This window comes from Paenibacillus sp. J31R34, assembly GCF_059383715.1.
This window is the reverse complement of sequence record NZ_JBXENU010000006.1, coordinates 461,369-516,232: the sequence shown is the minus strand read 5'-3', so window position 1 is coordinate 516,232 and position 54,864 is coordinate 461,369. Positions and strand designations below refer to the sequence as shown.

At 40.3% G+C, this 54,864-nt stretch carries 47 protein-coding genes and 1 pseudogene (1 of these 48 running past the window's edge); 37 read left to right on the top strand and 11 right to left on the bottom strand.

Annotation, left to right across the window (positions count from 1 at the left end; all coding sequences use genetic code 11):
- Positions 1-388 precede the first annotated feature (388 nt).
- Positions 389-1,174 carry a DUF5677 domain-containing protein gene (locus AC50YG_RS19350; protein WP_494828779.1) on the top strand — a complete coding sequence of 262 codons (786 nt, stop codon included), beginning with the start codon at positions 389-391 and terminating at the stop codon, positions 1,172-1,174.
- A 245-nt stretch (positions 1,175-1,419) separates the two neighbouring features.
- Entirely contained in the window at positions 1,420-1,923 is a 504-nt protein-coding gene (locus AC50YG_RS19345) for a hypothetical protein (protein WP_494828777.1), read from the top strand.
- Positions 1,924-2,058: 135 nt separating this feature from the next.
- Here the strand turns inward: AC50YG_RS19345 and AC50YG_RS19340 are convergent, their stop codons facing one another.
- Positions 2,059-2,349, bottom strand: a complete 291-nt coding sequence (locus AC50YG_RS19340) for a hypothetical protein (protein ID WP_494828775.1) — start codon at positions 2,347-2,349, stop codon at positions 2,059-2,061.
- Between the two features lie 233 nt (positions 2,350-2,582).
- On the opposite strand from AC50YG_RS19340, the gene AC50YG_RS19335 reads away from it, so the two are divergent.
- The 5 genes from AC50YG_RS19335 (at position 2,583) to AC50YG_RS19315 (ending at position 7,923) form a co-directional block, all read left to right on the top strand.
- On the top strand, positions 2,583-3,260 hold the full coding sequence (locus AC50YG_RS19335) for a hypothetical protein (protein WP_494828773.1): 678 nt from the start codon (positions 2,583-2,585) through the stop codon (positions 3,258-3,260).
- 435 nt (positions 3,261-3,695) lie between these two features.
- Positions 3,696-4,844 (top strand): ImmA/IrrE family metallo-endopeptidase, encoded by a 1,149-nt coding sequence (locus tag AC50YG_RS19330; protein ID WP_494828771.1) that lies wholly within the window; start codon positions 3,696-3,698, stop codon positions 4,842-4,844.
- Positions 4,845-4,846: 2 nt separating this feature from the next.
- Positions 4,847-5,341 carry a DUF4411 family protein gene (locus tag AC50YG_RS19325; RefSeq protein ID WP_494828769.1) on the top strand — a complete coding sequence of 165 codons (495 nt, stop codon included), beginning with the start codon at positions 4,847-4,849 and terminating at the stop codon, positions 5,339-5,341.
- A 977-nt stretch (positions 5,342-6,318) separates the two neighbouring features.
- Complete coding sequence (locus AC50YG_RS19320) at positions 6,319-7,206, top strand: hypothetical protein (RefSeq protein WP_494828767.1); 888 nt, start codon at positions 6,319-6,321, stop codon at positions 7,204-7,206.
- Between the two features lie 66 nt (positions 7,207-7,272).
- Positions 7,273-7,923: a hypothetical protein gene (locus AC50YG_RS19315; protein WP_494828765.1), complete on the top strand. Its 651-nt coding sequence runs from the start codon at positions 7,273-7,275 to the stop codon at positions 7,921-7,923.
- 194 nt (positions 7,924-8,117) lie between these two features.
- Here AC50YG_RS19315 and AC50YG_RS19310 read toward each other — a convergent pair whose 3' ends face one another.
- On the bottom strand, positions 8,118-9,719 hold the full coding sequence (locus AC50YG_RS19310; protein WP_494828763.1) for a recombinase family protein: 1,602 nt from the start codon (positions 9,717-9,719) through the stop codon (positions 8,118-8,120).
- Between the two features lie 424 nt (positions 9,720-10,143).
- On the opposite strand from AC50YG_RS19310, the gene AC50YG_RS19305 reads away from it, so the two are divergent.
- The 4 genes from AC50YG_RS19305 to AC50YG_RS19290 all read left to right on the top strand — a co-directional run bounded on the left by AC50YG_RS19305 (position 10,144) and on the right by AC50YG_RS19290 (position 13,514).
- Positions 10,144-10,575, top strand: a complete 432-nt coding sequence (locus tag AC50YG_RS19305) for a hypothetical protein (RefSeq protein WP_494828761.1) — start codon at positions 10,144-10,146, stop codon at positions 10,573-10,575.
- 251 nt (positions 10,576-10,826) lie between these two features.
- On the top strand, positions 10,827-11,084 hold the full coding sequence (locus AC50YG_RS19300) for a hypothetical protein (RefSeq protein WP_494828759.1): 258 nt from the start codon (positions 10,827-10,829) through the stop codon (positions 11,082-11,084).
- Between the two features lie 223 nt (positions 11,085-11,307).
- Positions 11,308-11,844, top strand: a complete 537-nt coding sequence (locus AC50YG_RS19295) for a DUF669 domain-containing protein (RefSeq protein WP_494828757.1) — start codon at positions 11,308-11,310, stop codon at positions 11,842-11,844.
- A 290-nt stretch (positions 11,845-12,134) separates the two neighbouring features.
- Positions 12,135-13,514, top strand: a complete 1,380-nt coding sequence (locus AC50YG_RS19290) for a hypothetical protein (protein WP_494828755.1) — start codon at positions 12,135-12,137, stop codon at positions 13,512-13,514.
- Between the two features lie 345 nt (positions 13,515-13,859).
- On the opposite strand, the gene AC50YG_RS19285 is transcribed toward AC50YG_RS19290, so the two are convergent.
- From AC50YG_RS19285 to AC50YG_RS19270, 4 genes are read right to left on the bottom strand one after another with little or no spacing between them, the layout of a single operon-like run.
- Positions 13,860-14,711, bottom strand: a complete 852-nt coding sequence (locus tag AC50YG_RS19285) for an alpha/beta fold hydrolase (RefSeq protein ID WP_494828753.1) — start codon at positions 14,709-14,711, stop codon at positions 13,860-13,862.
- Between the two features lie 11 nt (positions 14,712-14,722).
- Positions 14,723-15,163, bottom strand: a complete 441-nt coding sequence (locus AC50YG_RS19280) for a group I intron-associated PD-(D/E)XK endonuclease (RefSeq protein WP_494828751.1) — start codon at positions 15,161-15,163, stop codon at positions 14,723-14,725.
- 36 nt (positions 15,164-15,199) lie between these two features.
- Complete coding sequence (locus tag AC50YG_RS19275; RefSeq protein ID WP_494828749.1) at positions 15,200-15,601, bottom strand: hypothetical protein; 402 nt, start codon at positions 15,599-15,601, stop codon at positions 15,200-15,202.
- 53 nt (positions 15,602-15,654) lie between these two features.
- Positions 15,655-16,818 carry an ankyrin repeat domain-containing protein gene (locus AC50YG_RS19270; protein WP_494828747.1) on the bottom strand — a complete coding sequence of 388 codons (1,164 nt, stop codon included), beginning with the start codon at positions 16,816-16,818 and terminating at the stop codon, positions 15,655-15,657.
- 166 nt (positions 16,819-16,984) lie between these two features.
- Between AC50YG_RS19270 and AC50YG_RS19265 the strand changes: the two genes are divergently transcribed.
- Complete coding sequence (locus AC50YG_RS19265) at positions 16,985-17,326, top strand: helix-turn-helix domain-containing protein (protein ID WP_494828745.1); 342 nt, start codon at positions 16,985-16,987, stop codon at positions 17,324-17,326.
- Positions 17,327-17,331: 5 nt separating this feature from the next.
- Here AC50YG_RS19265 and AC50YG_RS19260 read toward each other — a convergent pair whose 3' ends face one another.
- Positions 17,332-17,625 carry a hypothetical protein gene (locus tag AC50YG_RS19260; protein WP_494828743.1) on the bottom strand — a complete coding sequence of 98 codons (294 nt, stop codon included), beginning with the start codon at positions 17,623-17,625 and terminating at the stop codon, positions 17,332-17,334.
- 123 nt (positions 17,626-17,748) lie between these two features.
- Here AC50YG_RS19260 and AC50YG_RS19255 point away from each other — a divergent pair, with 123 nt between their 5' ends.
- From AC50YG_RS19255 to AC50YG_RS19240, 4 genes are all read left to right on the top strand, one after another.
- Positions 17,749-18,675 (top strand): restriction endonuclease, encoded by a 927-nt coding sequence (locus tag AC50YG_RS19255; protein WP_494828741.1) that lies wholly within the window; start codon positions 17,749-17,751, stop codon positions 18,673-18,675.
- A 458-nt stretch (positions 18,676-19,133) separates the two neighbouring features.
- Positions 19,134-19,400, top strand: coding sequence for a CD3324 family protein (locus AC50YG_RS19250; protein WP_494828740.1), 267 nt, complete (start codon positions 19,134-19,136; stop codon positions 19,398-19,400).
- 207 nt (positions 19,401-19,607) lie between these two features.
- The gene (locus AC50YG_RS19245; RefSeq protein WP_494828738.1) at positions 19,608-20,723 is read left to right on the top strand and encodes a kanamycin nucleotidyltransferase C-terminal domain-containing protein; all 1,116 of its coding nucleotides are present in this window, start codon (positions 19,608-19,610) and stop codon (positions 20,721-20,723) included.
- Positions 20,724-20,744: 21 nt separating this feature from the next.
- Positions 20,745-21,653 (top strand): NAD-dependent epimerase/dehydratase family protein, encoded by a 909-nt coding sequence (locus AC50YG_RS19240; RefSeq protein WP_494828736.1) that lies wholly within the window; start codon positions 20,745-20,747, stop codon positions 21,651-21,653.
- A 148-nt stretch (positions 21,654-21,801) separates the two neighbouring features.
- Here the strand turns inward: AC50YG_RS19240 and AC50YG_RS19235 are convergent, their stop codons facing one another.
- Positions 21,802-23,055, bottom strand: coding sequence for a hypothetical protein (locus tag AC50YG_RS19235; protein WP_494828734.1), 1,254 nt, complete (start codon positions 23,053-23,055; stop codon positions 21,802-21,804).
- A 297-nt stretch (positions 23,056-23,352) separates the two neighbouring features.
- Here AC50YG_RS19235 and AC50YG_RS19230 point away from each other — a divergent pair, with 297 nt between their 5' ends.
- The 4 genes and pseudogenes from AC50YG_RS19230 (at position 23,353) to AC50YG_RS19215 (ending at position 33,340) form a co-directional block, all read left to right on the top strand.
- Positions 23,353-25,404: a methyl-accepting chemotaxis protein gene (locus AC50YG_RS19230; protein ID WP_494828732.1), complete on the top strand. Its 2,052-nt coding sequence runs from the start codon at positions 23,353-23,355 to the stop codon at positions 25,402-25,404.
- 357 nt (positions 25,405-25,761) lie between these two features.
- The gene (locus AC50YG_RS19225) at positions 25,762-31,776 is read left to right on the top strand and encodes a DUF7601 domain-containing protein (protein WP_494828730.1); all 6,015 of its coding nucleotides are present in this window, start codon (positions 25,762-25,764) and stop codon (positions 31,774-31,776) included.
- Positions 31,777-31,795: 19 nt separating this feature from the next.
- Entirely contained in the window at positions 31,796-32,575 is a 780-nt protein-coding gene (locus AC50YG_RS19220) for a class B sortase (RefSeq protein WP_494828728.1), read from the top strand.
- Between the two features lie 217 nt (positions 32,576-32,792).
- Positions 32,793-33,340, top strand: a pseudogene (locus AC50YG_RS19215) (GNAT family N-acetyltransferase).
- A 60-nt stretch (positions 33,341-33,400) separates the two neighbouring features.
- On the opposite strand, the gene AC50YG_RS19210 reads toward AC50YG_RS19215, so the two are convergent.
- Entirely contained in the window at positions 33,401-34,294 is an 894-nt protein-coding gene (locus AC50YG_RS19210; RefSeq protein ID WP_473756028.1) for an alpha/beta hydrolase, read from the bottom strand.
- A 432-nt stretch (positions 34,295-34,726) separates the two neighbouring features.
- A complete protein-coding gene (locus tag AC50YG_RS19205; protein ID WP_494828812.1) occupies positions 34,727-35,524 on the bottom strand; it encodes an undecaprenyl-diphosphate phosphatase in 798 nt (265 codons plus the stop codon).
- 337 nt (positions 35,525-35,861) lie between these two features.
- On the opposite strand from AC50YG_RS19205, the gene AC50YG_RS19200 reads away from it, so the two are divergent.
- From AC50YG_RS19200 to AC50YG_RS19175, 6 genes are all read left to right on the top strand, one after another.
- Complete coding sequence (locus tag AC50YG_RS19200) at positions 35,862-36,467, top strand: DUF4304 domain-containing protein (protein WP_494828726.1); 606 nt, start codon at positions 35,862-35,864, stop codon at positions 36,465-36,467.
- Between the two features lie 12 nt (positions 36,468-36,479).
- Positions 36,480-37,073, top strand: coding sequence for an NAD-dependent epimerase/dehydratase family protein (locus tag AC50YG_RS19195; RefSeq protein ID WP_494828724.1), 594 nt, complete (start codon positions 36,480-36,482; stop codon positions 37,071-37,073).
- Between the two features lie 17 nt (positions 37,074-37,090).
- Positions 37,091-37,789: a response regulator transcription factor gene (locus AC50YG_RS19190; protein ID WP_494828722.1), complete on the top strand. Its 699-nt coding sequence runs from the start codon at positions 37,091-37,093 to the stop codon at positions 37,787-37,789.
- Positions 37,790-37,911: 122 nt separating this feature from the next.
- Complete coding sequence (locus tag AC50YG_RS19185; protein WP_494828720.1) at positions 37,912-39,186, top strand: sensor histidine kinase; 1,275 nt, start codon at positions 37,912-37,914, stop codon at positions 39,184-39,186.
- A 97-nt stretch (positions 39,187-39,283) separates the two neighbouring features.
- Positions 39,284-39,958, top strand: a complete 675-nt coding sequence (locus tag AC50YG_RS19180; RefSeq protein WP_494828718.1) for a hypothetical protein — start codon at positions 39,284-39,286, stop codon at positions 39,956-39,958.
- A gap of 262 nt (positions 39,959-40,220) precedes the next feature.
- On the top strand, positions 40,221-41,192 hold the full coding sequence (locus tag AC50YG_RS19175; protein WP_494828716.1) for an MBL fold metallo-hydrolase: 972 nt from the start codon (positions 40,221-40,223) through the stop codon (positions 41,190-41,192).
- 83 nt (positions 41,193-41,275) lie between these two features.
- Here AC50YG_RS19175 and AC50YG_RS19170 read toward each other — a convergent pair whose 3' ends face one another.
- Positions 41,276-41,629, bottom strand: coding sequence for a DoxX family protein (locus AC50YG_RS19170; RefSeq protein ID WP_494828714.1), 354 nt, complete (start codon positions 41,627-41,629; stop codon positions 41,276-41,278).
- Between the two features lie 153 nt (positions 41,630-41,782).
- Between AC50YG_RS19170 and AC50YG_RS19165 the strand changes: the two genes are divergently transcribed.
- From AC50YG_RS19165 to AC50YG_RS19115, 11 genes are all read left to right on the top strand, one after another.
- A complete protein-coding gene (locus AC50YG_RS19165) occupies positions 41,783-42,127 on the top strand; it encodes a winged helix-turn-helix transcriptional regulator (protein ID WP_494828712.1) in 345 nt (114 codons plus the stop codon).
- A 272-nt stretch (positions 42,128-42,399) separates the two neighbouring features.
- Entirely contained in the window at positions 42,400-43,284 is an 885-nt protein-coding gene (locus AC50YG_RS19160; protein WP_494828710.1) for an ABC transporter ATP-binding protein, read from the top strand.
- Positions 43,281-44,873 (top strand): ABC transporter permease, encoded by a 1,593-nt coding sequence (locus tag AC50YG_RS19155; protein WP_494828708.1) that lies wholly within the window; start codon positions 43,281-43,283, stop codon positions 44,871-44,873. The genes AC50YG_RS19160 and AC50YG_RS19155 overlap by 4 nt, the downstream gene beginning before the upstream one ends.
- 5 nt (positions 44,874-44,878) lie before the next feature.
- On the top strand, positions 44,879-45,028 hold the full coding sequence (locus tag AC50YG_RS19150; protein WP_494828706.1) for an S-layer homology domain-containing protein: 150 nt from the start codon (positions 44,879-44,881) through the stop codon (positions 45,026-45,028).
- A gap of 650 nt (positions 45,029-45,678) precedes the next feature.
- On the top strand, positions 45,679-46,404 hold the full coding sequence (locus tag AC50YG_RS19145; RefSeq protein ID WP_494828704.1) for an IspD/TarI family cytidylyltransferase: 726 nt from the start codon (positions 45,679-45,681) through the stop codon (positions 46,402-46,404).
- Between the two features lie 23 nt (positions 46,405-46,427).
- Positions 46,428-47,459, top strand: a complete 1,032-nt coding sequence (locus tag AC50YG_RS19140; RefSeq protein ID WP_494828702.1) for an NAD-dependent epimerase/dehydratase family protein — start codon at positions 46,428-46,430, stop codon at positions 47,457-47,459.
- Between the two features lie 61 nt (positions 47,460-47,520).
- Positions 47,521-48,345, top strand: a complete 825-nt coding sequence (locus AC50YG_RS19135; protein ID WP_494828700.1) for a LicD family protein — start codon at positions 47,521-47,523, stop codon at positions 48,343-48,345.
- Between the two features lie 11 nt (positions 48,346-48,356).
- Positions 48,357-49,163 (top strand): acyltransferase, encoded by an 807-nt coding sequence (locus tag AC50YG_RS19130; protein WP_494828698.1) that lies wholly within the window; start codon positions 48,357-48,359, stop codon positions 49,161-49,163.
- 61 nt (positions 49,164-49,224) lie between these two features.
- Positions 49,225-51,405: a hypothetical protein gene (locus AC50YG_RS19125; RefSeq protein WP_494828696.1), complete on the top strand. Its 2,181-nt coding sequence runs from the start codon at positions 49,225-49,227 to the stop codon at positions 51,403-51,405.
- A gap of 11 nt (positions 51,406-51,416) precedes the next feature.
- Positions 51,417-53,939, top strand: a complete 2,523-nt coding sequence (locus AC50YG_RS19120) for a hypothetical protein (protein WP_494828694.1) — start codon at positions 51,417-51,419, stop codon at positions 53,937-53,939.
- Positions 53,940-53,994: 55 nt separating this feature from the next.
- Positions 53,995-54,864, top strand: partial view of a LicD family protein gene (locus AC50YG_RS19115; protein WP_494828692.1) — the 5' portion only. 330 nt of this gene lie beyond the right edge of the window; 870 of the gene's 1,200 nt are visible here — the first part of the coding sequence; its start codon is at positions 53,995-53,997; the stop codon falls past the right edge of the window.

The following is a 54,864-nucleotide window of genomic DNA, read 5'->3' as shown; positions in this document are numbered from 1 at the left end:
TCTGGCATTTGGCCCTCTGTCCTGCAGAGGGTTTTCATCCACACCGACTAAGCACGTCGGGGGCTTCCTACCCCCACCGACAAGAAGCTCTTGTTCGGCCATATGACCTATCCGAACCAACCGATGAATGTAATCTAATCTGCCGGAGCAGGTGAACCGGGCGATTAGATTAAATGGGGGGACAGTGCCATATGTGACGACGAAAAATTAAGTAAAAAAGTTCGTCTAGCCATATATTCGCCCTGTTCCTAGTCATCTTAATAAAAGATAATCGGAATAACGAATATGATTGAGAAGAGGGGAATGCCGTTTACATACTAGCTCAAGCTTGGGACGTCATATGCACATGAGCGCTGATTCGAATTAAATAAATCTATAGGTGAAAATAATGAATGGTTCAATTGTAAGGAAAATGAAAAGGTCTCACCAGAAATCAATTGCTGCGTATGATCACTTTGTGGAGTTAATTGAAGATATGTTGCTTGTTAGCATTGTTCCAGATAAAATGACAGGTGAATTTATTACTTTGTTCTTGGCCCGATACGTAAAATCGATGGGGGCTTTGAAGGTTCTTGTGATAAACGGGTACGAAGAAGATTCGCAAGCACATTTAAGAATCCTGCTAGAGCAGGCAATAACACTACTTTATATCCTCTTGAATCCTGAAGAAAGAATACAGCAATACAATGATTATTGTTATGTAGATCAATATAACACAATGATGAAGGCCGAAAAGTATCGACCATTTTACGAAATCGACTATGATAAAGAGGAAATAATTCAGAACTATGAACAAGTGAAAGATAAATTCAATTCCAAAAATCGGTGGAGCAATAAAAATCTTCGAGAGATGGCTAAAGAAGTAGGAAAGGAAGCAGAAGATTGGTACGAGTTTATTTATTCTTGGAATTCTAGCTATGTGCATAGCGATATATATTCATTAAAAGGTGTATTTGAACATGAGGAGTTTGGAACCATCACCCTGAATCTTGGAGCAATGGATTTTAATGCTTCTCTTATTTTTGCGCGTGTTATCCAATTTACATATTCAGTTCTAGATAAAATATGTCGAGTAAATAACGTGGCAAGTACTGAAATAGATGAGGTTTGGAAAATTGCCATGGGGTTGTTCATAGAAGAATGTCATATTGAGGGGGAGATTAACTTCTCCTAATACTATAATTACACATTGGGTCATTCGGCCCTTAGCCTGCAAAAATTAATTGATGTGGAATATCTGATAGCCCTGTGCCGACTAATGGTTACATAACCATCCGCACCAACCAATGCATGTGCTCTGCTGAAGCAGGTGTATCAGAGATTAGATTATTCTGGGGAACAGTGCCATAAGTTAGGGCGAAATTTTTCATATGACGCAGAGAGTACAGATGGAAAATTTAGTTATTGGGAGCGAGATTAATGAAAGAGGAAGATGTTAAAAACCTATCAGAGTTTCTGGGGTATTTTCAAAATGAATCCGATCGTGGGGCAGCATTAATTGGAGCTGCGATGGTTGAATCTAGGCTGGAAAGATTACTGAACCAAACTCTGCTAGATAATTTCTCAAAAGAAGAATTACTTAGTGGATTTAATTCACCGATAGGAACATTTAGCTCCAGAATTAAATTATGTCATGTTTTGGGGTTTATTACGGATAAAGAAGCTAGAGAAGCGAATTTAATTAGAAAGGTTAGAAATGAATTTGCTCATCAACTTGATAATATTAGCTTTTCCAATTCCCCTGTATGTGATTATTGTCTGCAATTGCAAGCGAGCACTCCAGGAGATCCAAAACAAGAAAAGCGTTTTCGTTTCCTTTTCGTCAATTCAGTAGTGTTATTATCTCTTGCTATTTGGCATCGTCCTGAACTTGTTAATAACTACAAAAAAATCAAACAAACTGCGTGGGAGTATGAATTATAAGTGAGAGTCTTAAGTAACTCCAAGAGCTAAGATTCATACTATTCCTAAATTGAATGGCCAAGCCTCGGTTTGAAAAAAAAACGTTCATTTGTCTGGTCTGCGGTACTTGTTTTATCACAGGCGTTCTCCTTTTCGTCACGCATGCCCCTCAGCTGCCTCACGCTGCTCCTCCGGGACGAACTCCATGAGACACGCAATGATTGCCTGTTCCCGCGCAGCTTCATGCACCTTGATCTCCTCTAGGCGGTAAAGCGTGTGGTCACCTGTGCTCCCGTTGAACAGCTTGTGCTTCATCTCGATAGCTCGGATAGCTGTCACAGGGCTGATCACTTCCATCATGTTCAGCGTCTTGAAGCCCTTTTGGATCACCTCATCCAACAGCTCCAGGTCGTGCTTGATGCGCTTCGTGCTGTCTTGGTCTGCCATTTCCTTCTCCAACAGGGCCTTAACCTTTGGATCAACTAAATTTTGGTGTAGTCGATGTGGATTGTATCATAATTTATCTCCAAGTAAGGTGAAGCTTCTCCCGTCAGTTGTTTACATTAAGCATGACTAAATCATCAGTTACATATAAGCGGAAGCCCTATCAGTGGGCGCTTTACTTTGTAGATTCTTATTATCTCAAACATAGGGTAATCAAGACTAGGAGGACGAGTAATGTGAAGATTCATAAACTAACAATTATTTACATGATAATAGTCTGCGTCGCTGCACTTTCATTAGCTTTATTTTTGGATTATAAGGGAGTAAACTTTTGGTCCAATATAGCCGTTGGAATACTATCGAGTGGAGTGCTTGCATTAATAATCTCGGTAGTTGGATACAACGTAGAACGGCGAAGAACATTAGAGGAATTTTATACTCAGGCTTGCAAAGCAATACGGAATCTTGGGTTATATGAACATGATGAAAACGAAGAGCAAATTATGAGAACAATTATAAAGATGGCAGATTATGATTATAGTGCCTTAAATACTTCCTACGCAAATATAGACTTCATTTGGAATTCGAAGAAGCTGAGGAATCGTATTTATAACAATGTTTATTTGGAAATAGTCACAATTAAAAATGAAATAGCGGACAAGGTAGTGCATTTCCAATGGTATTTAACCGGGAAAACAACAAATCTTCCTGTAATGCAATATTATATTAAGGAACTCGACAAAATCCTCGTAATGAGAAATGCTAGCAAATTCCATAATGAAGATGGCAGCGTAACCCAAATGAGTTATGTTTGTAGTAGTACAAGCCGTATTATTGAGGAAGAGCTAAACACATGGTATTTTCAATTGATGTATGGGAAAAAGGCTAGCACAAAAGTACCAACCAAAGAATAATTCTTATAATTTTGTTCCTATACAGTCGCAGCGCATTTTTCGCCGATAGTTCCGTTAAGCTGAACCGTATCGCAAATAGTGGTAAAGCATAAGATAGAGTTGAAAGTAGAGGTGGCGATGATGAATCTTCAGATTGGAGCTTAGCGATTTAATTCATAAAATCGGGCATTAGAGCAATAACAAAATTGTAGTTTACAGAATTACTGAACATCTTAGCGTTACTTTGAGACCAAGTATTTGCATGAAATGATTCTAAAGGACTATATAGATTTTGATTACTGGGTCAATTGGTTGGATACATCACCTAATTTGTGGTATGATTAAAATGACTTTCCAAAATAAGAAATACGACATTATCTTTCAAAAGACAACCTATAATTGAGAGTAAGTACATAGAGCAAATTACATAACAAACAAGCATACAGGAGGTGGAACATGGCTGCAAAAGTTCCTGTAAAAAAAGAATTATTGAACTGGGCTTATAATAGGAGTCTTCATCAGGATAAGTTACAGAAAAAATTCAAGTTATTGGATAAATGGCTAGCAGGAGATAAGCAACCAACATTTAAACAGCTTGAAGCTTATGCAGCAGCCACCGCCACTCCACTAGGATATTTTTTCTTAAAGCAGCCTCCGATTGAAACGTTGCCGATACCGCATTATAGAACAGTTGAGGATGGAGAAAGTGGAAAAGTTAGTCCTGATTTAATAGAAACTCTACATATTATGCAAAGAAGACAGGATTTCATGAGGGACTATTATGAGCAACATGTTGGGACAAAATTAGATTTCGTTGGATCTTATAAAGGTTCAACAGTTTCTCAAATAGCACAGAAAGTTTTTAATTTATTGGGGTTACAGCAAGACTGGGCGAGACAACATAGGAACTTTCATGAAGCACTAAAGTATTTAATTGAAAAGTGTGAAAAAGTTAGAATTACAGTGATGCAAAATGGCATAGTGGGAGGTAATACCCATCGTGCATTGAATGTTTCGGAGTTTAGAGGATTTGTGTTAGTTGATGAGGTAGCTCCACTGATTTTTATCAATGCAGTTGATGCAAAATCTGCCCAAATTTTCACTTTAGTTCATGAGATTGCACATATTCTAATAGGCTCTAGTGCAATCGTTGAAGCTTCTCCATTAAACTCCCAAAATGCAGATGTGGAGAAACTTTGTAATGAAGCTGCAGCAGAAATGTTATGTCCTAAAGATTTGTTCATAAGGCAATGGCACACTCACTATTCTGATGGTGCAGTTTATGAAACACTTAGTAATATATTTAAGGTAAGTCCAATTGTTATTGGCAGAAGGGCAATGGATCTAAATGTAGTACCGAGAGAGGATTTTTTTAGTTTCTATTATGACTACCTAGAAAAGTTGAAAAATCAGAAGACCAGTTCTGCTTCTAGTGGAAACTTTTATAATACTCTCATGAGCAGACTTGGGAATTCGTTTACGAGTGCTGTGGTCTATCAGGCTAGCACAGGAAATATCCAATATTCTGAGGCGTTCAGATTAACTGGGCTTAAAACTAAAACGTTTGAAAAATTAGTTAAAATAGTACAAGAAAGGGGTGTATAGACTTGTATGTACTAGACGCCAATGTGTTTATCGGTGCACATAGAGGATATTACGACTTTGATGTGGCGCCAAGTTTCTGGAAGTCTTTAATATCCCAAGCTAGCAAGAATAATATTCGTAGTATAGATAAGATTCAAGATGAAATTATTTCTCCTGATCCTAAAAATGCAGATAGGTTGCATTTATGGACTACAGATAACTTCAAAAGTTACTTCGAGAGAACGGATTCTCAGGACGTAATTGAAAAATATGCTGAGATACAACAATGGGCACATAGTAACCCACAGTTTACCTCTAGTGCAAAAGAAGAGTTTGCTAATGTAGCCGATGCATGGCTAGTTGCATATGCAAAATCTAAAGACTATACTCTTGTAACCCATGAGGCATATAACCCAGATATAAAGAAGAGAATATTGATTCCAGTAGTGTGCAGACAATTTAACGTAGAATATGTAAACACTTTTGAGATGTTAAGGAATCTTAAGGTAAGTTTCTAGCAGAAAGTATACAGTTATAGTTGGTTTCAACCTGCCGCTCCTTATGTTTGGAGCGGTTTCTTTATAGGTTAGTAAATGAAACTAAATGTAGCATTTATGGAAAATGGAAGGTGTCTTACAAAAACTCGAAATCAGCTATATTAGGAAATTAGTGGCGATCCTACTGAGAACGTAGTAGGGCAATCTGCTAACTTCGTAATAAAGCTCTTGGGAAATGTCTTAAATGTTAAGCTCTCAGAGTATTGTGAGGTTTTTGAAGAGAAGACTTTTATTAAGAAGTACAATAAATTTAGTTGCAAGAACACTTGTTCTTGTGATGGTCATTTGCTATTATAGATGTATGATTTATCCAATAATAGATTCTGGGGGTGAGAAAATGGCGGTAAAGCATACTCCGACAGACATTGTGCACAGTGGTGTCAAAGGTGGTAGCACTGGTTGTGGTTTTAACACTAATGAGCATCCTACTCATTGGGTTGATAGTCACTCCAAGATCACTTGTGACAAAAACGGTTGCAAAAACTAGTCATTATTCAGCAAAGCCCGCTCTCTTTATAGGTGAGCGGGCTTTGCTATTCGATTCGGAGAACTCGTTACCGAAGCCTCAAACGCGGTGAACCATATCATAAGTGACGGCAACGATCTTTTCAAAACTATTATTTTGGAATATGATCACTTTAAAGCTTAATAAGATGTACGAGGAAAATACTGAGGAAGAGTTATACAAAAATTGAATACCTTAAGAAAAATCAGAGTGATAAGTTAAGACGGACAAACTGTACCCTTGCTATCCTATTACACCGTTCATATAATATCATTAACGGAACATATTCAAGCCGTCACCATGACCCCTGATGATGTTCTCTTAACTTCAGACGACGTCGAGATTATTATGTAACCATTCTCATAACACGCGAAAAGCCCGCACAGACTATATATTGTATAAAGCTACTTTTAATTATGAAAGGAACTGAAACATGGATAGAACTAAAATAAACAACTTAGCGTTAATTCCCATCAACGACAGCTTTGTAGATGTTTTTGAAACATTTATGGATGATAACCAGAAAACTAAAATTCGCGCTAACAGCGTGCGACAGTATGCTGAGGGTATTATTGATTTATTATTGAAAGACAAAATTGTAGCAGTTCTTAAACCCAATGAAAATTATACGGGTATTAACTGGGGCAGAAAAATAAAAATCATAACAGAAGGCTATGATAGAAACATTGGGGAAAATATTCAAGAAATTTTTAGAATTGGAGGGGACGGCTCACATTTTAATGGACAAGTTAACGATCATGATTTACATATAATTATAAATAAAGCTATCCATATTGTAGAGGATATATTTGTTAATTATTTCCTGGTACCTGAGCATAGATTCGGTTTTGAAAATATTTACACAATATTCAGCATGCTTCCTTTGCACCATAGAATATATATTTTGGAAAATGTATCTATACATTACAGTAACCCGAATATTGTTGATCGACTTTCACTTGCTTACACCAAGTCGGGGGATAAGAATAAAGCAATCACACTTCTTGAAAAGTCTCTGCAAGAAAATGTGATTGACGAGTCTTTTTATCAGCATCAATTAATTAAAATAAATACAATATATTCAAACTTGGAAGAATTATACGAGAGAAATGCGCAATATGAGAATGATCCAGAACGTTCAGTAGCTCTCATTGATGGTAATCAATTAGTAGTAGGATTACCAACCTCAAAAGATGTTTTTGATACTGCAAGTGCTGTACAAATATTTAGTAAATGGTTCGAAACAGATAAAGATAAATATCCTGAATTTATAAATCTTTTTCTATATCTGATGAAAACAGATAATCGACAATATAACTAACCATTATACAATTTGGTGCATTTTATTATGGGCGTGATGAGAAATCGGAAAATTTAAATTTGTGGGGTGATTAAAATAGAAGAATTAAAACCTAATGAAAAAGAAAGGGAAGTATTATCGTTATTTTATAATAGATTCTATGATTTATATGAAGAAGTTGTAAATGATGATTTTATAAATAATAATGCTAAAATAAGATTTTATAAACTAAGGGAATCATTTTCAGTATATAAAGAATTGTTGAGTTATGAGCCGATTAAAGAATATATCAACTGGATGAAAAAGGGTGGACGACCTCATTTTGAAGGTATAATTGCAGATGATTTGTTTAGTTTTATAAGAAATCTACTATTGCACTTTCCAATTTTTGATACATGGGATGAGGTATATATAAATAAGAACTTAGCCACGTGGAGTAAAATAGGTCAAATAGATAAATTTCTAACTAAAAGTATTAAACAAAAGATTGATGGTAAAGGAACTTTGAAATATAGGATATGGGAAGAAAAAAAGAAAAAAATGACCTACTTTTGCATTAATTTCCCAGAGTTATATGACGATACTAATATTTACTTGAAGGATATAATATCAGAAGAAGTTGGAATGAAATTTTGTATGGCATTAATGAGAGAAGTATTAGATACTCAGGTAGCGGACTCAGAAGTGCCTGATATAAAAATAATGTCTCAAGTATATTTACCAATTAAAAAAATATAGCATTTTAAGTTGTATACATTCTAATTTATAGTCGGATTCTTTCTCCCTAACTGCTAAAGATTTCGGGCTAACACAGCCCATATGAATGGTACAAAAAATAATAAAATAAAAGTACAACCCGTACTTTCCAATGTAAAGAGGAATAAGAGAAAGCATGCCTAGCGCACAAGGCATGCCCGATATGTTGCAATGTATCACAGAGTCAGATGTTGTTGACATTCACCGTGTTCTTCGTTTATTAGTAATTGTTGATCTATGAATCTTAGCGCAATCTGATCAATTTTTCTATCCTCAGTAACCGTTATCTCCTTAATCAGCGTATGAATAAGTTGCTTACGCTTTTCGTGGATTATGTTTCCAAAAATGGCGCTAAAGGATGCTAACAGCCCTTTAACCATCTTGGACGATATAGGGGCAGCATTGTTCATGCTAACTTTTTTACACAAGGTTGCTTGCCGTTGCTTCAATCGCTGCCCAATCTCCGATAGCTCATTAACCTTAGCTTTAAGTTCCTTCGGTTCCAGCATATCTTCCTCATACAGTTTATAATACTTGCCTTTCTTACGGTCGATGTCGGCCAGTTCCTTTTCAATTCGTTGTAGCTCTTGCTCTAGCGGCTTTTTATCGACTGTCTGTTTTCCATTAATGGTTGCGGTTAAATCATCAATCAGCTCGGGGTTATCCAACAGTCGCTGTACACGGTTCATAATTTCCCGTTCCGCATAGTCGGCACGTACACTGTTTGCTCTACAAACAGACGAGCCTTTATTGGTAAATTGTCCGCACTGGTAGTATGGAGTATACTTGACCTCGCCAGTTTTTTTGCTTTTTCGAGTCGCCCTTTGAGCCACCATTCCATGACCGCATTGTGGACAGCGCATAACGCCAGTAAAAGGTAAGCTTCCGTAGTACACCCTTGCTGGATGCCTGTTTGCATTTGCATAGCGAGCCTGTACCTTGTCCCAAAGCTCTTGAGAAATAATTGCTGCATGCTGTCCATCTACAATAATAGGATCAGGGTTCGTGCCTTTACGTCTTTTTGTATTCCAGTCTTGTTGCTTATTAAAGCGAACTTTGCCAATGTACAAGGGATTCGACAAAATGCCTTTAACCGTTGTTATGCTGAACGGACTGCCCATTTTGGTCCTATACCCCATATAATTAAGATCATTGGTAATTGATTTAAACCCTTTTCCTTCCGCATATTTATGAAAAATAAGGCGAACAATAGCAGCCTCTGACTCAACGATCTCCAAACGTGTTTCTTTGCGTTTACGGTTTGTACTGCCTTCAATCTCAATACTGGCATAACCGATTGTTTGCCCGCCATTCCATTTACCCTGCTTCGCCCTCTGCCTCATGCCTAGCTTTACATTATCTACAATGGTATTTCGCTCTAGCTCCGCAACAGCCCCCATCATCTGCATTAGAAACTTTCCAGCAGCATTGCCTGTATCAAATGGCTCGGAAAAGCTTTTAAAAGCCACACCATGCTCTTCAAGCTTGCCGGAGATGTACAGCAAATCGGCCATAGAACGAGATATGCGATTGACCTTCCAAACCATAACCTCATCAAACAGCCCCTTTTTGGCATCTGCCAGCAATCGGTTAAGCTCAGGGCGGTTTTCAATGAGTTTACCTGATATTCCCTCATCTACGTATTCATCAAAAATGATGCATTGATGTAGCCTTGCATAAGTACGCAGCGTCTCCAATTGAGCCTGTATCGAAAAGCCCTCATCCACCTGCTCCTCAGTAGATACCCTCACATAGATAGCAATTGTTTTTGCGTTCATATTTGTATGCCTCCTTAAAGTACGGAAACGACCTGTTCCGTTGCCGATGGTTGAAACAAAACCGATTTTTTTCCGGCAACGGAAGACTCTCAAGCCTGAGACGAGGACGTTCCTTATACATAAAAGAAGGGGGAAATACAAAGTTAACTCCTAATACCCTGTTAATGAATTGGAGATAATTGTGCTTTTAGCCAACGCGCAGTTGATCTATCGACAATTGAATATTTTTCTGCAGCCCATGGATTTTTACTTGTAATTAAAAGAATGGGGGAGTTAAGCGTGGCATTTAAAAAGACAAAACAGCGATTTTTCAGGTCGCTATATAGAGATTGTTTGGTATGGAGTAGGCAAATTGATTTTCTATATTTTTGTACTGCGGTATATGTCCAGCAACGATTTCGGTTAAAGGACAGAAAGAATACTTATGTCAAAAGTTAGGGCCAGACTTGAGCGGGCGAAAAAGCAAATTCAGCGTATAGAAAACCAAAATAGAGATGCTGTGTCTATCCGTATCCAGAGGTTGGGGTACGACTCAAATGAGGTTTTAGAAGCCTTTTCTTATAAGCATAAAGCAGGCAATGCAAGGCTTATGGTGTGGTTGGAGTATCAGGAAATTAATCTGGAATGTCCAATGGAGTTAATTGCAGAAGTAGAGTATGCAGGTACCTTTTATCCAGAAGTTATTCTGAACTATTTGCATTATTTACTGGATGAAGTAGGCGTACCGCCACTTGAGGAGATTGAAATATATAAAGCGAGTATCTTGAAAAGTCATTCCGAACTAGCGGTGAATATGTACCAATTGGAGCATAAATGGAGACAGTACTCGGAGGAGAGTATAAAGGGTACGCAATAAATAATCGGCATTGAAACAGAAAAACTTCGTTATTCGGGCATTTTGATGGGTTTCTCGCTAAGAGAAATCCGTCTTTTTGGGTACAAGGAGGGTCAAAGGGAAGCGAAGACACCCACCTCACCCTGTGGCGAACTGGATGGAGAGGGCATTGCAGATTTTTGGATTAGCAAAATGGCCCCCCCATTTAAAAAAGGTACTAAGAAGCTTCATTTTGCACAGACACGCTATTCAAACGCTAGGAGGAAAGGGATATGAATAACCTAGTTCGAATCCATAATAATAACGATTTAAAGTCGAGAAAGCGCAATATACATGTGCAGGATGCTGGGGATGTTAAGAGACTGATGAACAAGGTGATAAACGAATTGCGACAAGGGGAGATTGATAGTAAGAGCGCTAATGCAATCGGTTATTTGGCGAATATAATTTTGAAGACAATTGAGTTAGGAGAACTCGAACAACAAATTTCATATATTCAAAACAGGGCTGCTGAACTTGAAAAGAGCTAAATTATCATTGTGAAAAATGAGTTCAAAATGGTTTTTGAAAAAAAAAAGTGAAGGGGGAGATCTCCTAACGTAGCGTTAGGCAATCTCTAATTCACTGGGCCCAATCTGCTTTTACCCCTCTTGCATCCTGTAAAAATGGCATGTATATTGGGTTTACCAAAGCCACTTCCTTCCCGGGAACAAGAGTTGTAGCTGGGTAAACCACATACATGGAGGAGTTTCAATGAGCGATACATTTAAAGCAAAAATGATGGAGTTCTTTAATAACGGGGATGATTTGATTCCCGAAGGAAACTATGAAGTGGTGATACAGAAAGCTACTGCTATGACGTTTGTATCTTCCCAAAACGAAGGAATTAAACTAATGATGTCTATTAGAGAAGATACGGAGCAAACCTTTTACCATAAAAAAGTGTTTGATAATCTCACTATGAACGGGGCATATAAAATAAAGCAGATAATGGAGTCCCTAAATATATCTAAAGACAATAATTGGGAATCGTTTGAAGACTTTGCTGAGTTAATTGAGGGAAGCCACATAAAAGTGTATATAAAGCATCGAGAATTCGAAGGGAGATTGCGTGAGCAGGTTAGTAGATACATGAAAACTGAGATGCCAGTAGAACCACTAAATGCAATAGAGCAAGATGAATTAGTGCCTGACTTAATTATGAAGTGTCGAATGAAATTGGATGAGCTGAACAAGCTGCATGAATGGGAAGTCGATGATTATAACGCTCATGAATATCTACAGCAATAAAGAAAAAGGTAAGGGGCTGAAAGCCCCTGCCGCGCAGCGGCAGTATAAAGGGTCTTGTAATTTCTTTTATATGTTCTTATAAGGGTTCTTTTAAAGTTCTTTTAGTCATCGTTAATGAGCTTCCCAGTAGAAGAAAATGGGATGAGTTCCGCTTAATTCTTACGTTATCCCGCTCAACTCTCTCCACAAACCGCTTAATGTCCTCCATGCTCCGCTTAATATCATCGAATGGAGAAGGAGCATGTTAAGCGGAGAGGGAATTGAGCGATTTTTTTATCGGAGGTGATTGGATGGAACAGCATAAAGAGGACAGTCTGCTTCTATACAGTGAACGAGCTTTGGATACTTTGTGCTTATGTGGCATACGTGGGCGGCCATCACAGGGTATTTTGAACCCGATAAGAACTTATCATTCATTAGATAGTTCAACAGTTACTATGCAGCGACCAGTGTTTGACGGAATTGCGGAAGATATTACACAGGCTGATATGGATATTCTTCGGGCGGTCATAACACAATACGTCTTTGAGCAGGGTTATAATTCTACAAGCTCGGATGCGTCTATACAAGGTGAGGATGAACTGCTGCTTGCTATAACGCCAAAGAATATCCGCTCATTGCTCAAGGTAAGTCGACATGATTTACCTACCCAAGCGATAACTAAATCGTTGAAAAAACTGAGCGATTTGAAAATAGAAGCAGAATACCATTTGAGGACAGCTAACGGATCTGATTTATGCTCAGTCACAGGATCGTTATTTAGATTGGGAACTAGTTATTCATCAGGCAAACGTGTGTATGACTACGCTTTGGATTTTAATACACCATGGGGGCAAGCATTTATGCATAATGTACGCTGCGGAAACTTTATTATAATTAGAGACATACCGTATCGGCAGTTGGACAATGGTATGAAAAACTTAATGTATATGAATATGGTGATGAAAAAATCACTTTTCTATCGTAAACAGGATACGCTACTTCGTTTAATAAACAACAAGGATGATCGGAACAAGCCAAGAGCGATTCAAAGGATGGAGGGTTATCTTAATCAGCTTTCAAATTTGGGTATGTTAACATGGCGGTTAGAGGGCGATGTGTATTATATTCAACGCGTGTACGATCCAATTAAGGGAGCTCTCCATAAGGACTTAGGGTTGGGACAACGACAAGTGTTAATAGACAATGAAGGTCTGGCCGAGGAGGAACAAGGCATACCAGCGGAAACGTCTATAGATGTAAATACCGAGCAGCAAACGAACGAGGAGGATTCATGGCCTAATCAAATGGAGCAGTCTCTAATTAAGCTTATCAATAAGCCATTGCGGTCGGAGTGGGAAGAAATCCAGTATGAGATTGTGCAGTCCATTCTACAGATGCAAGAGAAAACAATGATAATGACCAATCCCGAATATAGAAAGGATTGGACAAAGGCGGTCTTGCGTAAGGGGTGGGAGGATTATTCACCTTATTATATATGGACACAGGTGGAAATTCGTGAACGGTTATGTGCGGATACAGGGCAGGCAAAATACAATTCAAAATATGTTGAGCTACAAGAGATTTTTAAACAAATCGAAGGTAGTGAGCGTCTGCAAGAGGATTTAAAGGATTGGGTTACAGCTGTTGAGAAATTTTGTGAACGACGCCCAACTTCCTCGCTCACATAAATAAAGCAGTTTCAGGCGTTAACTTTACCCTAGCCTGCTTTATTTATATAGCACGGGTTAGGGGGGAGTAAGGTTGTCACAAAATAATGAGCATGCCTATAAAGCTTTTATTGATTTGTTAGCGGATATATTGTTGGAATATACAGATGCAGCAGAATCGAAGACTGAACAGGACAGGGAGAATTTTTGAACCAATGGGGCGGGACTTTTCACAAAGGCCCGCCTATCATCTTTTAGGCCCAAAATCGCTTCCGTTCTCAAAATCAGATTGAAATCCCCACCTCAGTTGAGCGAACAAATTGGGGTATAAGATGTCTAAAAAATTAGTTAATTTGTAATTGAATACTAAGGTAGTGCTTGAATTCGAGTTAGCACATTATCCACTGCTTTAATAACGGTATTGGGATTATCGGTCATAACGTAATGACCAGACTTTTTGTCGACTATACGAACGGTGTTATCTGATAGGCTGGCAATGTCTTTTTGCATGTGATTCCATATCTTCATGGTTTCCGTATCAAATGCCTTTTTACCCGCAGTAGCAACAAAGATAGGGATGTTACGTAGAGGGTCTATAGGTCTGGATGTGCGAGCTACTTGACCATATGTGATATTAAGGTCTATCCAGTCACCTTCCTCAACCATTTCAGTCTTATACCTTCGTATAAGCTCATCCTTTTCATCAGGAAATAATGCCTGTTCCTGATATTCATGAGAAGGGTCTAAAAAGACGACTCCTGCTACCTCATCTTGGTACAATGCAGCATACATACGAATGTTCAGCCCAGATATGCCGTGGGTAACAAATAGATAGGGTGGAGGCACATCCAAACCTTTAAGCAACTTATGAAGCTGAATAGACTGATCCAGAGCCGTATGAGTTGAACCAATGCTTTGTTGACTCCAACCTATCCCAGCCCTGTCATACAGAACAGTCTGTGTCTTCTTTCTTAGGGTAGGCTCCACCTTGTCCCATATGGTATAGGAGTCCCCATATCCAGCATTGAATACTACTGTAGGATGATTCCCTGTTGTTATCCCGTTAACCTCTCCATACAGTTTGAATCCACCTACATCAACTTTGTAGCCTGTGAGCGTGTCTGGCAAGCCTTCTTTGTCAGGTTTAGCAAAAACATTCCCCGTCATAGTGGTCAGAAAAACCAGCGTAGCACACAGTAGAATAAATTTTCTTCTCATTAAACATACCCTCACTTTACTATTGGTAAGATATCACTGCTTGTAAAGGCATGTAATTCATCCCACGAATTGAAGTATTCATGACGTAAGCCTTCTTTGGAGTGAAAGCAGGCAATACCCTGATTACGGTAAACGTCAACAGGAACGCAAGCAAATGAGTTATCCAATAGATTGTAGCCGATAATGAAATCGACATGCTGTAGCGTAGTTGAATCATGCTTTCCGTTTGGAAAGGCTTTTATTTTATATACCTGATAAGGCAAAAGAGAATTTTTATAACATTCATCAAATTGCAGATGTTTAATGAGCAACCGCGCAGTTACATTATTTTTATTTGCTGCCAAGTGGTAGCCTGATTCGGGTGAGGAGGCGCGAGCGACTACAAAGCCTTGCTCCAGAAGTAGGGCAGAAACAATCGGTTCAGCAGCTTGGTGAGTATACCTTTTGCTCATAAATTATGCCCCCTGTAGAAACAGCTTAGATCAAGCTTATTCGGTAGTGTCGTCTTCGTGCTTTTGCTCAAAATATTTCCCCCAGTCATCATTCATAACGTCCTTATGAAATTCATAATTTGAACCGGTATGTGGATTTAAGCCCTCTCTACTGCCTAAACTGTACTTGGCCTGCAGAATGTTCTTCCAATGCACATCGTCTTCGCCTCTTAGTAAGCAGTTGCTGCTTCTTGCATATTCCATGAGGGCAGGGTAGCGACGATAGAAGTTTTTGGCGTTATTAAATGCTTCTTCCCATGATATTTCTACATTACCATTGGATAGGCTATTTTGAAGACGAGAAATATCCTGTGCTACCTCTTGTTCAAAATGAACAGGTTCTGTAGCTGTAATTTTGCGCTGCTGCTGTTTAGGCTCAAATTTGTAGATGTCCGTCATTTATTGAAACTCCTTTCAAGAATCATTAATTAGTATGATTACTGTAAGGTTTGTTAAGGTGTATATTTAGGTTGAAGCAGCGCTTGAATCTCAGGGAATCCATGAGCCAGCTCCATTGCTGTGAGGCCGTTGTCCTCCACTAATGAGGGATTAGCACCAGCAGCCAGTAGCACTTTTACCAGATCAATGTTTCCTCTTACTATAACATTACCTAAAGCGGTATCTCCTTGTTGACTAGTTGGAATATTGGGGTCGGCTCCAGCTTCTATAAGTAGTTGCACAATATTATTAAACATGTAGTCATTTCTGTCTGTACTAAAATAAGAGACGGATAAAGGAGTGAGACCACTAGTATCACTAGCGTTGGGGTCAGCGCCTTGATTAAGTAGCTCCTTTACTTGTTCTTCATCCGCATTGGAAGCTGCATCAAGAAGCTTTTGGTTCAATTCTGTTTGATTAGTGGAGCTTGCTATATTGAAGTTGTCTATTAATTGAACTTGAACGAGTTCCTTATATACAAAGTAATCGGACATTTTTGGCATTTTTAATTGAAGCTGTACTAAGCCGATTTGAGGGGCATAATAAGCCTTCCAATATCCTACGACCTTTTCCTTAAGATAGGTTTCTTTAGTAATTTCAATACAGTTGTAATAGGTACCTGAGGGGGTAACAATTTCAGAATTTGTACCTGTCAGAGTGTACACTGTTCCTTCATTATCAACCCAATTCTGCTTATTAGTCAGTATCGTACGGGGATCGTTTCGTGTCATGCCAAGCAAATTATTACTTGATTGGCTCTCAATCACCGCCGTTGATGAAATATCATAATAGGTTTGCATATTTCGTGTGGGCTCATGCAGAGAATCCGTTCCAACAATGTCGATTAAAAAAGTTGAGTTATCACCATTTGCGCTAACGAATTTTGTAGTTTCATAGTCAATAAGCAGCGTTTTTCCATCATTAGAGTAGGAGTTATATGTGCGAACCATAGTGGTATCTGTTGGGAAATAGTCTTTGGCTACGATTGAAGCGTTATATGTATTCGTAACTTGGGTGACAGGAGAATCAGGTTTGTATGATGTGCAGGATGAAGTAAGTATGGTGAGTAAAATGAAACTCACAACTGTAAGGATGCGTTTTGAATGATTAAAATGTAAGGATTTTTTGAGCTTGTTGTTAATGCCAAAATGAAAAAGTAGCATTATTGTTGGTTTCATATAATCCTCCTTGAATGGATGGTCGAGATACTGAAGCAACTATAAACACTATAAATTTGATTGGATTTACATATATTATCTATTGATGTTATTCGCTAGTCAAGTAACACTTATAGTTTGTTAAGTAATTCTATAACCTCATTTAAGCTTGTATTGAGGTGGTTATATGGCAGACCTTATTAATAGGCTGGGAGATCGCATACGGCTATTGAGAAAAGATCAGCAATTAAGCCAGGAACAGCTCGGTGAATTAGCTGGCTTACATACAAACTATATTGGGCAAGTCGAGCGTGGTGAGAAGAATGTTACGGTTGAGAGCTTAGAAAAAATCGCCACTGGACTTCATGTCTCCATGGAAGAACTTTTTCGTTACATTGATCCGATGAAGCGGGAAGACGAGTTGGTTCAAATTAACGAGCTGTTATCTACCCGCTCCATGCAAGACAAGGTAATGATACTTAAAATGATAAGGAACGTGTTTGACTGGGAAACGTCTAAGTACAAATAGCAGATCTATTCAGTGGCTGACAGATATGCTTTTTCTGTGTCGACATTTTTAGGGCTGTTGTGCTTATGGGAAAGGATGCTTTTTTCCAACCGAACATGAATAAGTTCCGTTTGCAGGTCTTGTTGTATTTTATTGATTGACATCAGTACATCTTCAACAGTTAACGTGTCCAGTTCGGGGCCGTGTTTGTGAACGGTATGCAGAATGTAAGATTGAATAATATTCAGTGTTTCAATGCGCCTGCATAACTGATTTTCTTCTGTTACGAATTGTTCGTATATTTTTAATACTTCACTCATCTTCTATCACCTCCCGAGGACAAATCAGTTTTCTTGTCTCTCGGGTTTATTTTTTTCGTGACAAATTCAGATTTCAACAGGTAAGCAGTCTAATTACTAAACTTAAGTAAAAAAGGAGTCAATATGAGAAGGTATTTTGTTGATGCATCAACACTACAGTTTGATGAATGGTTAAGAATTATTCTTTCAAACGAATTCGATCAGCTTATAAATGGTAAGTCATTTCCGTCCGATCAAGTAATGGATCAATTCATAAGTGTGATTCATTCCTTAACCGAAGAACAAATAAAAACAGTGCTACGAAGATTTCTAGTAAGAACTGGAGAGTCTGAACGTGATGCTAATAAGTTAAATGGATACCAAGCAACTAATGGAGAATTTTATGGAGACTTAGTTGGTACAGAGTACTTAAGGCGACTAACTTCGAGTGATAATTATGCATGGGAAGGTATCACGTGGATATTAGATTTACTGCCATACTACCCCTTGAGGGCAATAGATGCAATTAGCTCATATATTTCAGCGCACATAATGATATTGCATGATCTTGAAATCAATGGGCTGAGCGATGCCGTTTCGGTTATAAAAGCTAGATATATTGATAAAGAGCATCCAAAAGAGTATTTCTTGCGCTTACATCCTAGACAGTTTGAGTACCTAGTTGGAGTATTATTTGAAAAAATGGGATACGAGACAACAGTAACTCCTTATTCTAACGATGGAGGCAAGGATGTAATTGCAATATCGCAAGAGTTGGGCAGGAAAGAAAAGATTTACATAGAGTGCAAGAACTCAAACTCAAAAGTTGGTCCAGAAGTGATTTGGGCGTTAATAGGTGTGGTAACAGCAGATCGGGCGACAAAAGGCATTGTAGTATGTGCCTCCGATTTTACTCGGAAGTCCAAAGAAGAAGCCGGACGGAACGGAATTGAACTTATTAATAATACGGATCTCTCTAAACTACTTAACTCTTACTACGGAACAAATTGGCCTGTCTCTATAGATAAAGCAATCTTCTATAAGGAAAAAGAGGATAAACAAGGATTATAGAGCCAATCTCAGAAACATTTTCGTTGCCGAAGCACCAAACGCGGTGAACCGTATCATAAATAATAATAAAACCGAGAGCAGATTTCCTAATGAGTTTAAATAGCAAATAACAAAGATACGACTGGAGCGCAGCACACCGGATTCAGTCGTATCTTTGTTAATATTTTTGTGGTTATTTTATACAATTGTGTAATAAATGATTATAACTATTTTATGCATATTTTTGAAAGCGGTTTACCGTTATAATAGAACTTTAATCTATCTTTTAGGAAGGAGGGTTGCAGATGACTGGTTTTTTAGCAATCTGCTCTATGCGAAGTCTACACTACAAACAACGGCGGTTGTTGTATAGAGCGAACGAATCATTTACCGCCTGACATCATGGCATGATGAAACGATTTGTAGTATAGACTTTGCTTCCTTAAAACTTAAAAATTATTTTAAGGGGCAGAGCTATTATGAAATATGTAAATGCCGATATTATCCTTCCTGAAAGCTTGCTAAAGGAAGTGCAGAAGTATGTCCAAGGTGGAATGATATACATACCTACTCCTGAGCAATCGCGTAAAAAATGGGGCGAAAGCTCCGGGGGCCGAACATACTTAAACCAAAGAAATGATGAAATACGTAAAAACTTTTCAGCCGGAGCAAAAATTGATCAACTATCCGAACAATTTTGCCTTTCTTGCGATAGCATTAAAAAAATCGTTTATTCAAAAAAATAATCTCACAAAGTCACATCGGGAGGAATTCCTGTGTGGCTTTTTCTTTTTCCTAAAAAGAGGAAAACATGTAGCAGCACATCTTTCAAAAATCCTTAAGTAATAAATGGTTTCTAAGTATTTATTATATATATTTAAGCTTCGGGCATGGTTACTATAGGGATAAAAACAAAGCACATATTACTTGTTCTACAATAAGGAGATTATTCAATGATTGATGTTTTTGCTGTAGCGGACATTATTGTTAAACATATAAAGACCTATTACCCTGAGGATGTTGCAATTGTCGGCTACTACGGATCATACCTGCAGGGTCGAGCGACCAAGCGATCGGATTTAGATTTTTTCTTTATTCCGGCCACAGCCAGAGGGAGACAAGTAGGGTGTCAGTTTATAATCGACGGCATTAGCTTTGATTTCTGGCCAATTGGGTGGGATCGTGCAGAGAGAATGGCAGCATTCGAGGAGTGGAATACGACGATTATAGCAGACTGTGAGCTGTTATATGTTCGATCAGAAGGCGATCTTGCGAGGTTCATGGAGCTTCGTGAAACCATATCCAACATGGGCAGTGAGTCCAAAGCAACTGAATTGACGATCAAAGCCGAATCAGTAGTAAAGGATTGCTTTTTCTACATGGCTAAAATGCAGCTTGCTGGCAACTCCAAGGAGTTGTCGTATTGTCGAACTCAGGCTCAGATGATTATGGTTAAAATTTTTAAGTCTCTTGGCTTCTTAAACCAAATTTACTATAGGCGCATGTGGGGCCACTATCGCGAGCAAGTCAGAAGCCTCCCCATTAAGCCGGACCAACTGGATCAATATCTTGATATTATTATGTTCAGCCGTACTCCGGATGAAGTTATATTAGCTTGTGAAAAACTAATTACGGATACACTTTGCCTTATATCGGAGCGACAAAACAGTAAGAAAAAGATTCGCTCTTATAATGGACAAATGAATGGGTACTATGAAGAGGAAAAAGGTATGTTGAATAAACTTTTAACCGCGTGCGAGAAGGGCGATTACGAAACAGCCTTTTTCGTTGCTATTGGTGTGCAGGACGGGTTAGCGCGAAATTTGTATGCGGCGGAAAAAGGATGTTGGCCTAGCAATATTGACTTAGGTGAGCATCGCGAGTTTTACATCCAATATGGGTATCCAGACCTTGTTGCGCTTTTGGATCCAACAGATTTCGAGCCGTTGCGATTAGCCGTTCTACAGCTTACTGAAAAGTTAGAAAACCATCTTAAAACAGAAGGTGTACCTTTGAATCAGTTCGACACAGTAGCTGAATTTGAGTTATTTTATACAAACAAAGTCTAATGTCATAAAGGGGAATTTCTAATGAAGCTTCGCAATAAAGTTGTTTTTGTTACCGGTGTTTCGGGAACGGTAGGGGACAAGATTGTCACAAAGTGCCTCGGAGAGGGCGCAAAAGTTAAAGGGCTTATAAGAAACAAAGAGCAAGTTCTCCTTTGTAACAATCTTGGCATTGTCCCTATAATCGGAGACCTAATGGATAGAAGCGTCATAAAGGAAGCACTTGCAGATGTAGATGTTATCATTCACGCTGCAGCGTATCTTGGTGACGATAGGGCCACTGCTGAGAAATCTAATATTCAAGGGGTCCAAAGTCTGGTTGATGAGGCTATATTGGCAGGAGTTAAACGCCTCGTACATATTTCTACTGTATCCGTTTATGGTCATCTGGAAGGAGAGGTGGAGCTGGATGAAGCCAGTGAATTAGCATACGGTCACTCTGAGGTGTACACTTCAACGAAGTGCGAATCGGAACGAATTGTACAAGCTGCAATGGCTGATGGGTTAGGCTGCGTCATTTTGCGTCCAGGCATTATATGTGCTGAAAATAACTCCCACTGGGGCGACAGGCTGATCGCCAAGCTTGCTGCGACAGATAATATAGATTGGATTCATCCTGAGGATTTAACACCTTGGATACATGCGGATAACTTAGCTGAGATGTGCGTATTAGCAGCAACGCATGCTGCGGCAGTCAATCAGACCTATAATGCGGTGGACGGAAACTATACAGAAGGTGAGTTTAGTGTACGTATTGTGCATGCTCTAAATAAAACGCTCATCATACCGGATGGTAGCCCAATAAGAATGGCATATAACTACAATAAAATAAGAAACGAATTAGGCTACCGACCAATAAAAAAGTTTGAAGAGACAGTTGCTCAATTAGAGAAACAAGCTCAAAGTTGGCTTCTAACGTGTAAGGAGCAATGAAATGCATAAAGGTGGGTCCTAAAACTTGCCGTTACAGACAGCAAGAATCGTATCTTAAATAACGGCAAGTTTTAGGCGGAATCTTTCCATCGTAAGGGCTACCAATGACGAGATACAATAACTCCCCTCCGATAGCCCTTTAAGAGTATTACTGCCACCACTCTTTATCCGGATAAAGCTCAACTGCAATTTTTTGACCACTATTAAGATTCACCCGAGACAGACCGTTCTCGTCAGAGTATACGAACCAGTTATCGACAAGTTTATTTATAGAGTATTTTTTTAACTGGCCCGACATGACTTGCTGTTTAAGTCCAGAGCCATCTGTCTTCTTTCGCTCCAATACAGTTTTTTCGTTAATCGTTTTATATATGTAATAAATCCAGCCATCTTTAGCGGTTAAAAAAATAGTCATTTTTCCTGTTAGCTGGATTGGCTTCCCGCCACCGAGCTTTATTTTATAGATCGGACCATGGAAGCTTATTTCGCCAGTTTTATTAACTATCGGTGTTATGTAATACATCGAGTCACCATCGATTATATTCCCAGCCGTATTGCCGGAAAGCTTAATCTTCTTGGTGCCATCAACATTAATCCGGTAGTACGAGTAGTCAGTTGATTGATAGAAAACCGTATTATTAATGACAAGACCAGGGCTATAACGCTCTCCATTCATCGCATCGAAACGCAGACCTCCAGGAACGTTTCCGTCATTGGACTCGACACCAGTTAGGTAGTCATCCGTAATTATAACTCGTCCTTGCCCGTTAAGACCGATACGGAACAATTCACCCCCGTTGCGATCCTCGTTAAGAAGTGCATAATACAAATATCCATTATGAATGACCATCGAGAAATAATCGAGATTTCCATTATCTTTGAAAAGCGTTTTTGCTCCGCTGCCGTCAAGACCCGCGATTTTGACATTTCCTTTCGTATACTTAAAAATCCACTCATCAGCCCATTTAACCTTTTTTCTCTCCGTACCTTCCCAATAAATAATAGAATTACCCGATTTAAAGAAAAAATAATACTCTGGTTTTTCATACAGCTTATTCAAAAATGGTTGATCGTCACGAATCGATAAGACATTCATATTACGATTGTCACGAGTGAAATATTCAGTCGGAGCAGCAAAATATAGCAGCTTCTCTGAAGAAGCCAATTGATCCTGCGATCCATCCAAATAACGTTTGCGCGTTGTCCAATCTTTATCCTTGTAATAAACCCATCCGGTGTCCGAAACTCCAATTAAATTATTTTCGTTAGCATCAGCCAAGGTTTGTGCTAGAACGTCCTTCTGCTCCGCAGTAAGCCTTACTTGTTGTGCTGAAATGGTGTCTGTGCAAATAAGAAGTGTGAGCACGAGTATACCTACAACTAGTCCATTCCACGGTTTCATCTGGTATCTCCTCATTTAGTAAGCTGTATTTTCTTTTTTGTAACTAAAGATATCATAAACCGCAATAGGCTTGGATAATTTAGTGAAATAAATTTAAGAAATGCCGTTAGAGATAGAGCGGAGCGTTCGGAGCGTTGTATGACAGATCAAAGCGACAGCAATAGCTTTATTGCAACACGTAGCGCATTAAGTTACATTCAGCATTTCTTCAGCGGAGTTTAAGTTCAGGTTCATATGTAAAAATTTGAAATAGAATATAATCGTGGTAACCCATTTTTAGATGAAGGAGGCAACTAGATGAAACCCGTTATCAAACTATTTCATTCTAAGTTTAAGATTAAGCTCGTCTCAGTCCGAAACAAATTAGTTATCTCGTTCATGCTTATTCTGTTGCTGCCTAGCTTAGCAATTGGGGGTTTTTCTTACATAACCGCAAAGAATAAAGTGGATGATCAGCTCCAGAGCATGGCTACAACCGATATATCTCTTGTTAGCAAAATGGTCGATCAATACATAGAAGCAAAGATTGCTGATGTAAATACATTGTCGCAGCAGCTGTCGAATGAATCGGCTGGCGAACAGCTGAATGTGTATGCGCAGAACCACCCCGAGGTTGAAGCCGTCACAATTATTGCAAGCAGTGGGGATTATCTCTATGCCCCTAGCAGTCTCAAGCTTGCCTCGGATTACAACCCGAAGGAAAGTACATTGTACACGCAGGCTATTCAGAGTAAGGATCAGGTCGTAATTACGGAACCGTATACTTCGACGGAAACGGGAAATACGGTTGTGGCTATAACGAAGGCCGCGAGTAACGGACAGTCAGTAGTCGCTGTCGTGCTTAATTTGGAAGAATTAAAGCAAACCGTTAATGATGTAAAGATCGGAGAAAATGGTTTTATTATTATTCTTAGCTCCGAGGGCTTTGGTATTGTTTCTCCTCCTTGGGGAGTTGGAGTAGCATCAGAGGGAATGGATAGTGCCACTGCTACAGCTAATACAACAGCTAATATATCTGAGGAAACAACAGCTAATGCGGCTAATCAACCACCAGCGATGTTCAGCGACGAGTCAGGTCAAATGGAGCAGGTATCTCCAGATGGGGATACTCGGAGTTTGATTTACATTACAAATTCATTAACAGGTTGGAAGATTGCAGGCGATCGCTCTCCAAGTGAAGTTACACGTACAGCGGCTCCTATTCTAAACAATACGCTGCTCGTAATTGTGTTGTGCACGCTAATCGGATCATGCCTAATGTTCTTCATCGTTCGTTCAATTATTAAGCCTTTGAGAGCTCTAACCGATATATCCCGAATTATTAGTCGGGGAGACTTGAGCCAGCGGGTGGACGTTAAGTCGAAGGACGAGTTTGGTGAGCTTGGCGCTACCTTTAATCTAATGGTCGATTCGCTAAGAACGGTTTTATCCGAAGTAGGTCATTCGGCCACTCAGTTGGCAGCTTCGTCAGAACAGTTGTCAGCAAGCGCGGAACAAACCGCAACGGCCACAGAGCATATCGCAGGTGCAATTGAACAGATGGCGGATGGTGCCAATGAGCAGGTAAGCTTAGTTGACGAAAGTGCGCGAACAATTGATGACGTTTCGGGTAAAATACAGCAAATTGTCGAACGCGCGCATACGACTGCAGCAATGACTGAGCAGGTTTCAGTGAAATCAACGGAAGGCGGACAAGCTGTTCAAAGCGCTGTGAAACAAATGAGCTCGATAAACAGCTCAGTCGACGGATTGTCTGACGTCATTAGCCATTTAGTGCATACTTCCACCGAGATTGGCCAAATTATTGAAGCTATCTCGTCTATATCCCAGCAAACGAACCTGCTGGCATTAAATGCAGCAATCGAGGCTGCGAGGGCAGGGGAACAAGGTCGCGGATTTGCTGTAGTTGCGGGAGAAGTGAGGAAGCTAGCCGAGCAATCCACGCAGTCGACGGAGAAAGTGGCTGCTCTAATCGTCGCGATTCGTGAAGAGATCAGCAAAGTGGAGAATTCAATGAGAGTAACGACAAACGAAGTGAGCGTAGGCATGAATGTTGTTCAGCTGGCGGGTAGGCTATTCGCCGATATTGAGCGTTCTGTTGACGAGGTGGATAGTCAGGTTCGCGAGGTAAAGGTGACAGCTGGACAAATTTCTACAGGGGCATCGCAAGTGGTGAAGGCAATCAGGGACATCTCCCATGTTTCTCAATCGACTGCTGCGGGCGCACAGACGGTATCGGCAGCAACGCAGCAGCAGCTGGCTTCAATGGAAGATATATCTTCCTCCTCGTCTCACCTGACCCGTATGGCAGTAGATCTGCAAGCGGTCGTGGATAAGTTTAAGCTTTAATGGATTTAGTATCAGAAGGTGCCTGAATGGGCGCCTTTTTATTTTGCGAAAAGGAATTCAAACGCATTACTTTTAGAACAAGCCCCCTTTCCAAAAACGGAGCTCGCTTCAGGAATACCCCACACCCAATCCATTCATTTAAAGGAAAAAATGCAAGGTTAGGAAGCCATTATTGCGAACTATATTTGACGTTTTGAAGTCTGTCAGTGGTTGTTTTTTTATTGAAATTTGAAAGAGGAAAAAAAATCCTTACATTGTAGAGATTTTGTAGAGGCTAAGTTTTTAAACTAAGAAAGAAAGTGTTCAAATTCGGTTCAAAGTATATCAGTATTTTCGGGAATGGAGGAGAAATGTGTCTTGAAACGTAAACGCAGCATAGGTAAAGCAATACTCTCTTTCTGCCTGGCCATTATGCTTGTCCTGCAGACGGTGGCATTCTCTGTCCCTGCATATGCGGAAAGCACCTCGAGCACGGACGAACCGCAATCAGTAACTGAGGCGGTATACAATGTGCCGAACAATTCCATAATGATGACGGCAGCCGTGACGGACAAAACGGTGTTGTTCATGGATGAAAATTCAGCCTTTCCGCTGAAGGTGACGCAGGGAACTGAAATTGCTCCAGGCGGTACTATTCAGGGCCGACAGGCATTTACCCTCAAATCAGAGGGCCTCAAGGTGCCGGTGAAGGGGGATTATGCAAATACCCCGGATGAAAATGACACGAGCAAGTACATTCAGAAGGGAGACTCGATTGAGCTAAACAGGGATCCCTACTTCAAGGAAGTGGTGCTGCCAACAGCTACCAAATCCTTGATGGCCACAACTGAATTCGGAGCGAAACAGCTTGGTACCGCTTATTTCACCCCGAATAGCATCAGGATTGTGTTTAATGGCGACGATTGGTTTTTCAATGGTATTGGTAGAGCAGTTACCTTCGGCTTTGAAACCACTGCCAATTCGGATGTAACGGGCATGAATTACGGCGATACCAAGCCTATCTCGATTTTCGGGGGAGCGTATGAGCTAAAGAACCCGGATGTTACGCCGACGTACAGCATCAACTTGGCAGGGAACAACTGGCCAAAGAATGGGAGCTGGACTTGGTGGTATGTGACCGTGCCTGCCTATCAGGATGGTTATTTGACCATCCAGTCTACTCCATCCTCTTTTGATGTGCTTGATGCAACAATCAAGCTGCCACTAGATGGGATGACGTTCTATACAAAGCCTTCTGATTACCGTATGGTCTATGTACCGGGATCCTTCAAGGTAAACGGCACTACGGTAGAGCCAACCATCGATGCAGATGGCGGGCTGAGCTACATTTTCCCAGCAGATACTGGGGTAGATCCAAAAGTTGAGTATCAAGCGTGGTTTAACAAGGATATGTATTATAAAGAATATCGGGGCGTGGGGCTCGATCCCGGTCGATCTAACGGACAGCGTTTTGATCCAAAGGTTGAACTGAGGGATGCGGGTGCTAGTGTAAAAGCCACTGCAGTGCGGGAAACGTGGGTAGCACCCGACTGGATCCAAGCATCCGCCTCCTATGACCATCCAAATGAAACGATTACCTGGAAAGTAACCGTTAACCAATATAACAAAAAAGGGTTAAAGGACTTTTCTATAACCAATGTATTACCTGCTGGGCTGGAATTTGAATCGGCTGCATGGAAGACAACGGTAGATGGTACTGTATCTGAAGAAACACAAATTACACCAGATTCAAGCGGACTTTATTCCTTTGGGGATATTAACGGTAAAGTGGAATTAGTAATTAAGAGCAAGGTGAAAAGCGGTTCCAGCTTTAGAATCGATCCTCGTGCCAACTGGAATTTGGATACACCAAATGGCATACAGAATAACGATGTCATGACTGGCACAAGACCTAACGCAGTGACTGACGAGGCGATTGTCACCATTGGGGCGCACACTTTTACAAAAACAGGCGCTATTACGATGGAGGATTATAACCTGGGCAGCGTTACATGGACCGTTAATTTAACGCCACAGTACGCCTTGCCAAATGCAGCGGTATACGATGTGCTGGTGCATGGCGGAGATTTGAACGTCTTGGACAACGCTGTGGATGAAACGGGCGAGGTTAGTGCGGAAACGATTGCGAAAATCAAGGGCAACGTCAATACTGCGCAGCTTTGGAAGCAATATCAGGCGGGAACTCTAAAGACTAATGCAACCAGCCTGACCATGAAAAATATTCCTTTGACCGTGGACGGTAAAGTGGTGGCTGATTTGATCAAGGTGACCGGTTACACCGAAGTAGCTTCATCCTTCAGCTTCCGTGCCCTTGAGACCAACACAGACATCCTCTTCAGACAGGATATTAACGCAGGGAAAACGATCTGGAATCGGGCTTTGCTTATTGACGGCGAAACCGTGAAACAAGCGCAAAACAGCGCCAACCTTCACCTGCATATGCTGAACAAGGATATGCTTACGGCATCCTATCCTATTAAGGGGGATGGGACGGCTGACACCTGGTATACTCCGAACAACGTTCAACGCTATATCGGTTATGACAGCTCATCAAGCGGCGATGCATACACCTTAGCTGGTTATGACCGAATAACTAAGACGGTCACCTTCCGCCTAAGCATCAATATGCCGGGCTACAACACAGTCGAAATGGCGAAAGACGGCGGAAGTCGGGTCATCACCAATGTGAAGCTGGTGGACACCTTGCCCGAGGGTTGGGAATTCGTTCCTTTTGGAGAGGGAAAGGATTATGAGCTTTATAAGGGCTACTCGGACAATGTCAGCGGCACGGGCTATGGGGTTCGAAACAACGCCGTGTCAATCATTGAGCCAAACAGCCCTGCTCATGTGGCGAGTTTTTCCCATAGCGGCAATGAAGGCACCTTCACTTTCTCCAAGTTGGAAAGCCCTTATGTCATTCTGGTTAAGGCAAGACCTTCCAATGCGGCTCTGGAGAAATATTTAGAGGAGTACACCACCAACGGCACAGACAAGCAGGTGCTGTATAACAAAGCCGACCTACATATGACATGGGGCGGAGAAGAGAAGATTCTCACTGAACAGCGCAAAGTTATTGTACCTATTCAGACTCTGGGCAAGTCGGTAACTAAACCAGTTCCAGGGGTGCTGGAGTGGACGGTAAACTATACCCCGCCATTCAACATGGAGCAGGGCGTTTATTTACAGGATACCCTAGGTGCAGGTATGAATCTACGCTATGAAGGAGACGGAAAGCTTGTGCTGACAGCGCCTAGTATGGCGGTCTATCCTGCTAAACTGACTGCTGGCGGCGCTCTGGAACGAGACGGTGCTGCGCTGAATCTCAGCGACCCGAATTCTGAAGTTCGGGTGGAAGCTGGGCCCGGTGAGGACGGCACTACGGTTCTACTATTTAAAATGGACGACCCTAATAAGTTTTACCAGTTTGTGTACCAAACCGAGGTTGACCCTTCTAAAGCGAGAGCTGGCGACAAAATGGGCAACGAGGTAAAGCTGATGGGCGATGATAAGCTGAAATCTGTCAGTGCCAAAAGTGAAAGCACGCTGGATAATTCAGACGTAGCCGGCAGTTCAAACTCCAATGCCCTGCTGCCTCTGAAAAAGGTAGATCCCAATAACAATCCGCTAAAAGATGTAGAGTTCACGCTCTATAAGAAAGGCGACGGAACTCAAGTCGCTAAAGGAACAACCGATAGCGGAGGGAAGCTTAATCTGCTATTCCCAGATCCAGGGTATTATGAGCTGAAGGAAACTTATATTGACACAACGACATGGTTGCCAACTACAAGAATTTATCAGGTATACGTAGGGAATACGCCTGGAAAGCCCATCTGGGTAGACGGCGTGAAAGTAACCTCTGATATTCCGCTGGTCGTACCTACACCGGCGCAAGGAAAGCTGACCATCAGCAATAAGGTGGAAGGAAACGGCAGCGACTCTTCCAAGGATTTTGAATACACCGTGACCTTCACTGGTGAAGGCAAGGATGGAGAGTACGTCTATCAGAAGTCGGATAATACGTTTGGCACGATTAAGAGCGGAGACAAGATTACCCTTAAGCACGGAGAATCTGTGACACTCCCAGCATTGCCTGCGGATCTGGTCTATACCATAACGGAAGCCGATTATACGACCGTTGATGGTTATATCACCACGCCGGAGACGAGAGAGCTGTCTGAAACAATCGTGAATAAAGGCGACCACAAGGCGGACTTCATCAATGAGCGAAACGTTAACAAGCTGACCGTCAGCAATACGGTCATGGGCAACGGCGGCGACAAGACGAAGGAGTTCGAGTACACGGTCCTCTTTGAGGATGCAGGCAAGGATGGAAGCTACTCTTACTTGAAGTCGGGCGGCGGAACAGGTACGATCAAGTCCCGCGATACCTTCAAGCTCAAGGATGGAGAGACACTGGATATTTTGGATCTGCCTAAGGATCTGAAATACACCATTACCCAGAAGGAATACACAGCCGACGAATACGTGACCATTCCTGAGGAACGGTATTATACCGGAGTCATGGAGGGCAAAGATGAAGAGGCCCCATTTACGAACTTGCGAGTCTTGAAGGGCGGCCTGCTAATCAGCAACACGGTTAAAGGCAAAGACGAAGACAAACAGCTGCCGTTCAAGTACACGGTTACCTTCACAGGCGAGGGAGCAAGCGAAGCCTACTCCTATGAGAAGTCGGACGGCAGCAAGGGCACGATCAGGAGCGGAGAGACCTTCGAGCTTACACATGGCCAGACGCTCGTTGTGCAAGGACTTCCGACGTATCTCCAGTATAAGGTGACCCAAGATGATTATACGAATGAAGGCTATGTGACGGATCCCGAAAGTCTCGTTCGCACAGGCACCATTCCGGAGAAAAACGTGGGCGAAGCACACTTTGTCAATACACGCCCGTATCTGGAAGGCGTGCTGCGTGACAACAACACAGGAGAAGTCATTCCGAATGCACCCATTACGGTGACCGATCTGAAGACAGGCAAGGAGCTTCAGGTGGAGACGAATGAGAAGGGTGAGTATTCGGTCCCAGTCACAGCGGATACCGACTATACGATCACATATACAAAGAGGTATCAGGTAGGCGGGAAGGATGTCCCTGTAGAATTCACGCAAAAAGCAAATGTGGACAGCAGCGTGACAGGCGAGACCGTTCCGGCGGATATTACGGCGGTAGGGATTGTTCTGTTCAAGCAGCTGGATGGAGCAACAGAGCTATTCAACAATTCGTTTACCAGCCAGATGCATATCTATTTGAAGGACCAGGCCGGCAACTATATTACGGAGAACGGTCGTCCCAAGGCGTTTCCAATGGCTTCGAACGGAACTTTCTCCGTTGAAGGGCTAAGCGAGCAGAAGTACACAATGGAGATTCGCTATACAGCTGTGACCGGCGAGGAACTGCTCTTCAAGGTGACACAGCTGGACGTAAAGGCTAACGGAGAGCTGAATATTTCCGAGGAATTGGTCGATCCTTACGGTACCGTATATGATGAAACGACAGGAGATGCCATTACTGGCAAGAAAATTGACGGAGCCAAAGTTACATTGTATTATGCGGATACGCAGCGCAATAGAGATAAAGGCCGCATTCCGGATACAAAAGTAACGCTTCCTGCGGTTCCAAATTTTCCACCGCACGATAATGAGAGCCCGGAGCAGGATAGCGACGAAAATGGCTTCTATGCGTACATGGTGTTTCCTGAAGCGGATTACTATCTGATCGTAACGAAGGACGGATACGAGACGCACAAGAGTAATACGATTTCTGTCGATTTTGACATTGTAAAATATGATGTGCCAATGAAGCCGATCAGTTCCGGTGGCAACCCTGGCAACGGAAACGGTGGCAACCCTGGCAACGGAAACGGTGGCAACCCTGGCAACGGAAACGGTGGAACCGACAACGGTAACGGTGGAACCGACAACAGTAACGGTGGAACCGACAACGGTAACGGTGGAACCGACAACGGTAACGGTGGAACCGACAACGGTAACGGTGGAACCGACAACGGTAACGGTGGAACCGACAACGGTAACGGCGGAACCGACAACGGTAACGGTGGAACCGACAACGGTAACGGTGGAACCGGCAATGGTAACGGCGAAACTGACAACGGTAACGGCGAAACTGACAACGGTAACGGCGGAACCGACAACGGTAACGGCGGAACCGGCAACGGTAACGGCGGAACCAACAACGGCAACAGTGGAACCGACAACGGTAACAACGAGCTGGACGATGCTCCGGAAACCGGAGACAACAGCGTACCGCCAATCTTCTATATGGTTTTGGCGCTGATGTCCTTGTTGACGATTGGGTTCTGTCTACTCGGTAACAAGAAGAAAAAGTACATCCAGTGACCGGAAAGGCGGTAAGAAAATGAGCAAAACTAAGAAATTTCTTATCGCCATTTCCTTCCTTGTGTTGGTATTTTCTCTCGTGAGTATTTCGAGAACTCTCCTGCGGGATTATGCTGAGCAGCAGAAAATCAAAGAGCTGACAAATGTTTGGGAAGAAGGGTCTGACAAAGTCGGAGGGGATGCATTCCCCTCCCTTTTGTTCAATAAGGCGAATGAGCCGGTCATGCTTCCCGAATTTCGAGAGCTTTACGAGAGGAACCCGGATATCGTGGGCTGGCTGAAGATTGACGGCACCCGAATTGAGTACCCAGTCATGCAGAATCTACAGGATGCGGAGTACTATCTCAATCATGATTTCGATAAAAAGGAAAACAAAGGCGGCCTCCCTTTTTTGGACGCGCATAGTCGGACCGACGGTTCGGACATTTTGCTAATTCATGGACATCACATGAAAAGCGGCTGGATGTTTAAAGATTTAATGAAGTACAAGAACGAAAGCTTTTATAAAGAGCATGCTACATTCCAGTTCAGCACGCTTTACGAAAAGGAAGAGTATGAGATTGTTGCCGTTATGCTTTCAAAAGTTTATCGCAAATCGGACGACGTCTTTAAATACTACCAGATTGAGAATGCAAGTACGCCCGCCGAGTTCGATTCGTATGTTCAAAATATCAAAGAACTCGCTCTTTATGACACTGGAGTAACAGCCCGGTATGGCGACAAGCTTATTGTGCTGTCCACGTGCGAGTACTCGACCGACAACGGCCGGTTAGCGGTGGTCGCCCGAAAGCGTTCATGACGATGCTGAAACACGAAATCAATTTGCTTCAAATCGCGTTCTCCACTTGGAGGACGCGTTTTTTTTGCCTCCGAAACTCTGTGGTGTTATATCCTTGTCCATCAAATATATCATAAGAAAAATCGCGAAAAAATTACCGTTACAGATAGCGCGTAGAACTGTATCATAAATATTAGCAAGTTTTTTTGGAAACTGCATAATCTCAGGGGGAATTACAGTGCAAGCTATTGAAACTAATCGACTGATATTAAGAAACTTTTCTGCGGCAGACGCTCAAGGACTTCTAGAATACTCGGCTAATCCCAGAGTAAATTGCTTTCTTCAGGATAGTATTTCAACTCTGGAAGAAGCGGCTTTAGAGGTTCAAAAAAAGGCAGTGAAGACTCTCATATTGCGGTCTGTCTCAAAGAAAGTGACCATATTATTGGAGAACTGTTTTGCCTGAAGCAAGAACCTGACACGTATAGTATCGGTTGGAATTTTAACGCTAAATTCGAAGGAATGGGATATGCAACTGAAAGCGCGGAGGCCTTATTAAAGTATCTTTTTATACAAGAAGAAGCAAGAAGATTATATGCCTATGTCGAGGATGATAATTTCAGATCACAAAAGCTATGTGAAAAACTAGGTATGCGTAAAGAAGGCTGTTTTATGGAATTCATTTCATTTACGAATTACGCTGATGGAACACCGAAATACGAAAATACTTTTCAATACGCTTTGCTAAAAAAAGAATGGGTCAAAAATGGCTTGAACCAGAATTGATACGCAAAAAAGCTGGACGGAAAACGTCACGGTTTTCGTCCAGCTTTCACTTAAAGGGTTTTACTTAAAGATGCGTTGCGAAAATTGATACAGCCCGCTGCTCCAAACTTTCCCTTCATGTCCGCCCACATCTAGATACCACATGTGCGGGATATTCATAGTGTTCAAGCTATTATGGAAGTTTTGGCTGACCCACAGCAGACCGTCCGATGCGCCGCATGACAGCCACAGCAGCTTCAGTTGACTGGCAACCTGAAGCGGATTGGAAATGAGCTGCGATGCTGACTTCGTATTAGGAGCGGATGAGAACGCACCAATCCAAGCGAATTTGTTCAGATGGGTTAGTCCAAAGTTCAGTGTTTGTCCGCCTCCCATCGATAAGCCGGCTAACGCGCGATTCTGCCGATTTGTATACACCGGATAATGGGAGTCGATGTAAGGAATGAGATCATTGATCAGATCAAACTCAAATCTTTCGAAGGCGGCTACCTTGTCCGGAGCATAAATATCGCCAACTGGGCGATCATCCCACATTGCGCGACCGTTCGGGAATACTACAATCATTGGCTCCAGTTTGTTCTCGGAGTACAGGTTGTCGAGAATATTCCTCGGATTCATATTATTGAGCCATTCATTCTGATCCCCGCCAATACCGTGCAGCAAGTAGAGGACATTATATTTTTTTGAAGTTGAATAGCCCGGAGGCGTATACACCATCGCATTTCTCGACTTGCCTACTGTTGAGGAATAATAGGAAATCTGCTGAACGTTTCCGTGCGGAATATTTGCGCGATAATTGGTATATCCTTGCGGAGCCGGGATTATAGGTCCGCTGGTAGCCGTGACAGCAGGGCTGCTCTGGTTTTGTGTCTGGGACGCAGCATAAGACATTGTCGGCACCATTAACGCAGTGACCAAAGCCAGACTAAAAATGCGAGATAAGGTTTTCTTCATTTCAATAATCCTCCTTGAATAAATTTGTGAATGCTCTTGGCCTTGCTAGTTCGAGTGGACCCTAATTCACTCTGTTCTATGACTCTCTTTAGAAGCTACTCTCCTTTTACTATCTGATTGTAAACCCTTTCAATATGGAATGGCCGCCCCCCTCTCCCGACCCCGACCCGCAGTAATATCCAAGCCCGAGAATCAAAGCCATGCGCAGTCATGAATGTAAACGCATTCAAGATGATGGTACCATATTTAGAATATTATGTAAATCATGATTTTCGTAATCTGTTCACGCCACAATATAATACATATTTACCAGATTTGCTTGAAACTTCGTACGGGCTCACAAATCTCCCTTCGGTTGTTTGAAGGGAGATTATTAATCGCTGCCTCGGCTTGGGCGATATGAATTAGGTAACATGAGACTTCTAATCAGTCTTATAAATATAAAATAATAAAAAAGGCGATTGCTAGGACGAACCGGTAATAGGCAAACCACGACAATCTCAACTTTTTGACCAAGTTCAGGAAAGTTATAATCGCAATCATGGCGACGATGAACGCCGCAACCAGGCCGATGAGAAATAACGGAATATCGGCGGAGGTCAAGAAGTCTCTGCTCTTATAGAGATCGTAGGCAGAAGCTCCGAACATAATCGGAACGGAGACGATAAACGTGAATTCAGCCGCCGCCTTTTGGCTTGTCCCAAGCAGCATCCCTCCGGAAATTGTTGATCCGGATCTCGAGAACCCGGGCCATACGGCCAAGCATTGAAATAAGCCGATTCCGAAAGCCTGTTTATATGAAATGTCATCCATTGTCTCCGCATTGACTTTTCCTCTATACCTGTCTGCGATAATCATGAGAACACCTCCGGCGACAAGTCCGATAAGCACGGGCGCAGGACCGAATAATCGCTCCTTTATAAAGCCGTGGATTGTGAAACCGGTAATGACGAAGGGAATCATGGCGATAATGACATGGATAATATTAATGCCCGGTCGCTTCAACGCTGCGGGAGTCACCTTCAAAAATCCGAGAAACCTTTTCCAATAAAGAACTAGCACGGCGAGAACCGCCCCAAGCTGAATAACAATCTTAAAAGTATCGGCAGCAGCCCCTTCAAAGTCCAGCAAGTGCCCAGCCAGTATCATATGGCCTGTAGACGATACGGGCAGAAATTCGGTTAGCCCTTCAATGATCCCCATGATGACGGCCTTAACGTATTCGTTTATCTCGTTCAATCCAATAACCTCCCCATTTCAATACTTACTCGATTATAGTTAACAAGCAATCCAAGAATGTATCGATTTAGATTACAAAATCAAGCTTCTTCCTTACAACTTTGTAAGAGAGGAGCTGCATAATCAAAAAGAACAAGAAAGCCGACTTCTTCCGGGCGAGAACATATTTTGACAAATCGATAATTTAGGTGAAAAGGAGGTAGACTCTGGAAAAACAATCCATATAATAAAAGTAACAGACGTCCATAGGACGTTGTCATAAAACCGGATTCAGCAGTATTAAATAAAAGCCAGGTAGCAGCTATGGTAATTTTACCTAGGAGGGATTGTGTTGCAGCAGCTTTTTAACGATCTGATTAAGCAGGATGTAAAGCCGTTCCTTGCTCAGCATGGCTTTGCAAAGAAGAGTTTGAATTTCAGTAAAGCAACAGAAGGTCTCATCTACATGTTCAATTTCCAAAAATCCTCGGGCAATTCGGCGGACAATGTTATGTTTTATGTGAACTGCGGCATTTATGCGGCGGAGTTGGCGCAAATTCAATCGAAAGAGATTTTGACGGAGCCTAAGGAGGCGGAGTGTCACTTCAGAGCAAGAATCGAGGCGATTGCCCGGGCTGTTCCGGCTCGCTTTGCCATTTCTCCAGATACGGATAGGGATGAGTTGAAAAAAACGCTGTTAAACGGATTGGAAGAAGTTATTCATTTCTATGATACGATGACCAGTGCGAGGTCTGTTGTGGACTATTACATTTCGGGTCCTTTTTTGCATCTGGGCGAGGAGAGCTTTCAATTGCTGTTGCAATCCAACGATGAAGCAGCAGCAAAACAATATTTAAAGGCTTTGCAGGAGAAGTATGGAGCAGAAAATCGATGGACCATATTTGAAAATAAGTACGAGGCCATCTTCAATAAATACGGAGTAGAATTTAAATAAAGGGGGATTTAAATGAGGCTTCGTGATAAGGTTGTTTTTGTTACAGGTATTTCTGTAACTGTAGGGGACAAAATTGCCACAAAGTGTCTCAAAGAGGGTGCAAGGGATAGCTCCCACTGGGGCTACAAGCTGATCGCAAAGCTTGCTGCGGCAGAAAAGGTGGATTGGATTCATTCTGAGGATTTGACACCATGGGTGCATGCGGGTAATCTAGCTGAGATGTGTGTATTAGCAGCGACGCATTCTGCGGCAGTAAGCCAGATCTACAACGCTGTGGACGGAAACTATACAGAAAATGAGTTTACTGTACGTATGGCGCATGCTATGAACAAAACGCTGATCATACCTGATGGAAACCCAATAAGAATGACGTATAACTGCAACAAAATCAGAAACGACTTGGGCTACCGTCCTATAAATAAATTCGTGGAGACCGTTGTTCAATTGGAGGAACATGTGAGGTATGGATTACGGTTAGCAAAAGGTTGTAATAGCTTATCAGTCGTTTTTGGCCACCCAATAGGTGGCCATTTTACTGATAGGGGGTATGTAAAAGAAGTGGAAAAGGATTTGCATGGCAGGAGGCAAATGAATATCCATACTTGAAGGGAGAGAGGGATCAAGTGAAAAAAATTCTTGTAATTGATGATGAAGCGGCACTTAGAGACTTAATTGAGCTTGTGCTCAAAAGAGAAAACTTTCGGGTGCAGACCGCAGAGAATGGCAGTATGGGACTTAAAATGTTAGATACCTTTCAGCCGGATTTGGTCGTACTAGATTTAATGCTGCCTGACTACTCCGGCTATGATCTATGCAAGGAAATCATTAAGAAGCAAGCGATTCCAGTTATTATGCTATCGGCAAAGAATGAAATCATAGATAAAGTTTTAGGACTTGAGCTTGGGGCAGAAGATTACATGACCAAACCATTTGATAATCGGGAGCTCATTGCGAGAATCAAAGTTGTGCTTAGAAGATATGAGAACATCGATCCGACAAAAAGTGACGAAGAAACTCGGATTACTCATGAAGAACTGGCGTTTGATCTGGAAACCAGGATGGTGCTGAAAAACGGAATCCCGATTTCGCTGACAGCAAAAGAATTTAAAATTTTGGAAACGCTGCTGAGAAGGCCGAGGAAAATCTTTACAAGGGATGAACTGCTGGAGATCGTATGGGGATATGATTTTTTGGGGGACAGTCGCAGCGTAGATATGACGATCATGCGGTTAAGGAAGAAGCTGGAGGATGACGCTGAAAATCCAAAATACGTGAAAACCATTTACGGATTTGGTTATCAGCTTGGAGGTGGCTCCACCTGAAATATGCAACCCGGCTTTTGTTGAATTATTTATTTTTTTCGGTATTGTCCTTTGCCGTTATTATTATTTCAGTCAATAAAGCGATTGATTACTTCAGCTTCGCGACCATAGAAAAGCAAATGATGGAAAAAGCGAATTTAAACGAGTTGTCATTTAGAGAGATACTGGTAAAGCACGAAATAGCATCTGTGGAGGGGCAAGTCTCGGATGTGCCAAGAAGCGCTCTGGAAAGGTTAAAGGCTTCAGGCAAGGAAGTGCGGATCTATGACAGTAATCAGAAGCTGTTGGGACTAGCGGTGGATGGAATCATCATTAATGACGGGACACCCCTGATTTTTCCGGGGAATATCCAAAATGCCCTAAAGGGGAATTATTCTTACACGATCACAGACAATCATCAGCTGTATTTCTCCATACCCATTCAGGATAAGTATTATCAGAATGTTTTTGTGTTTGAGTTCGTGGAGGACATCTCTTACTTTTTTGATATCATGGACAAAATTCGTTATATCCTCTTAGTTGGGGCAGGTGGATTCCTTGTTCTGATCACTCTTTCCAGTTTATTCATTGCCCGTAATACAACAAAACCGATTAAATATCTGCTTGGTGCAACAGAGAGCTTCTCCAAGCAACAGTTTCAGCAGGTGCAATTGAACAGGAAGGACGAGCTGGGGATGCTTGCAGCAGGATTAAACCGGATGGGTATTCAACTGAGCGACTATATACAGTATCAGAAGCAGTTTGTCTCCAACGTATCTCATGAATTGAAAACACCGCTCGCTGCTATCCGAGGGTTCTCCCAGTATTTATATGAGGGTGAAAATGAGAATAAGGATTTGCAAAAAATCTATGCTCATCTTGTAAATGAATCAGACCGACTTACCCTGCTCATCAATGAGTTATTGCTGCTATCCCGGTTTGACAAGGCAGGCCCGGAGGAGATTGGCCCGGAAAAGACCGATTTATCTAATCTAATTGACCAAATGGCAGCAGATATGAGAGGAAGAGCCGAAAATAAGGATATAGAGTTGGTTATTAAGCTGGGCAAATCGGCTTTCGTATATGTAAATCAAATCTTGATGTCACACGCCATTGCAAATATTCTAGACAACGCTATAAAATATTCCAATCCCAAAACGCAGATAAGAATGGAAACGTTTATCCGGCAGAATGAAGCGGTCATACAAATAAGCGATCAGGGTATAGGGATTGATGAGGATGAGATTGCACGGGTCCAAGAAAGGTTCTACAGAGCCAGAAATTCAAATGCTGCCAAAGGATCGGGACTTGGCCTATCCATGTGCAAAGAAATAGCTGAGAAGTTCAACGGGCATTTGAGCATTGAAAGCAAAGTGAATGTAGGAACCACCGTTTCCATCGTTCTTCCGTTGCTGTGAAGTTACAAGAATGATACATGTTTGTTATTACATTAATAAACGGTTTTCCTATAATAACCCCATAAGATGAAATAACTTAATTTATGGAGGAGTAAAAATGAAAGCATTAAGAAAATCAACAGCCTTGATGTTGCTAGTCGTATTGCGTACGACACTTTTGGCAGGCTGCCAGACCAATCAGAATAATTCGCAGGCGGCTGCCTCCACTGCTACTTCGGCCAGTCCAACACCCGGTCATTCAGCTGGCAATGGCTCTGGTTCCGAGGTAATCAAGGAGGGCATCATTCAAAAGGACGGGAATGTAATTCTAAAGGAGCTTGCCTTTGTCTATAACGACCACACCGTCGCTATTTCTGACATTGTTGATGATGAAAAGCTTGAAAGCATGCTGGGAAATGCGGTCGAGAAAAAATCCCACACCTATTCCAAATACGATGATTTAAATATAGACAGAATGCTTGGTTTTACCGAGAAGCGATATAAATTTTCAGGGCTTGAGATAAAAACCATTGATGCGACTGAGGACAAAAAGTTCTATATATTCCATATTAAAATGACCGACTCCAAATATTCCACGGTTAGAAATATCAAAGTCGGCGATAGTGTCAAGAAGCTAAGGGAAGCCTATCCCGATGGTCATCTGTTTGGAAACGGAACACCTGGCGAAGAGGCTGTTTTTCAGTATGAAACGGCGAATTATGCGGATGTTATGACATTTTACATAAAAGATGCCAAGGTTAAAAGCATCCTCATGTACTCGCTTTTGGACTAAGCTCTGCAATCAGAACGTAAAATGATTCCCTAAACGCTAAACGAGCCCTAGAAGAGATTTTAGGGGCTCGTTTTTTGTTTTTTGGCAAAGGTTATTGCATGTCTGATTTTGGCTGCATAGCAATTAACCTCACCTTGAAAAGATACTTGACAAAGCGGATAGTTTGTAACTATAATAATTACAACTTAACCTGTAACTTTCATTGTTACATTAATGAAGTGTGAAAGGAACATTTGGTTTATAAAGAGAGGGAGTTTTGTAAATGTTAAGCAAGAAATCATCAATTGGAGTTATTTTGTTAGTTTGTTTTATGTTCATACTTAGCGCATGCTCGGGTACAGCGAGTACGGCGAATACTGAAACGAATGCTGCGAATGCTGCGACGGCTACCACGAACACCGCGAGCGAAGAAAATAAAGCAGCGGCGGTGGATCTTAAGATTACGACATTCAATCCAGGAGAAAGCAGTATTTTCCCTGTCTCTTCAAGCCTGATCGAAGGGCCGAATGAAGTGGTGCTCATCGATGCCCAATTCCAAAAGAATGATGCCGAGCAATTGGTCAAAATGATTCGAGACACCGGAAAGAAACTGACTACAGTCTATATCAGCCATAAGGACCCAGATTACTACTTTGGTCTGTCAGAAATTCAATCAGCATTTCCAGATGTAACAATTGTCGCTACCCCGCTTACTGTGGAAGGGATTAAAGAAACGATCCAGATTAAGAATGATTACTGGAATCCGATTTTGAAAGAAAACGCCCCGACAGCTCAGATCATTCCTGATGTCCTTGACGGAGATCAACTGACAGTAGATGGCGAAGCTATACAGGTAATCGGTCTTGGTGGTTCAGATCCGTCTCATACGGTCCTCTGGGTGCCTTCCAAAAAGACGGTCCTTGGCGGTGTTCCAATTTACGAAAACGTGCATGTGTGGATGGCAGACAACCAGACTCCAGAGAGTCGTGATCACTGGCGCGAGCTTTTGGACCAGATTTTAGCGCTGAATCCGGAACGGGCTATCCCTGGTCATTACCTGGGTGAGAGCTCCGGAGAGGTATCCAGTATAACCTTCACCCGAGACTACATTGCTGAATTTGAAGCAGCGGCAGAGAAGGCCAAAGATTCCAAAGAGCTGATTGCGGCGATGGAAAAGGCTCATCCAGACTTCAAAAATACAGGTGACTTGGAGATGAGCGCTCAGGTAATCAAAGGTGAAATTTCCTGGCCATAAGTTAACGCTAAACGCCCCCCAAACAACATCCTTTTCCGTTAATATTCGGACGGGATGTTGTTTTTATTTGATAGAACGACTACCTAAAAACGACTGATCGCAACAAATACAGCGACCGCGAAGAAGAAGATGTTCACGCTAATTTCTCGATATTCCTTACGCTTCATGTGAAAGAGGGCACCGAAGAGAACGACTACGGCAAGTGCTGTTGCGGCAATTGGCGTCAGCACCGGCGAGATATTTGTCGCTTGAGGCAGAATGATGCCAATTGCCCCGAGTAATTCTGCTAATCCAATAAAAACTACAAACCCTTTTGAAACGTCCTTTACCCATCCCCAAGAAGCCTTGGCTTTTTCATACTGAAATGCCTTCAACCATCCTGAGTAAACAAAACCCAGTGCTGCTAGACCTTGAACGATCCATAACGCGATATTCATGAATCATGCTGCCTCCTAACTACTTTTTCGCTACTTGCTAAAGGTATAATAGACCTTAGTCCATGATTTAAGGAAGTAGGCACTTTATCTAAACATAGTTAACAAAAGGTTACCTTAACCAAGCATAAGGAAATGAAGAAATGGGGGGCTTTAATGAAATCATATTGCAAGTTTGAATCGGCACTGGATATTTTAGTGGGGAAATGGAAGTCAGTCATTCTGCTTCAGCTTATTTCGAACGGCATCATGAGATTCAGCGAGCTGCAAAGAGCAATACCGGATATCAATAAAAAGATGCTCACGCAGCAATTAAGAGAACTTGAGTATAACGACATCGTTTATCGCAAGGTGTATAACCAAATTCCGCCGAAAGTGGAATACTCCATTTCAGAATACGGCAAAGGCTTGAGTACCGTGTTACAGGCACTTAACGATTGGGGAGAGACTCATAGCGAGCATATGAATGAGCTGCACGGAGAAGGTCGTTCAAGGGATTAATTTGGGTGGAAAAGGATTGAGGGTGGCGGTTATATAAGCCCGGCCAGCGTTAAATCATATTGAAGTAACAAACCGTCAGGACGCGTCTCCCTGACGGTTTTTCTTGTTGTCTATCGCCACCCCTCCGTTCTCTCCGAGACCAAGGTCCAGTATTGAACGGAACCTAAGACAGATTCAGAAAAGGTAATTTTTAGTTAAAGTAAGTTGCAGAGGATAACATAAAGGATCTTTACTCTGGGGTATTCCAATAACATATAGGCGGCGGGGCAATTATGGAATTATTGATTGAAAGCGTGAGCAAGAAATATAAGGGGGATTTTTATGGGCTTCGGGACTTATCCCTAGAGATACAAACAGGCGTCTTGGGATTGCTTGGCCCGAATGGTGCAGGAAAATCAACATTGATGAGAATTCTATCGACCATTACCCAGCCAACAGGCGGAAAGGTGAGCTGGAATGGTATCGATATTACGAAAGATCCCAATGCTGTACGACGCATTTTAGGCTATTTGCCACAGGATTTTGGCGTTTACCCGCATTTAAATGCGGTTGAGTTTTTGGAATATTTGGCGTCAATCAGAGGGCTGGAATATAAAATCGCAAGAAAAAGAATTGACGAGCTGCTGCACCTGGTTAATCTGCATGAGGTGCGCAAAAAACCGTTGAACGGTTTTTCAGGCGGGATGAGACAGCGAGTGGGCATAGCACAGGCGTTGCTGAACGATCCCAAGCTATTAATTGTGGATGAGCCCACGGTGGGACTTGATCCGGAGGAACGTATTCGGTTTCGTAATCTCCTATCCGAGCTATCAGGAGAACGTATTGTTATTTTATCCACCCATATCGTATCCGACATCGAAGCGACCGCGACCGATATCGCCATTGTCAACCAAGGACGAAGTGTCATACAGGCAGCACCAAGCGAATTATTAGCAGCGACGGTCGGGAAAGTGTGGGAGTGGCTAATACCGAGTCATACATGGGTGGAGGTGCGCAAACATTTGCTGGTCAGCAGCACCATTCAAACCAGTGAAGGGGTGCGTGTAAGGGTTATTGCCGATACGCAGCCTTCAGCGGAGAGCCGTTTGGTGACGCCAACCTTAGAGGATGCGTATTTGTATTACATTTCAGCAAGCAAGCAGGGGGCAATAGCATGACCTCGCTTCGTATTCTCTTTCATATGATGAAGGCGGACTATTTGGAAAGGGTTCGGCGCTATAGCTTTTTGATGACTGTGCTCCTGTCCATGTTCCTCGTATATAAGTACATCCCTTCAAGTGATGAAAATTATTTAACCCTATCGCTGCAATCTATGCGCGGCCTATACAACTCTGCATGGGTCGGGAGTGGAGTAGCGGTATTAGCATCCATGCTATTAAGTCTTCCGGCGTTTTTTCTAGTGAAAAATGCAATAGAACGAGATGTGCAGACTGGGGTTGGGCAAATTATTGCGACGACTCCGATTACTAGATGGATGTACACCATGGGTAAAATGTGGAGCAACTTCGTATACTTGCTGTCTATCGTTGCTGTATTAATGGTATCTGCGCTTGCCATGCAGCTGATTAGAGGGGAAGATTACGCGGTTGATTTGGTCGCGTTATGGCTTCCATTTATGTATTCGACCTTGCCAACGATGGCTTTGGTGGCTTCAATTGCTATCTTTTTTGAAGCGGTACCATGGCTGCGTAAGGGATTAGGCAATTTAATATATTTTATAATATGGATCTTTTCGCTGATTTTCTCGACTAATGCCACTCATTCTATCAAGGACATACTCGGGATTTCGCCAATCATTATCAACATGTCGAGTGAGGCGAATGAAAGGATTTCTAATAGCCATGGGGGCCATATCTCAGGGATAAGCCCCTTGAGGGGAGAGCTGCTAACCTACAACTGGAACGGTGTACATTGGACGATTCAGATGTTTATAGAACGGTATGCTTGGCTTGCTGCGGCAGTCATAATTGCAATAGTGGCTTCATTCTTTTTTCACCGGTTTGATCTGACACGTTACGTTAAAATAAATAAAACCAGCAAGTCCAATGAAACGGAAAATGCAGAGCCGCACAGTAAGCTCGCATCTAGGAGGGACACGGATATAAAGTTAACTCCTTATGCGACTGCAAAGTGGAAAACAAACTATTTTACAACATTAGCTCTAGAACTGCGTCTGATGCTCAAAGGGCAGCGTTTGTGGTGGTACTTGGCAGCGCTAGTTATGATCGTATTAGGATTAGTATTACCGATTGAAACCGTAGCAGCGTATGTTGTCCCTTTTACTTGGCTGCTGCCTATCCTCATTTGGTCGACCATGGGGACAAATGAAACGTATTACCGTACCCATTCATTGATTTTTACAGCGGTGCATCCCGTTCGGAATACATTTATCGGATTGTGGCTGGGTGGCATTATTGTGGCTTATTTGACGGGCAGCGGTGCCCTCATTCGTTTTCTTATTGCGGGTGAATGGGATAGTTTAATGGCCATGGCCGTTGGTGGATTGTTTATACCTGCATTAGCTGTAGCATTGGGCATTTGGTCGGGGAATGGTAAGCTGTTTCAAGTGGTATTTATGCTGCTGTGGTATCTAGGTCCCTTTAACAAGTGGGAGGCTTTGGATTTTATAGGGTCGACACCGCAAGGCCTGGATCAAGGGATATACGTCTATTACCTGCTAGCCACTATAATCTTGCTGATGCTGGCCGTCATGGGAAGAGTGCGACAAGCGAAAATGTATAGTTAAATGGTATGACGTACCGTTGTTTCACTGAAGCTAAGGAAGCGAATATCGAGGCCGAGTTCTCCGACATTACCGGACACTGGGCTGAAGAGGCGATCAAGACTCTGTCTAGTGCAGAGGGGTTTGGCGGTTATGGTAATGCTTTAATCCGCAATTAAAACGTTTTTGGATAGCTTGACTTAATTCTTATTCATACAAAAGCAGATCTAATGGGTATTTTGAAAATCCTGCCCGTTTAATCTATCTCAGTAAAATAAGCAGGTGCTTCGGCAGCCTACTTATTTTACTGAGATAGATTTTTTGTGTTAACCGCTTTTAACAAGAAACGTAGAAAAAAGGGAGCAGCTAATATAAAAATAAGCTGCCGTATTTCCGAACAGTAGATAGGAGATACAAATTGCGATAATGGATACTTAGTGGAAAATCAAAATTCAAATAACCGAATAGTAAAAGTGATAGAAAAGTGGTAGAGTAAATAAACAAAAAGGATGCTCAAAAAAGGTAATCTTTTTTCAAAACTTGCCGTTAAAAAGTTCGCGGTAAACCTTTTTATAAGTAAAAAACAGTTGCACACTATAGTTGAAAAAAGGCTGGTTTAACAAGCCTTTAATAAAAATTTATCACGTAGTCAATTGCCTGATTTCAAACCAATAGGGCTCGATTAATCGATGGTTTAAATATGTTTGCTTAAAGTAATTTTATGCGCTGTTTTAACTAATATAACCTTTCATTTTACCGATATATATTAATGAGAATCTAAATAAATTAAAGAACATAAGCCCAATGAAAAGAGAAGGTGATGTAAAATATGGTAACAGCAGTAGTGTTTGCTGGAGGTACAGGAGTAAGAATGAATAGTAAAACCAAGCCTAAACAGTTTCTGCAGCTGCATGGGAAACCAATCATTATTCATACATTGGAGCATTTTGAAAGACATCCTATGGTTGATAATATAGCTGTAGTTTGTGTGCCAGGTTGGGAAAAGCAACTAAAACATGAAATCAAACGAAATGCCATTAAGAAAGTGAAATGGTTGGTTGCAGGTGGGGAAACAGTACAACTATCATCCTATAACGGCTTAAAAGCAGTCTATAATGAGTGCGAAAACTCTGAGGAAACGATCATTATTATGCACGATGGCGTGCGGCCCTTAATTGACGATAAGTTAATTACTAATAATATAGAAATGGTTAAAAAAAATCGCTCATCTATTACAGTCAGCTATGCAGTCGAAACCATATGTTCCATAGATGATAATGGAAGGATTGCAGAAATAGCTAATAGAGACAAGGCAAGAATTGCGAAGGCTCCTCAATGCTTTTATTTAAGTAACCTTATGGAAGCCCATAACCTAGCAATAGGCGAAGGAATTAACTGGATGATAGACTCTGCCTCTCTTATGAAGTACTATGGTCATGAATTATATACAGTGGTGGGCTCAACATATAATGTGAAAATAACGACACCTTCAGATTATTATATTTTTAGAGCTTTATTTGAAGCAGAAGAGAATTCGCAAATATTTGGTTTATAATTCCATAGAACTTGGGTGATTGAATGAATGAGGTATTAAAAGTGGATTTCGAAAATATAATGGATTCTAATATACCTTGGGATAAAGTGGATAATAAGACGGTTTTTATTACTGGCGGTACAGGATTCTTAGGATCACTGTTAATTCGCTTTCTTGATTTTATGAATGTAACACAGAATCGGAATATTAAACTGGTTGCGCTTGTTCGTGATGAGGAGAAAGCAAAAGGGATGATTGGACATTGCAATGTAATATTAGTTAGAGGTGATATTTGCAACATACCGATAATCTTAGAAGATATAGATTATATATTTCATTGTGCAGCAGTTACTAACTCAAAAATGATGATAGAAAAACCAGTAGAAGTAACTGAGGGAATAACGCTGGGAACATCTAATATAATGAAGCTATCGCATGAAAAGAAAGTGAAAAGTGTTGTCTATCTTTCCTCGATGGAGATTTATGGGGAAACAAGTTCTAGCCATACTAAAACCAGCGAAACAGATTTAGGTTATATAGATATTCTCAATGCGAGAAGCTGCTATCCTATGGGAAAAAGAATGGCTGAAACTATTTGCTTTAGTTATTTTTCAGAATATGGGGTACCCGTAAAAATTGCCAGGTTGGCGCAAACCTTTGGTGCAGGAGTTTCAAAGACAGATAACAGGGTTTTTGCTCAGTTCGCAAAAAGTGTCATTGATCAAAAAGACATAATTCTTCATACAAGCGGTAAAAGTGAAACAAACTGCTGTTATACGGCAGATGTTATTAGGGCTCTTGTTATTCTACTCTTAAGCGGTGAAAACGGAGAAGCATACAACATTACAAATGAAGTAAATCATATGACAATAAGAGAAATGGCTGAGCTCGTTGCAAGAAAAGTAGCGAATGAAAGCATAGTAGTTAGGGTTGAAATTGATGAAAAAAAAATTAATAGATACCCTCCGCCATCAAAGCTACATTTATCATCTGAAAAAATGAATAAGCTTGGGTGGAGTGCCAAAGTTGGAATGGAAGAAATGTATAGTCGAATGATTGAATATATGCAAAGTTAAATGATTACAGAAGCAAGAGCAATAGAATTTATAATCGATGAAAAGGATACAGTAAATAATTATGATTATTCCAAATGAGGATTTTAGAAAAATCCAATTAATTATGTTAGAAATGCTGATTGAGTTTGACCGAATATGCAATAAAAATGGCATCGTTTATTCGCTTGATGGTGGCACTCTTTTAGGTGCCATTCGACACAAGGGGTTTATACCGTGGGATCCGGATATTGATGTAATTATGCATAGATATGAATACAAAAGATTTAAGAAAGCCTGTCGAGATGATTTAGAAGCTAGACGTTTTTTCTTGCAGGATTATGAGTTAGATCCATATTATCGGTGGGGGTATGCGAGGTTAAGGCGAAAAGACACAGAATTTGTAAGAGCTGGACATGAACACATGAAATATAAAACAGGTATTTTTATGGATATCATGATAGTTGATAATGTACCTGATGGTTCAATTATGCGGGAAATCCACCGTGCAATCTGCTTTTGTATTAGAAAAACGTTATGGTCCGAAGCAGGAAAAGTGCTGCATTCTAATTGGTTTTGGCGACAATGGTATACAATACTTTCTTATTTACCGACTAACTGGGTATTTGGTTTTAGAAATCTCATCGCCCAAAAGTATAATGCTACTGAAACAGAATTGATAAGAAGAATGACAGGAGAGTATCCCTTAAGGTGTAAAAATGGTACCCCTAAAAGCTTTTATGAAAATAGAGTTCAAGTAGAATTTGAAGGTTATCTATTCTGGGGATTTAGCGAGTATGACCATTACTTACGATTAGTATACGGGGATTACATGACATTGCCGCCGCTTGAGGATAGAATTCCACATATTCCTTGTTCGAAATACCAGCTAGTTGAGCCAGAATTATAGGAGAGTTCATAATGGAAATCGTCAATCAACAAAGCGATTTAGATAAATTATCAGAAAATAAAATCTATGGTGAACCGAAAATGAAAAATTCAGTCATACATTTTGTGGGGAAAGGAAATATACTATACTGTGAGGAAAATGTGAATATAACTAACAGCATGATTAAATTTTCCGGAAGTAATGCTATTATATATTTAAATGAGAGTAAACATGATTATTTATTGAATTCAGTTATTTATAATGATTCATTATTATATTTAGGTAAAGATAATTTTATAAATCAAAAACTCAATACCATTGTTTCTGAACAGCAAAGCGTAGTTATTGGAAATGATTGTTTGGTCTCTTTCGATTGCTGGATTAGAACATCAGATGCTCATTTAATATATGACGCTTCCACCAGAAAAAGAGTGAATAACAGCAAAGGAATACTGATTGGCGATCATGTATGGTTAGGACAACAAGTATTGATTTTAAAAGGAAGTGAAATTGCTTCTGGAAGTATTGTGGGGGCAGCATCGGTTGTTTCAAATAAACGAATACCATCTAATTCGATTTATGCCGGCAATCCAGTGAAAAAGATACGAGAAAATATATTTTTCCATGGTGACTCTGTTCATATGTATTCAAATGAAGAGATATTAGCTTCACAGATATGCGACAGTACAGAATATATTTATGAACATGACCCTAGCCAAAGAATAAAATTCAATAATTTTAATACCCAATTAAATAGTTCGGGAGGTACTGAAGAAAAATTGCAGTTTATAAAAGAAACCTTAGTAAAAAAGGAAGCAAAAAATAGGTTTTGCTTCTGATTTATCAATGAATGAGAGTGGTCTCGACATATACATAATATCAGGAAGGTATGAATTCTTTATGGAACTGGAACGAATATATCGGATATTTAATGAGAAATTTTCAGAACATAAAGAAGTTCCTATAGCTTTGTATGGATTAGGCATTAATACGAAGTATTTGCTAGAGAAAGCGCTAGATTATAATATAGTTGGAATTGTTGCGAATGATAGGATTGGAAAAAGTGTTTACGGAAAAGAAGTCATGTCACTGGAATCAGTTGAAGACAAGGTCAAAATCATAATAATCGTTGCGCAAGTGAAGTCTATAAAACTAATATATAACCGAATTAAATATGTTGAAAATAAGGGAATAGATATATACGATATTTTTGGCGAGAAAGTTGACGATAGTGCTGGAGTTGAACAAAATCTAGTAAGCAAGAATTTCTATTGGGATTCGAATTATAATATGTTGAAAAAAGAAATAGATAGCCATGATATTATTTCTTTTAATATATTTGATACATTAATCATGAGAAAAGTCCTGCTCCCAGAACACATTTGGGATGTTTTAGAGAGTGAATTGAAGCAGAAAAACGTTATAATTCCATTTAAAAGAGAAAGAATGAAGGCAGAACATCAACTGAAAGAACGAGGTATAGTTCCAACATTTAAAAAAATATATGAACAAATAAGTTTAAATACTCACCTAGTTGAGCGATTAGCATGTTCAATAATGAATCAGGAGTTTGAAATCGAAAAAAGGTATGTGATAAAAAGGAATTGCATGGTTAATGCTTTTGAGTATGCTAGGGAACAAGGTAAAGAAATATATATGATAACGGATATTCACTTATCTTTAGAGCAAATACATGAGCTACTTGTGCAAAGTTCCATAATAGGTATTGATGTTAGCCATCTGCTTGTTTCGAGTGATCTTCAGAAGAGGAAAAGTGATGGCTCTTTATATGAGTATTTTATTAACTTAGTGGGAAATAGGTCGATATTGCATGTTGGAAGCGACAAAAGTATGGATATTGAAATGGCTGCACAGTATGGTATAGACACTTTTTATGTTATGAGTGCTTATGATATGTTCAAACAGTCATCCGTCAGTCATGTAAATGTAGAAGCATTAAGCATAAATGATAATATAGAAATAGGAATATTTGCTGCAAAGGCATTTAATAATCCATTTGACCTGTCTCAATCTAAAGGTAAATTGAATATAGAGAGCATGTTTCAATTAGGGTACTATTGTTTTGCGACAATCACAACAAAATTTTTAACATGGATGGTTGCAAAACTAAGAAAGAATAGTGATGCGGTTATTCTTTTTTCCTCAAGAGATGGTTATTTACTCAATGAAATATATCAAAACTTTAGTGAAAAGAATAAACACTTAAACCTCCCGCCGAGCCAATATTTTTATATTTCAAGAAGGGCGATAACTGTGGCCTGTATTCAGACAGAAGGTGATATTATTGAAATCGTAAAATCAGTCTTCAAGCTGTCGAGAGGTAGTTTAAAAGAGGTTTTAGAGCAACGCTTAGGTATTTCCTTTGGAACACAAAATTGTACGTTAGACCGATCCCTTATGGATATTTCAGAGGAAGAGGATAGAACTCAAATTATCACTGAAGTACTAAAATATAAACAAAGTATATTAAATAATGCAGTCGTAGAAAGAAATAATTATTTAAAGTACATACAAAAAAACAATTTTCTTGAATATGAAAAAATATTCTTTTTTGATTTATATACAAAAGGAACTAGTGTGTATAGCCTAAGTAAGCTTTTAAATAGACATGTAGAGCTAGTGTGTTATGCAGTAAAGGATGTTCCAAATGAATTTATTTCTACTATGAAAAATATACAGAGTATGTATGGAGACAATGATTTTCAATCACATAGCTGGTTTGAAAGAACGTATCAGTTGTTTGAAGTCGTCTACTCCTCAGCTGAGGGTCAGTTAAAATGTTTTGACGATCAGGGAAGAGCATGCTTTATTGAAAATAGTGAATATAATTATAGCTACATAAAAGAGATTCAAAAAGGGATTTTAGAATTTATAACGGATTTAGAACTCTTGGACGAGGACTGGTATAAGCATCATATAAATTTGAAAATGGCAGATACTATGAGTAGGATGATGGAAAAAAAGCAATCTATTGTAACAAAGGAAGCCCATAAAGGTTTTACTTACTATGATAGTTTTGCTTCTGAGATGCAAACAAATATTTGGAATAGAATCATTTAGGGGATATAAATGTGAGGAAATTCGTAAAAGATAAAATATTAAATTTAAATGAAATATTGAAAAATGCAAACGAAAAGCTGAGGGAATTAATACAATTACAGCAATATGCAGATGCTTACGAGGTTTTAGTAACATGCCAAGAATGTGCCCTTTCAATTGGTACAGCTATTGAGGAGAATGAAAAGGACACTAACGAGGTTATAGAACAATTAGAAGCGTATTGTGAAATTATTTATCAAATCAGCGTTAATTTAGAAAGCTCTGAATTTGATTTCAATTCCGCTTATTATATAATAGATAGCCAGCTGAGTCACGTTAAAAGCTATATTCAAAATCAAATATCTGTTAATTATGAGATTGTATTTTTGCCTTATCAAGCGTCTATGTGGGACTCAATGGAGAGCGTTTGGAAGGCAGCAAATCAAGATCCTAGTTGTACTTGCTATATCATTCCCCTTCCATATTACGAATTCGTAGCGGGCTCTCAAGCGGTCCTAAAATATGAAGGAACGGATATGCAAGTGGATATTCCGATTACCTCATTTAATAAATATAACTTCGAAGAAAGAAAACCCGATATTATATATATTCATAATCCCTTTGATAAAAATAATCGAGTTACTTCTGTTCATCCTACATTTTATACAGCTGAATTAAAAAAGCATACGGGAATGCTCGTATATATCCCATATTTTTTGACTGGAGGATCTGTTTCGAATAGCTTCAGATTCCTTCCAGCCTATCATAATGTAGATAAAATCATTATACAATCTCATGAACTAATAGATTTTTACAAACAAAAAATTCCATTAGAAAAATTAGTTGCATTGGGGTCACCAAAAGTCGACAAAATATTAGCTGTTCATCATGATAAAAAGGAAATATCCAAAGAGTGGATTCGGAAAATTCAGAACAGTAAGGTGATTTTTTATAATACGAGTATATCTTCCTTTATAGAGTATAAAGAAGATGCAATAAAAAAAATGGAGTATGTTTTTTCGTGCTTTAGAGATAGAAAAAATGAGGTCTTGTTGTGGAGACCACATCCTTTAACTAAAGCTACTTTACAGGCAATAATGCCTCAATTATACCAAGCTTATTGTGATTTAGAGCAAAAATTTATTATAGATCAAATTGGAATTTTAGATGAGACACCCGATGTGTCACATTCAGTCGCCATATCGGATGCTTATATTGGAGAAGAAAGCTCGTCGATCGTTCATTTGTTTGGGGTTATTGGTAAGCCTATATTTTTATTAGATATGAAGCTTGTAAATAAATTGGAGCATGAAAATATAAATGAGAATTTATTAGGATGCTTAGATGTACATATTGAAGATGGGGTTTTATGGTTTATGCACTCTAATTATAATGCTTTGTGCAAGATGGAGATAGAAACGGGGAAAACAAAAATTATAGGGAGTGTTCCTCGGGAATCTATGTTTGGAGAGAGGCTTTATCACGATATAATAAAAATCGATAATAAATTGTATATGGCTCCTCATAGAGCAAATGAGTTGGCCGTGTACGATTTAGAAAAAGAAGAGTTTAAAAAAATTGCCCTTAAAAAAACGACGAAAATTGAAAAATCGAAGCTTTCAAGAATAATAAAATATAAGGACAATTTGTTCTTCCTCCCAAATTACTATCAAGCATTGGTTAGATATAATGTTAAAAAAGATGATCTCAAATTTTATGAAAACATTATATCTGAGCTTGAAAAATATCACAAAGAAAATAGTGGGGAAAATATCGAGTTTATAAATGCCATGTATATTGAAAATAACTTGCTTCTAATGGCTTCGGCATATTCAAATGCAGTTATCGAATTCAACATGGATACCGAAGAGCTGCATGTATATAGGGTAGGCAGAGAAGGAAATAACTATTATAGAATGGAATTCGATGGGTCAGATTATTGGCTAATACCTAATGAGAGTAAATCCATCGTCAGGTGGAATAGAAAAACCGAAGAGACGAAAGAGTACACCAACTTTCCAGAAGGATTTAAAGGGGATAAAGCTGCATTTTTAAATATTATTCATTGTGGGGAGTACATGCTTGTATTTCCTAAAAATTCTAACATGATTTTGAAGATTGATATTTTGACTGGAAATATGAGCGAGTACAAATTAAATTTTCCTTATAATGAAGGGGAAAGACAAGCAGCTTATTTTAATTGGAAAAATAATTATTACTTTGTTAAGAGGCTAGATAACGAACGTATTTTAGCGATGACTGCATATAACAGCAGCTTGCTAATCATTAATACTATTTCTCAGAATTATACTATAACAAAATGCAGCATTGAAATAAATGAACCATTTATGATTGAGTTTGGTCGTTGTGGTGGGAATTTTCCTTATGCAAGTCAAGAAAATCATTTTATTGGAATTGAACAATTTTTAGAGGGAATATGGAAAGAAGAAGTCTTTAACTCCGAAGAACAGAAAAGAGCATATGAGGTTGTTGTTAACAATATGGATGGAACTTGTGGTGTGAAAATACATCAATATTTAATGGATAAACTTTAATTATGGTTTCAATTCGAAAAGATGAGAATTACAGAAGAATGGAGGTGTTATGATATTGGACGTAAGTGAGAAAATTGCTTTTTTACAAGATGAAGTAAGAAGTGGCTATAAAGTTTCGAGAGAAATTAAACATATATGGGCAATTCAATTGGATTTAGCTGCAAAATTTAAAGAGGTTTGTGAAAAATATAATATAAAATATTTTGTAGCTGGGGGTACTTTAATAGGTACAATAAGGCATCAGGGGTATATACCTTGGGATGATGATATTGATTTTCTAATGCCTAGAAAAGATTTTGAAAAATTAAAAGAGATAGCAGCACATGAATTTAAGCATCCCTATTTTTTTCAAACAGAGGATACTGATCGAGAAATTTATCTGGGAGGTATAGCTAGAATTAGAAATAGTAATACAACCAACATTGAATATTTTCATACACAAAGCAATGGAAACTTTGGTATATTTATAGATATATGCATACTAGATTATCTGTTTGAAGAAGAGAACAAAAGAAGAAATCAGATAAAAAAAATAAGATTCTATCAAAGATTGCTTTATGCAAAAACATATAAAAAATTTAAAAGGATGTTGGGACTCTCAACTTTTCAAGGGTTATTTTATAGAATGATTTCATTTTTTTTGCCAAGAACTAAAGTGTACAGAAAACTACAAAATGCTTTAATGTGCTGCAAAAGTTCAAAATATATAACAAGTTTCAGTTATTATCTCGACAAAGCATTACCCTATCTATACGAAAATAAAGATTTTGAGAAAACAGTTCTAATGAAGTTTGAATATTTACAATTACCAGTGCCAATTGGATACAATAATATCTTGAAAGTACAATATGGTGATGATTGTATGAGTTATCCCCCAGTAGAGAAGCGAATTCCAAAACATCTTGGTATTATAGACACTTTAACT

Bases quoted from the DNA above. Each gene is read 5' to 3' on its own strand.
- AC50YG_RS19350 (WP_494828779.1), top strand. From the start codon at position 389: ATGAATGGTTCAATTGTAAGGAAAATGAAAAGGTCTCACCAGAAATCA.
- AC50YG_RS19345 (WP_494828777.1), top strand. From the start codon at position 1,420: ATGAAAGAGGAAGATGTTAAAAACCTATCAGAGTTTCTGGGGTATTTT.
- AC50YG_RS19340 (WP_494828775.1), bottom strand. From the start codon at position 2,349: ATGGCAGACCAAGACAGCACGAAGCGCATCAAGCACGACCTGGAGCTG.
- AC50YG_RS19330 (WP_494828771.1), top strand. From the start codon at position 3,696: ATGGCTGCAAAAGTTCCTGTAAAAAAAGAATTATTGAACTGGGCTTAT.
- AC50YG_RS19320 (WP_494828767.1), top strand. From the start codon at position 6,319: ATGGATAGAACTAAAATAAACAACTTAGCGTTAATTCCCATCAACGAC.
- AC50YG_RS19310 (WP_494828763.1), bottom strand. From the start codon at position 9,719: ATGAACGCAAAAACAATTGCTATCTATGTGAGGGTATCTACTGAGGAG.
- AC50YG_RS19305 (WP_494828761.1), top strand. From the start codon at position 10,144: ATGTCAAAAGTTAGGGCCAGACTTGAGCGGGCGAAAAAGCAAATTCAG.
- AC50YG_RS19300 (WP_494828759.1), top strand. From the start codon at position 10,827: ATGAATAACCTAGTTCGAATCCATAATAATAACGATTTAAAGTCGAGA.
- AC50YG_RS19295 (WP_494828757.1), top strand. From the start codon at position 11,308: ATGAGCGATACATTTAAAGCAAAAATGATGGAGTTCTTTAATAACGGG.
- AC50YG_RS19290 (WP_494828755.1), top strand. From the start codon at position 12,135: ATGGAACAGCATAAAGAGGACAGTCTGCTTCTATACAGTGAACGAGCT.
- AC50YG_RS19285 (WP_494828753.1), bottom strand. From the start codon at position 14,711: ATGAGAAGAAAATTTATTCTACTGTGTGCTACGCTGGTTTTTCTGACC.
- AC50YG_RS19280 (WP_494828751.1), bottom strand. From the start codon at position 15,163: ATGAGCAAAAGGTATACTCACCAAGCTGCTGAACCGATTGTTTCTGCC.
- AC50YG_RS19275 (WP_494828749.1), bottom strand. From the start codon at position 15,601: ATGACGGACATCTACAAATTTGAGCCTAAACAGCAGCAGCGCAAAATT.
- AC50YG_RS19270 (WP_494828747.1), bottom strand. From the start codon at position 16,818: ATGAAACCAACAATAATGCTACTTTTTCATTTTGGCATTAACAACAAG.
- AC50YG_RS19265 (WP_494828745.1), top strand. From the start codon at position 16,985: ATGGCAGACCTTATTAATAGGCTGGGAGATCGCATACGGCTATTGAGA.
- AC50YG_RS19260 (WP_494828743.1), bottom strand. From the start codon at position 17,625: ATGAGTGAAGTATTAAAAATATACGAACAATTCGTAACAGAAGAAAAT.
- AC50YG_RS19255 (WP_494828741.1), top strand. From the start codon at position 17,749: ATGAGAAGGTATTTTGTTGATGCATCAACACTACAGTTTGATGAATGG.
- AC50YG_RS19250 (WP_494828740.1), top strand. From the start codon at position 19,134: ATGAAATATGTAAATGCCGATATTATCCTTCCTGAAAGCTTGCTAAAG.
- AC50YG_RS19245 (WP_494828738.1), top strand. From the start codon at position 19,608: ATGATTGATGTTTTTGCTGTAGCGGACATTATTGTTAAACATATAAAG.
- AC50YG_RS19240 (WP_494828736.1), top strand. From the start codon at position 20,745: ATGAAGCTTCGCAATAAAGTTGTTTTTGTTACCGGTGTTTCGGGAACG.
- AC50YG_RS19235 (WP_494828734.1), bottom strand. From the start codon at position 23,055: ATGAAACCGTGGAATGGACTAGTTGTAGGTATACTCGTGCTCACACTT.
- AC50YG_RS19230 (WP_494828732.1), top strand. From the start codon at position 23,353: ATGAAACCCGTTATCAAACTATTTCATTCTAAGTTTAAGATTAAGCTC.
- AC50YG_RS19220 (WP_494828728.1), top strand. From the start codon at position 31,796: ATGAGCAAAACTAAGAAATTTCTTATCGCCATTTCCTTCCTTGTGTTG.
- AC50YG_RS19210 (WP_473756028.1), bottom strand. From the start codon at position 34,294: ATGAAGAAAACCTTATCTCGCATTTTTAGTCTGGCTTTGGTCACTGCG.
- AC50YG_RS19195 (WP_494828724.1), top strand. From the start codon at position 36,480: ATGAGGCTTCGTGATAAGGTTGTTTTTGTTACAGGTATTTCTGTAACT.
- AC50YG_RS19185 (WP_494828720.1), top strand. From the start codon at position 37,912: ATGGAAAAAGCGAATTTAAACGAGTTGTCATTTAGAGAGATACTGGTA.
- AC50YG_RS19180 (WP_494828718.1), top strand. From the start codon at position 39,284: ATGAAAGCATTAAGAAAATCAACAGCCTTGATGTTGCTAGTCGTATTG.
- AC50YG_RS19175 (WP_494828716.1), top strand. From the start codon at position 40,221: ATGTTAAGCAAGAAATCATCAATTGGAGTTATTTTGTTAGTTTGTTTT.
- AC50YG_RS19170 (WP_494828714.1), bottom strand. From the start codon at position 41,629: ATGAATATCGCGTTATGGATCGTTCAAGGTCTAGCAGCACTGGGTTTT.
- AC50YG_RS19165 (WP_494828712.1), top strand. From the start codon at position 41,783: ATGAAATCATATTGCAAGTTTGAATCGGCACTGGATATTTTAGTGGGG.
- AC50YG_RS19160 (WP_494828710.1), top strand. From the start codon at position 42,400: ATGGAATTATTGATTGAAAGCGTGAGCAAGAAATATAAGGGGGATTTT.
- AC50YG_RS19155 (WP_494828708.1), top strand. From the start codon at position 43,281: ATGACCTCGCTTCGTATTCTCTTTCATATGATGAAGGCGGACTATTTG.
- AC50YG_RS19150 (WP_494828706.1), top strand. From the start codon at position 44,879: ATGACGTACCGTTGTTTCACTGAAGCTAAGGAAGCGAATATCGAGGCC.
- AC50YG_RS19145 (WP_494828704.1), top strand. From the start codon at position 45,679: ATGGTAACAGCAGTAGTGTTTGCTGGAGGTACAGGAGTAAGAATGAAT.
- AC50YG_RS19140 (WP_494828702.1), top strand. From the start codon at position 46,428: ATGAATGAGGTATTAAAAGTGGATTTCGAAAATATAATGGATTCTAAT.
- AC50YG_RS19135 (WP_494828700.1), top strand. From the start codon at position 47,521: ATGATTATTCCAAATGAGGATTTTAGAAAAATCCAATTAATTATGTTA.
- AC50YG_RS19130 (WP_494828698.1), top strand. From the start codon at position 48,357: ATGGAAATCGTCAATCAACAAAGCGATTTAGATAAATTATCAGAAAAT.
- AC50YG_RS19125 (WP_494828696.1), top strand. From the start codon at position 49,225: ATGGAACTGGAACGAATATATCGGATATTTAATGAGAAATTTTCAGAA.